This window comes from Ruegeria sp. HKCCSA071, from assembly GCF_017872555.1.
Lineage (GTDB): Bacteria > Pseudomonadota > Alphaproteobacteria > Rhodobacterales > Rhodobacteraceae > Ruegeria.
This window is the reverse complement of the sequence record NZ_JAEDOX010000006.1, coordinates 115344-157291: the sequence shown is the minus strand read 5'-3', so window position 1 is coordinate 157291 and position 41948 is coordinate 115344. Positions and strand designations below refer to the sequence as shown.

Genomic DNA, 41948 nt, shown 5'->3' with positions numbered 1-41948 from the left:
GCCGAAGTCGAAGCCCGCGTCCGCGCCCAGGTCGCTGACCTCTGCAACCGTTTCCCCATATACCCAAACCTGTAAGCCGAAAGGTCCCAACCATGAGCTTTCATCCAATTGAACAAGCCCCCGCCCGCCTGAACCGCAGCGAGCTTGCCGTGCCCGGCAGCCAGCCCGGAATGTTTGAGAAGGCCGCGAAATCGGACGTGGATGTCATCTTCCTCGATCTGGAAGACGCTGTTGCGCCCGATGAAAAGGAACAGGCGCGCAGGAATATCATTCAGGCGCTGAACGATATCGACTGGGGCAACAAGACCATGTCGGTGCGGATCAATGGTCTGGACACCCATTACATGTATCGGGACGTCGTGGATGTTGTCGAACAGGCGGGCCAGCGTCTGGACCTGATCATGATCCCCAAGGTCGGGACAGCTGCAGATGTGTACGCGGTCGACATGCTGGTGACCCAGATCGAAGACGCCAAGGGATACAAGAAACGGATCGGGTTCGAACACATCATCGAAACCGCGCTTGGTATGCAGAATGTCAGCGCGATCGCGGCGGCATCAAAGCGCAATGAAAGCCTTCATTTTGGTGTCGCGGATTATGCCGCCTCGACCCGGGCGCGAACCACAATCATCGGGGGCGTGAACCCGGACTATTCGGTACTGACCGACCCGGATGCCGACGGAGGCCGCCTGACCCACTGGGGCGACATGTGGCACTACGCCCTTGCTCGCATGGTGGTTGCGGCGCGCGCCAACGGGCTGCGTCCGATTGATGGGCCGTTCGGAGATTTTCAGGACCCCGAAGGCTATAAGGCCGCGGCCAAACGCGCCGCTGTTTTGGGGTGCGAGGGGAAATGGGCCATCCACCCCAGCCAGATCGCACTTGCCAACGAGGTGATGTCGCCCTCGGATGCCGAAGTCACCAAGGCACGGCGCATTCTGGTCGCGATGGCCGAGGCCGAGGCGGATGGAATGGGCGCCGTTTCACTGGATGGTCGTCTGATCGACTATGCCTCGATCCGTCAGGCCGAAGTTCTGGTCGAAAAGGCAAGCCAGATCGCCGCAGCCTGAACGCCCGCACCAAACCTGAGCTGCGTGGGCGCATTGTCCACGCATATTCTCTGGCGCTTTGACGGGTGGACCACGGCGCTAACGTAAATCGCCACGACAAAAGCGCGGTTTGTTTCCGAGTTCGACACCTGAATCCGGCTTCCCGCCAGTCCCGGCTTATCGCCCCGACAGGTTTCCGTTCCGAAATGCGGTCGGCGTCTGACCGAACTCGGCCTTGAACGCACGCGTCATGGCGCTGGCATTTTCGTATCCACAGCGCCCCGCGATCTCGGCGATGGATTGTTCCGTATCCTCGGTCAGATTGCGTGCGCGGTTCAGGCGCAGACGCCGGTACAGCGCATGCGGAGTTGTTTTCAGTTCCGCCTGAACACGCGTTTCAAGCCGTTTTTGCGAACACCCGATTTTCCGGGCCACACTCCGGACTGACAGCGGTGCTTCAAGATGCGCCTGCATGACAGTCAGCGCGCGATTGACCAGCGTGTCCTCGGATTTCAGAGGCAGGTCATAATGGCCGCGCCCGTTCCGGCTCATGAACAGGTGCTCGACCTCCATCGCCAGCAGCGGGCCGTGATCCCGGCGGATCAGGGTCAAGGCCAGATCAAAGGCGGCCATGGCCCCGGAACAGGTCAGCCGGTTGCCATCGATGACAAACCGTTCCTGCACGGCCTCCACCGCCGGAAACCTTTCCTCGAACCGCGAAAACTCGTCCCAATGAATGGTCGCCCTGTGGTCATCCAGCAATCCCGCGCTGGCCAGCAGCCAGCTTCCCGTGTCCAGCCCGGCCAGGTGCTTGTGTTTCTTGGCCGCTGCCAGCACGGCACGCATGGTCGACCGCGTATCCAGCTTCAGGTATCCATATGACGGCATGACAACAAGAAAATCCCCCTGTTGATCGCCGATGGCCCCGTTCGGGGTCACGACAAGGCCGCTGGAGCTTTGAACAGGGTTGCCGTCAAGCGAACAGAAGCGCCATGCATATAACGCCTGCCGCGACAGGGTGTTTGCCGCCCGCAACGGTTCGACCATGTTCGCAAGGCAATGGTTCGAGAACCCGTCGAACAAAAGGACATTGTACTGCTGCGATAATATTTTCGAACTCGGCATGAAAATGATCTATCTCTGCATGTCGCGACCATGAGCGATGGCGTTTGGTTGGTCAACCACCGATCCAGGGAACACGCGCCATGCAGTTTGGTCTGACAGAAGAACAGGACATGATCGTCTCGACGGTCCGCAGCTTTGTAGAAAAAGAAATCTACCCGCATGAAGACGCGGTGGAACGCAGCGGAACGGTCCCGCCGGAGCTTGGCAACGAGATCAAGCAGAAATGTATCGATCTGGGGTTCTATGCCTGCAACTTCCCCGAAGAAGTGGGCGGCGCGGGCCTGTCGCATCTGGATTTTACACTGGTCGAGCGTGAACTGGGCCGTGGGTCGATGGCGCTGACGCATTTCTTTGGCCGCCCGCAAAACATCCTCATGGCCTGCAACGACGAACAGCGCGAACGCTATCTGCTGCCCGCAGTGCGCGGGGAGAAGATGGACGCGCTGGCGATGACTGAACCGGATGCCGGATCGGACGTGCGCGGCATGAAATGTCAGGCGGTGCGCGACGGTGGCGACTGGGTCGTCAACGGATCGAAACACTTCATCTCGGGCGCCGAACACGCGGATTTCTTCATTGTCTTCGTTGCCACCGGCGTGGATGAGACCCCCAAAGGCCCCAAAAAACGCATCACCACCTTCCTAGTGGATCGCGGCACACCGGGCTTTGAAGTGCGCGACGGCTACAGATCCGTCAGCCACAGGGGCTATAAAAACTGTATCCTGTATTTCGACAATTGCCGCCTGTCCGATGCGCAGGTTCTGGGCGAGGTCGATGGCGGTTTTGCGGTGATGAACGAATGGCTCTACGCGACCCGGCTGACGGTTGCGGCCTTCTCGGTCGGGCGCGCGCGGCGCTGCTTTGACTATGCGCTGAATTACGCCGCCGAGCGCAAGCAATTCGGCCAGCCCATCGGCAAGTTTCAGGGCGTCGGCTTCCAGATCGCCGACATGATTACCGAGATTGACGCCGCCGACTGGCTGACCCTTGCCGCCGCTTGGCGTCTGGATCAGAACCTGCCCGCAAACCGCGAGATCGCCTCGGCCAAGCTCTATGCCTCCGAGGCATTGGCGCGGGTCACCGACACGACGCTGCAAATCTTCGGCGGCATGGGCCTGATGGATGATTTCCCGATAGAACGGTTTTGGCGCGACGCCCGGGTCGAACGGATCTGGGACGGCACCAGCGAGATTCAGCGCCACATCATCAGCCGCGATCTTCTGCGTCCGCTGGGCGCCTGACCATGACCAAAGACCTGACCCGGCTGCTGCGCCCGAAAAGCATCGCTGTCATTGGCGGCGGTGCATGGTGCCAACAGGTTATTCTGCAATCCGAACGCATGGGATATGCCGGTCAGATCTGGCCGGTCCACCCCAAGGCTTCGGACATTGCAGGCCACAAGGTTTATGGCCATATCGAAGACCTGCCCAATGCACCTGACGCGGTTTTTATCGGCATCAACCGCCATGCCACGATTGAAGCGGTTCAAGTCCTGTCCAGCATGGGTGCAGGTGGCGCTGTCTGCTTCGCCTCGGGCTTTTCCGAGGCCGTGGCCGAGGACGACACCGGCGGGGATTTGCAGGATCAACTGATCGCCGCGGCCGGTGACATGCCCATTCTGGGCCCGAACTGCTATGGCTTCATCAACGCGCTGGACGGGGCATTGTTGTGGCCGGATCAGCACGGGGTTATGCCCGTCGACAAGGGCGTGGCGATCCTGACGCAAAGCTCGAACATCTCGATCAACCTGACCATGCAGAAACGCGGGTTGCCGATTGCCTATATGGTGACCTGCGGAAATATGGCTCAGACCAGTCAGGCGCAGATCGCCTCGGCCCTGATCGATGACCCGCGCGTGACTGCCGTGGGCCTGCATATCGAAGGCTTCAAGAACATCCGTGAGTGGGAGGCGCTGGCCGCCAAAGCCCATGCAAAGGGCGTCCCGCTGGTTGCCCTCAAGGTCGGCGCATCGGAACAGGCGCAGGCGGCAACAGTTTCCCATACCGCGTCGCTGGCGGGCAGCGATGCCGGGGCGCAGGCGCTGCTTGACCGGCTTGGCATTCCACGCCTTCCGGCACTGCCCGACTTCCTTGAAACACTCAAACTGCTGCACTGCTACGGACCGCTGCCGGGGGGCAACATCGCCTCGATCAGCTGTTCGGGGGGCGAGGCGAGCCTGATTGCCGATATGGCTGTCGGCACGGGGCTGCAATTTCCAAGGCTGAACGATGAAAAACTGACACGCCTGCGTGACGCGCTCGGGCCCATGGTCGCGCTGAACAACCCGCTGGATTATCACACCTATATCTGGCGTGACGAGCTGGCGATGACGCGGGCCTGGTCGGGCATGACGGGCGACGATATCGACATGACATTCTCGATCGTCGACTACCCGACCACCGACTCTACCGATTGGGCCTGCGCAACGCAGGCAGCGCTGAACGTACGGGCAGAAACCGGTGCCCGGTTTGCGATTGTCGCCACCTTGCCGGAACTTTTGCCGGAAGACATCGCACAACAGCTGATGGCCGGGGGTGTTGTGCCCTTCATGGGCCTGCGCGAGGCGCTGTCTGCGACCCGCGCCGCAGGGCAGGTCAAGGCCCCATCCGCTGCGCCCGTATTGCAACCGGGCATGATGGAACCAACCCAAATCCTGACCGAAGGCGCCTCGAAGGCGGCGCTGGCGGAATGCGGCCTGCGCATCCCGCAAAACCGGACGGTGCGGGGCGCGGAAGCTGCCCGTGCCGCAGCGGACCAGATGGAAGGCCCCTTTGCCGTCAAAGGTGTCGGGCTTGCGCATAAATCCGAACACAGCGCCGTTCGGCTGGGCATCCGGGCCCAGGACGTCGCGGCTGTCACGGCTGATATCGGCACCGAAGACATCCTGATCGAGGAGATGGTCACCGGACCCGTTGCCGAGCTTCTGATTGGCGTGGTGCGTGACCCTGCGCATGGGTTTGTTCTGACCCTTGGGGCAGGGGGCGTGCTGACCGAACTGCTGCGCGATACGGTATCCTTGCTGGTGCCCAGCCCGCCCGAAGACGTCCGCTCCGCCCTTAGCCAATTGAAGATCGCCCCGCTGCTGGCGGGCTATCGCGGTCAACCGGCGGCTGATATGGATGCGATTGTTGCCGCGGTCGAGGCCGTTCAGACCTATGTCATGCAAAATGCCGACACGCTTGGCGAGGTCGAGATTAACCCGCTCCTGTGCACGCCGGACAAGGCCGTTGCCGTGGACGCCCTGATAAGAAAGGCCTGAAACATGGACCCGATCAAAACCCGCCGCGATGGCTCGATCCTCGAGGTTACGCTGGACCGCCCCAAGGCAAACGCGATTGATCTGATCACCAGCCGCAGAATGGGCGAAGTCTTTGCTGAATTCCGCGACGACCCGGACCTGCGCGTGGCCATCCTGACCGGTGCGGGCGAAAAATTCTTTTGCCCCGGCTGGGATCTGAAAGCTGCCGCCGACGGCGACGCGGTGGACGGAGATTACGGCGTCGGCGGGTTCGGAGGCCTGCAAGAGCTGCGCGATCTGAACAAGCCCGTGATTGCCGCCGTCAACGGTATCGCCTGCGGCGGCGGGCTAGAGTTGGCCTTGTCAGCAGACATGATCCTTGCAGCTGACCACGCCACGTTTGCCTTGCCGGAAATCCGCTCGGGCACCGTTGCGGATGCTGCCAGCGTCAAACTGCCCAAGCGCATCCCCTATCACATCGCGATGGAAATGCTGCTGACAGGCCGCTGGTTTGATGCCGAAGAAGCCAACCGCTGGGGGTTGGTGAACGAAATTGTCGCCGCTGATCAGCTGATGGACCGCGCGTGGGACCTTGCCCGCCTGCTGGCGTCAGGGCCACCGCTGGTCTACGCGGCCATCAAAGAGATCGTGCGCGATGCCGAAGACGCCAAGTTTCAGGACGCCATGAACCGCATCACCAAGCGGCAACTGCGCAGCGTGGATGTCCTCTATTCCAGCGAGGACCAGCTTGAAGGCGCGCGTGCATTTGCTGAAAAACGTGATCCGGTCTGGAAAGGCAAATAATAACGCGGTGTGTTTGTCGCGCGGATCCGGTAAATTTCCCATTTACTGATCCGCGTCACAGGTGCACAGTTGGGTATGCCTTATTTCGAACGAAAACCATACGTTAGCACGCCGCTTCCGGTCAGCCCGATCGCTCCGCAGCCGGATGCGCAACCGATCTCGGATATCGCCCGCCGCGTGCTTGGGGCTGAACGGGACACGCAACAGCCGCTTGAGGGGCCATTTGCGTGCCGCAAAACCTGCCACCCCGGCGGCACCGCGACCATATTGCTGTCCTTTGATGCGCCAAGTGGCGGCGGGCCTGTCGCACTACAGTTCGAACCGGGTGACCTGATCAACCGGAACGGCGACACTCTTCCGGCAAACCGGGTCAATGTTGTCCCCCCGCAAATCCAGTTAAACCCCGGCGAGTCAACAGATGTTGCCGTCATTGTAACCGTGCCGGATCTTGCCGATCCCGGCGAATATCACGGCCGGATCGCCTGCACAGGCACAGTGCAAACCTCGATCATCGTGATGTATGAGGTGGTGGGCGCTCAAACCTGACGGGTTACGAGATAGTCCATGAAATGACCCAGAAACGCGCGCGGCACTTCTTCGGTGGCCGCAAAAACCTGCGCAAACTCCTGACGGGCCGAGGCCAGAAGGTCATTGGCCGCGTCCTGTGCATATCTGATGCAGCCATAGTGATCCATGCGATCCAGAACCCAGCTGACATCCTGCGTCGAGCGGTTGTCACGCGGGTTTGACAGCATCTCCGACAGGCGCGCTTTTTCGGGCTCATCCGCCTGCAAGCTAAGCCGCCCCAGCATCAGCGTGCGTTTGCCTTCGTAAATGTCCCCGCCGATCTCTTTGCCATATTTGTCCTGCGAGCCCACGAGGTTCAGAACATCATCCTGTATCTGAAACGCGGCCCCCAGAAAAAACCCAAACGCGTTGAAATCGTCCAGATTAAGCGCGCCTGACGCCACATCATGTGGCCGGGCAATCAGCGCCCCGATGCGCATGGGGTGAATGAAACTGTACCAGCAGGTCTTTTTCAGACACATCGTCAGATAATCCGATGCATCCACGTTCAGCCGGTTGTCCCGTATCCAGCCAAGCTCCAGCGCCTGACCTTCAATGGACTGCTGCAAAAGGTGATCGAACTCGTCCACCACGCGTATACCCGTTTCAGGGCCCAGCGGCCCAAGGTTCTGGCGCAACAGGCGCAGGGCCAGCGATTGCATCCCGTCGCCGGTATTGATCGCCAGAGGAACCCCAAGCCGCTTGTGCATACATTCGCGCCCGCGCCTGAAATCGCTTTGATCCTCGATATCGTCATGGATCAGAAATGCGTTGTGCAGCAGTTCAAGAACGGCGGCAGACACCCGTGCGTTTTCGCTGTCACCGCCGAAAGCCTCGCAGGTGGCCAGCAACAGCGCGGGCCGCAACCCCTTGCCCGAGGTTTCGATGTAATCCCGCATCGGCCCGTACAGATAAGCCTGCGGCTCGCCCGTCGGCAACAGCTGCAAAAGCGTCTCTCGGGCGCGATCCCCGTATGAGGTCAACGTTTTCAGAAAATCCTGCTGTGCCGCAGGATCCAGATGTGCTGTGCCAGTGGCCACAGGGTCATCCCTTCTGGGTGATGATCACACGGGTTTTGGTCTCGTTCCTGCCCGTCTCCGCAAGGTTGGTTCCGGTTGTCGACAAAGGTGAATCCGTCAGCGGCAAGGCTTTGGACAACACCCCCGACTGGCCGCTGTCCCGGCCCAGATCAAAGGCAACATCCTCTGCAATCTCCTCTCCCGGGATCGGAAGATCAGCGGTCGGCTCGTAGGCCGCCATCAGGTCAAACAGTTCTTTCGGAGGGCAGATCATGCGCAACGCGTCCGCAATAGCAGGGTCTTCGGTAATCCCGCCGGGTTTTGAATACTCAGCCGCCGGTTCCCCGATGACGGCCAGCGGCCCTTCACCGCCACGCTCAACACCCACGGAATCCTGTCCCATCCTCAGCGCGGCTTCGACTGCAACCGCAAACCGGTTGTCCCAGGGCAGGCCGGCCTGATAGCGGGCAAAATCATAGGCGCGCAGCGGTTTCAGGATATCCGGCTCGTGCAGGTCCCAGATCTGGCAGGGCTCAGCTTTTGATCCGCCGCGTTGCAGGATGGCATTGACCGCCCGGCGCGCCGCTTCGTTCGCCCCTTCCATGGTGGCAAGATCGGTGTAGGTGCGCACATAATCCGACGCCAGCATGAAGTTCGGGATCAACGTGGCCGCCTCGGGGCGCAACCGCCAGCTGTTGATGCGATTGACCAAAAGCGGCTCCACATTGGTTTGGCGCTTGGGGTCGTTGGGATCCTGCACAATATCCGGATCAAGGAACCAGTAATGCATATCCTCGTCGCGCAGGACGGTCTGGCCATCCACGTTGACGCTCCGCTTGAGCTGTTCCCAAACCTCTTGCGCAATCTCCTCACGGCTGCAATCACGCGCGGTTTTTCCGTTCAGCCCCGGCTTGTCCCATTCCGAGATATCTATTGAAAGCAAACCCTTGGTCTTGCCTTCTGCCCAGTTTTCAAAGTTGATGGCCGACCAGAACTGTTTTTGTGAAACCGCTGTCAGGGCCCATGGGCTGTCAATGAAAATGACATGGCCGTGCGTCAGTTCAACATCCTTTGTCAGATAGAACTGAATTCCGTTCATCCATTGCACGTCTTCGGCCAGCAGCGGCAGCTTGGCCAGAGACGGGTCAAGTGCCGTCATCGCAGGGGTGATCAGCGGCGCGATCCGTTCGATCGGCATCGCACTGATGAACCAATCCCCGGTGACCTGCTTTTCCTCGCCATCCTGTTCAACCGTCGCGCTGACGATGCGGCCCTCCTGGCAGTCGATGCCCGTAACCTTTGAGTTGAACTTGTACACGACCCCCTTGCTTTTGAGGTAATCCAGCCACGGCTGTATCCAGACAAGGTTAGTGGGGCCGTTCAACAGCCGGTTGCCATGCGGCTCGGGCGTCGCGATACCCAGCTGAAGCTGAACCGCGATGTCGCCCACGGTCTTTGTACTGGCAGTTGTCGCCTTCGCGGCCACCAGCGAACGGGTCAGGCCAATGGCCAGAAACTTCTGATACGCTTCCGAGCGTTGTTCGGCACCGATGAAATCCCACCACCCGATGCGCTCATATTCATCGAACCGGCGTTCCTTGCAGGATGTTGCGATGCGCCACATGCAGGCGATGAAATGTTCGACATCCTCATAGGCGATCTGGTCACGGGGCGAGAGCGTGAATGCAACCGTCTTGAGCGCATCGGCCACGTCTTTCAGCGTGCGGGGAAACCGTTCGGGAACAATGATGCCTGGGTCGTCGAACTGGCTGACCAGAACCTGAGTGGTGGACACCAGATTATCGTAACAGGTGCCTTTGCCGTAATAGGGCGTGCGCGCCATCGTATCAGTGATATGGCGGTAGAAATTCGGAAAGAACCGGAACCCATGCTCGCCGGGCAGCCAGGGGCGTTTCACACCGGGAGGATAACTGGCGCCGTCCATCTCGGCCCATTGTTCAAGCGCCTTGATGTGTTTCGCCTTGGACCCGTGATCGCCTTCGCCCTTCATCACGGGGATGCTGCGTGCCTTACCGCCGGGGATCAGCTGGCGCTCGTGAATCTCGACCTCGTACCCGCGCTCGATCAGCTCATGCGCGGCGCTCATTCCGGCCACGCCACCGCCCAGTATGACAACCTTTTCAGCCATCGGATGTTCCTTTCGCGGAATAGACGTCAAAGCGCAGGGTGATATCGGACAGGCTGGCTTCGCCGATGCCGAACCCCTGCAACCTGTTCATCCAGGCATAATTCGGGTTTGACGTCAGGTATCGCGGTGCCAGCCGGACCGGGGCCGAGGCGGGCAGAGTGCCCTTCGCCAGCCCGGCATACCCATCCGGGCCAAAGTCACACACGCCGGTATCTTCAAACAGGATCGGCGCACCCCCTTCAACGGGTTGGATAAGCGCTCGGGCGTGCAAAAGCCCAACTCCGTCGGATCGCACGCGCATCCAGTCGCCCCCCAGCGGATCGATCGTCCCCTTCAGATGAGGCCCTTCAACCGTTCCGCCCTCTTTGATCCCGAAATGCAGCCAGATGCCGTCCGGTGTTTCCCCCGACGGATAGAACTCGTCGGTGAACGGCACCACAAACCTGCCAACGTGTTCAAGCGCGGGCACTTGCGTGACTGGCTTTGCCAGGTTTGGCGGCGCAGGTTCGGGGGCCTTTCCGGGGCCGGGATCATATTCGCGACCACCGGTCGTCAGCACCGGTCGCCAGGTCAATGCCTTTTTCTGGGTCACAGATGGCAGCATGGCTGCAAACTGCTGAAACCCCGTCATGGGGTCGCAACGCAAGGGCCAGCCGCGAATGGCGCGTTCGGGGCCGCCATCTTCAGAAAAGATCACACGCACCACGTCATGCGAAGACACGGCGGGTCCGGCTTCGATCAGCACCCGATTTAACCCATTTTCGTTGATCAATTCGGACCAACGCAATGTCACACCCCGGTCTGTGAATTCTCGCATGACCAGTTCTCCGGTCAGCACGTGATGGTGCAGATCGCCTGTGCTTCCTTGATCCTCAGGTGGAACTTCTGCTGCACGCGGAAGATGTGCTCACCGTCAGACGAGGTTTGCAGATACTTCACCGCGATATCCGAAGGCACGACAATCTCGACCGGCGCACCTTGCAGCGATACAAGTGCTGCCTTGTTTGCGGGCAGGGTGCCCGATCGCAGCAGCGGGCCGTCAAGGAACGGAAGAATACTGTCACGCGGCAGCACCATCGAGTTTTCGATCGGCGTGGTCACGGCCTGAAACAGCCCATTGCCCATCACACAGGCAAAAGGCCCAAGGTATCCATGCGCTTCCAGCTTGTTGATGCCCGCGACCACGGCCTCGAAAACCTCGGGGCCGGAACAGGGTTTTTTCTTCCCGTTGATCGATATGGACTGACCTTCGCCAGCCTCCAGCAGCCCCGGGTATTTGCCGCCCCCGCTGACGGTATAGATAGGCGGCAGATCGGCAGGTGCGCCACCGGCATGTTTGGGCGCTTCGCTGCTGCCTGGCTGGCCGTTGAAAACGATGTCATCCTCGACCTTGGCCACGACGGCGGCGGCCCGGCGGAACATGATCATGGCCGCGGCCAGTTCCGGATCAGCCACCTGCGCGCCTTTCAGGTAGACGTTGACGGAAACCGTCGTCAGCCGCAGGGTGTCATAATCATTCACTTCCAGACGCTTGGCCGCGCCTGATGCGTTGTCGACCAGACCCAGCTTGTTCAGGGGAACAGATTGCGTGTCCGCAGGCAGCGGCCCATAAAGCGGCAGAAAGCTCGCAGCCACCCGCGCACGCAGCGCTTCATCATGGACGGCCTTGTTAACGGCATTCCACTGTTCGGTGTTCCAATCCAATGCGTCGGTCATTGTAAATCCCTCTTGGTGATGCTGCCCTGTTTGGCCGGGCAGTCCGTCTCGTTCATTCGGCTTTCGTCAAACTGTCCAGAAGTGCCTCGGCGCGCTGTTCCTGAACAACGGCACCACATTCGCGGGCAAGCGCCAATGCCAGTTCACCCTCGGCAATCGCGCTGTCCCGATCACCTTTGGCAGCAAAGGCTTTGGCCCGCACGCGGTGATATTCCGGTTTGTTCAGCGTTTCTCCTCGTTCCCAACCGGGGGTACACACGGTTTCAAGCCGGTCCAGGGCCTGATCAATATCCCCGTGATCGATCATCAACTCAGACAGAACAATCTGATTCTGCGGAAAAGTAAAGTTTCCACCAGACTTTGAGATCAGGTTCATGCAGGCCTCGATATGGGCCGGGACGCCCTCGATGTCACCTTTTCCCGCCTGCGCAAGACCCATGTAGATATCCTGCATGGCGTGAAGATACAGGAACCCTTCCTCATCGGCGATCTTGCGGGCTTCTTTCATAGTGACGTCCAGCCGGTCCCATTCGCCCGCGTAGGGCAGGAACATGCTGCACGCGCCCATGACATAGACAAGATTGGGTGCGTGGTTCAGTGCCCGGCTGACGTCGATGGCTTTCAGACGTGCGGCCTCCGCCTCATCAAACTTGCCCTGCTGCCACAGAAGGCACCCCTGAATGGCCAGCAACGACGCCGTGGTCGAGGACTGGGTCATCGGCATCATGGCCATGTCCAGCTCGGGCGTGATCAGCGCAAAGGCACGGTCAAGCTGCTGCTCGCAATCCGCGAATTCCCCGCGAAAGTAATGCGTGAAACTCAGCGCGCGGGCTGCCAGCACGTTGGCGACAGGATCGCCACTCATACCGGCCATCGCGTCCAGAGCCTGCCCCATCTCCATTGCCCGGTTCATCTGGCCCGCGACAAAGAAATTGGTCCAGCGGCAGAAGGTGGCCGCGAAAAGGGTTTCGCCATCGCCCAAGGCATGGGCAAGCTCCATCGCGCGGGCGGCTGTCTCTCCGACCTGATCGGAGGACCATCCATAGATCGCCATGTAAGCCGGAAGGATATTCATCTGCACCCGAAGCTCGAACCCGTCACGCTCGGCATTGGCGGGCATCGTTCCGATATTGCGCAGTGCCGCGCGAAACGCCGAGATCGCAGGCAGGTTCGCCAACCGCGACAGGGCTTGTTCGCCTGCCGTAAACCAGTTGGACACCGCCTCATCCTTCAACCCGCCATGGTCGCAGTGATGCGCCACGGTATCGGGGGCGGGGTTTCCGAATGCGTTATGTCCGGCCAGCAAGGCCCGTGCGATTTTAAGATGAACCTTCTGCCGGTCTTCGCGCAGCAGCGAGTTATAGGCCGTATCCTGAACCAGCGCGTGGTTGAACGTATAGGTGGCCGTTCCGGCTTCGCCCGTGATCAGCACAACGCCAGCCGCCATCAGCTGCATCAGCGCGCTTTCCACATCCATGTCTTCCTGCGCAACCGCCTGGATCATCGCCGAGGTGAAACTGCGCCCGATAACAGACCCAAGCTGCGCAATGGGCTTGGCGTTTTCCATCCGGTCAAGACGCGACATCAACGAATCCTGAAGGGTCGCGGGGATACTCAGGGCATCCAGAACCTCGGCGTTGATCGGCGCATCTTGCGGCAGCTGATCCAGAACCGCCTTGGTCATCTCTTCGATGTAAAGCGGCACGCCATCGGCTTTCTCGACAATCTGCCTGATCAGGATGACCGGCAAACTGTATGGCTCGGCCACGCGCCGGACCAGTTCCGAGGCTTCACTGCTGGCCAGAGGTGTCAGATCGATGCGCGCCGCGCGGCCCTCGTAATGCTCAGGCGGCTCGTATTCAGGGCGATGCGACAGGACCACCAGTATCGGGAACCCGTCCAGACCCGATGCCAGCGCCTCCAGCACGTCCAGCGTGGTTGCGTCAGCCCAGTGCACGTCTTCCACCACCAGCAGCAAGGTGCCGCGCCTGTCACACAGGCTGCCAAGGCTGCGCAACAACACGTCCAGCGACTTGCGGGCCTTCTTCAGGGGGTCTGGATCCGGCGCTGCGCCCGTTTCGACCCCGGCCATATCGAGAAGAACAGGCAAGTCCGCGTCGCTCAGACGAGAGGCAGCCTGAACAAAATCGGAAATCGCGGCCCTGATGCTGTCATCGGATTTGTCGCCTGAAACCCGCCTCAACTCTCCCACGATCGGGTGAAGCGGAAGGCTGGCCAGATGCGGAATGCACTGCAACGTAAAGGGTTTGACGCCAATTGTTTCGGACAGCGATTTGATCAGCCGCGACTTGCCGATACCTGCGGCGCCGCCGACAAACGCGAACCTGCCGGAGCCCGCCTGTGCATCTTTCCAAAGCTGGGTCAGGACCGAAAGGTCGTCGCCCCGGGCGACAAGATCAACAGCTGACTGTCCGACACGCGCATCGAACCGGCTGGTCGCAACGCTTTCGGAAATGGCGCGATAGACGGTGCGCTGATTGTCAAATCCTTTCAGGTTGTGGCTGCCACGGGGCTCGAACTCGAATGCGCCTTGTGTCAATCGCCACGTCTCTGCGGAAACGATCACCTCACCCGGCTCGGCCAGACCTTGCAGGCGGGATGCAAGGTTCGCGGTTTCACCGACCAGAAAGTCCTGCGACCCAAGACTTGTCGACGAAACCACCCCTACAACAACCATACCGGTGGCAATTCCCGCGCGCAGATCCAGTTTTTCGCCAAACCTGTTTTCAAGGTTTTGTACGGCTTCGATGGTCTCCAGCACGGCGCGAACGGCGCGTTCGGCATCGTCCTCCATGGCTTTGGGATATCCGAAATAGACCATGATCCCGTCGCCCTGCCTGTAGGCCAAGTGACAGCCATGCTGTTTCAGGGTCCCGATCGCCGTATCCAGATACAGGTTCATGATCTGCATCAGGTCTTCCGGGTCATACCGCTGGGCCAGCTGCGTGGACCCCACGAGATCGCAGAAAACCAGCGTAAGCTGCCGCCGTTCGGCTTCGGACCTAAGCTCCTGCCGGGTCGAAGCTTCCTCAGATTTCAGACGCGCCTGCGCCTTGCGAAACCGCTTTCTTTCGCCAACCGTCAACCCCAAATCACGCAGTTCGGGATCTGTCAGCTCGTCCAGAATATCATCATCCACGCCTTCCTGCCGAAACAGCGTGGCATGGTTTTCCAGATCAGCCAGTTGAAGAACTTTAGAGATACGCGGCGATGCCTCAAGGACCCCCGTCATCGTTCTGCGCCCCCGCCCATTTTCCTTCCCCCCTTACTCCCCTCAAAACATATTGTATTTGTATAAGCAAAAATAGAGAGGAATTTACGTTCTATCCACATGACGCAGGGACACCATTATTAACTTGTTATCTGCTGTGACAGATGTCGTTTCGAATTTCCACTCCACTTTGAATTTTTCTTGTCAAGTCATTGGCTTTCGGTTTCATATTGATTTTTCACGCGCAAATCTGGGCCGGGCCTGCTGCCTTGCCGCACGGAATGGGAATGGGTGTTTCTCCCTAGGCTCTAGGGCCTCGTGCGCTTTCATCGAAGTTGTGGAAATGCGAAAATCACACCCTGCCGATTTTCGTTGCTGCCGCGCTCTTTAAACGCTTCCGTTACGTCAATAGACGCGTCGCGCGCGGCACAAGCGTCCGCTTTGGCGCGGGAAACGTGACTCGGCAGGATACCGGTTCCACCAAACGGGCAGAACCGGTTTCTTCTTCAGACGGTTGCGCCTTTCAGGCGGATGGCAGTACCAAGGCTGCCCGCGCAAAGCCCGACCAGAACCGAGATACCAAGTTCCAGCGCTTCCACATGGGCAAACTGAAAGCCCGCAAAAACCAGCGTTTCCAGAATGCCGACAACGGCCCCCAGTACCGCACCCAGCCATAGCTTGCGGGTCATCATTCCAAGCGCCAGCCCAAGTATGCCGGGCAGGCCCAGGACATTGGCGCCGATTGTTCCAAGTAAGTCTAACATGTCTGCCCCCACTCTAATTCGAACTGTTGTTCAGAAACGCGCGGATGTCGCTGCCCGAGGCGGATGCATGTTCCTGAAGAACCTCGCCCTCCACGGCCTCGCTTATCTTCTGGTACTGTTCCAGATAGTTCGCGGGCAGATTATGCGCGATGCCCTGATGGCAGTCGATGCATGTCATGCCGGTGTCGATGGCGCGCTGGTGTTCCGACGCGGCGCGGGTTTCCTGAATGGTAAAGTCCATGTAGTCAAAGTTGTGACAGTTGCGGCATTCACGACTGTCCGACTCCTTCATCTTCTTCCACACGGCCGAAGCCATGCTCAGGCGATGCGCCTCGTACTGCTCGGGTGTGCTGATGGTTCCGGCCAGCTCATGATAGACGTCTTTGACGGCCATGATCTTGGCTTTGATCTTGTGGCTCCATTCATCCGGCACGTGGCAGTCGGAACAGATCGCACGAACGCCGGAATGGTTGTTGTAATGGATCGTTTCGCGATACTCGCCCAGGTTGGTTTCCATTGTGTGGCACGAGGTACAGAATTCTTCGGTATTCGTCAGCTCAAGGGTCCAGTGAAATCCACCCCAGAACAGGATACCGGCCAGAAATCCGGCCAGGACAAGAAAGCCTGAACTGAACAGCACCGTCGGCGTCCAGATCGCGTTCCAGAGGCGACCAAGCAAGCCGCGGTTTTCAGGAGAGTCGGCCATATCGGTGCTCCTTTCAGTCTTGCGTTGGATCAATTGCCGGCGGAGGGCTGGAACACGTTGTCGACCAGCGGCGGGGCGTCGGCCTGCGGTACGTGGCACTGGTTGCAGAAATACCGGGTTCCGGCGATCCGATCCAGTTCGCGGCCTTCACGGTCCAGGTAATGAGTCATCGACAGCGTCGGCGCGTTGCGGTCACCGGCTTTGGTCCAGTCATGGCAGGACAGGCACTGGTTGGTACGGATGTCGATCTGGTACTGTTCGACCGAATGCGGGATGACTGGCGGCTGCTGACGGTAATTGCGCTGCTGGCGCCCTTCGACATTGCGGTGGATCTGGTCCAGCGGCACCGGCTCATCCACGTCCGCACCGCGCAGGGATTCAACCTGAGCAGATTGCGCGAGGGCCCATCCGCTCAGCAATAATACGGGTAGAAGGGCAATTCCGCCTGTAACGATAGATTTTTTCATCTTGGCACTCCCCTAGATAGGTCTGGCGGCGCGCGGCTCGGGCGCGGCAACTGGATCGGAAGGTTGGACGACGTGGTCGTCGAACCGGTGAGTAAAGGTAAAAACGTCGACCGCGCAGACATCGATGCAGCGGCCACAATTCGTGCAGTCGGGTGACAGGATCAGCGGGGTACTTCCCGGTTTGCCCTTCAGTGCGGGCGAGATCACCTGATTTTCCGGGCAGACCGCGTAACAATCCATGCAGTCATCGCAGGCGGCGCGGTTTGTGGCGCTGATCCGCAGCAGGCTTTTTGCTCCGATCAGGCCATAGAACGCACCCACCGGGCACAGGTGTCCGCACCATCCGTGGCGCGAGACGAAGACGTCAAAGACAAAGATGGCGGCGATCAGCGCCCAGACAAAGCCCATTCCAAAAACCAGCCCGCGATGCAGCATGGTGATCGGGTTGATCAACTCCCACGCGATCATGCCGCTCAGACCCGAAACAAGCAGGACGGTTGCCAGAATCCACAGGCGCGTGCCGCGCTTGGGCTGCCAGCCTTTCGGCAGGTCCAGCTTGCGGTGCACCCAGTTGGCCGCGTCCGTCACCGGGTTTATGGGGCAGACCCAGGAACAATAAACACGGCCACCAATCAAGGCATAGACCACCAGAACGATCAGCCCACCGATCAGCGCGGTCATTTCGGGCCAGTGGCCCGCAACCATGCTCTGCAACAGGATGAACGGATCGGTCAAAGGCAGCACGCCCAGCGTCAGCGACCCGGCCAGCGTGCCCTGAACGATCCAGATGCCGAACCATGGGCCCAGCAGAAACAGAACCAGAAAGAACAGCTGGCTTGCACGGCGCAGCAGCAGATAGCGGTGCGCGCCGATCCAGCCCTTGCTGGCGATGGCCTCGTGACCTGTGGGCATATCTGTGCGGGCGCTCATTGTCCCAGCCCCGGCAGATCATATCCCGGCGCAAAGCCGCCGGGCGTGGCCAGATTGTCCGTGCCCGGTCCGGGCAAACGGTCCGGCAGGTCGATGATCCCCTCGACCACCGGCGCGCCTTTCGCGGCCTTTTCTTCCCAACCCTTGCGGTAATGCTCTGCCGAACTGCCCCGCGCCAGCCGGGCAGGCAGCACCTTGATGGCGGCCTCGGGCAGAACACAGCTTTTCTCGCACATGCCGCAGCCGGTGCAGCGGTCGGCGTGGACGGTCGGGATGAACATCGCGTGATGACCCGACCGCGTGTTGTGCGTGGTGTCCAGCGTGATCGCCTCGTCGATGACGGGGCAGACGCGGTAACAGACATCGCAGCGCAACCCGAGGAAGTTCAGGCAGTTCTCCTGGTCGACCAGAACCGCGACCCCCATCTTCGCATCGTCGATATTGTCCAACGCCGGGTCCAGTGCCCCGGTCGGACAAGCGGTGACACATGGGATGTCGTCGCACATCTCACAGGGAATATCCCGCGCGGTGAAAAAGGGTGTTCCCGTCGCCACCGCGTCCGAGCCCAACTCGGCCATTTTCAAAGTATCATATGGGCAATCCCGCACGCATAATCCGCAGCGGATACAGGCTGACAGAAACTCCTTTTCCGGCAGCGCGCCGGGCGGGCGCAAAGCCTCGGCCGGCAGGGCGCGGGCGTCGCGGGCCAGATAGGCCAGCACCGTCCCGGCGACCACGCAGCCGCCCGCCGCCCGCGCCGAATCCTGCAGGAACCGGCGCCGCTGCGGTGAAAGGGGTTTGTCGGCAAAAGACATGAGGATTTACCCGTACGATCCTTGTTGCCTATGCGCGCTCGACCTTGCAGGCGCATTTCTTGAAGTCGGTCTCTTTCGACAGCGGGCAGGTCGCGTCCAGCGTCAGCTTGTTGGTCAACTGGCCTTCGTCGAACCACGGCATGAACACCAGACCGCGCGGCACTTTGTTGCGCCCACGGGTCTCGACCCGGCTGATGACCTCGCCTCGACGGGTAGACAGAACAATCTCCTGACCCCGGCGCAGGTCCCGATCCTTGGCGTCCTGCGGATGCATGTAAACCACAGCCGCCGGGTAGGCGCGGTGCAGTTCTGGCACACGGCGCGTCATCGACCCAGAATGCCAGTGTTCCAGAACACGACCGGTGCACAGCCACAGATCATATTCTGCATCCGGCTCCTCGGCCGCAGGCTCGTAAGGCGCAAAGATGATGCTCGCCTTGCCATCCTTCTTGCCATAGAACTTCACGCCCGCACCTTCGGGCACATAAGGGTCATAGCCTTCGCGGAAACGATACAGCGTTTCCTTGCCATCCACGACCGGCCAGCGCAGGCCACGGGCTTGGTGATAGGTTTCAAACGGTGCCAGATCGTGCGCGTGGCCGCGTCCGAAATTGGCATATTCCTCGAACAGACCCTTCTGAACGTAGAACCCGAAATGCTCGGATTCGTCGTTGTCAAAGCCCTCGGCGGTTTCCGACAGCGGGAACTTGTCGACGCTGCCATTGGCAAACAGAACCTCGTACATGGTCTTGCCGCGATGCTCCGGCATGGTGGCCAGCAACTCTTCGCCCCAGACCTCTTCAACGGTGAAACGTTTCGAGAATTCCATCACCTGCCACACGTCCGACTTGGCCTCGCCCGGTGCCTTGACCTGCTGCCGCCAGAACTGGGTACGGCGCTCGGCGTTGCCATAGGCGCCTTCCTTCTCGACCCACATGGCGGTGGGCAGGATCAGGTCGGCGGACACGGCCGTGACGGTCGGGTAGGGGTCTGAAACGGTGATAAAGTTCTCGGGGTTGCGATACCCGGGATAACCTTCTTCGTTGATATTCGGTGCGGCCTGCATGTTGTTGTTGCACTGCACCCAATAGGCGTTCAGATCGCCATCCTTCAGCTTGCGGTGTTGCAGTACGGCGTGAAAGCCGGGCTTGGCCGGAATGGTACCCGCAGGCACATTCCAGGCGGTTTCGCAAATCTCGCGGTGCTCGTCATTCATGACAACCATGTCGGCAGGCAGACGGTGGGCAAAGGTGCCAACCTCACGCGCGGTTCCGCAGGCCGACGGCTGACCCGTCAGCGAGAAGGGCGAGTTTCCGGGCTCGGAAATCTTGCCCACCAGCAGGTGCACATTATACATCAACGAATTCACCCACGACCCGCGGGTATGCTGGTTGAACCCCATGGTCCACAGGCTCATGACCTTGCGGTTCGGGTCGGCATATTGCTGGGCCAGACGCTCCAGCTTGTCCGCCGGAACACCGGACAACTCCGAAGTGTATTCCAGCGTGTATGCCGATACCGCCTCGGCATATTCCTCAAAGCTGATCGGTTCCATCTTGCCGACATTGGGGTTCGCGGCCTCTTGTTGCAGCGGATGATTGTCGCGCAGGCCATAACCGATATCGGTGGCGGTCTTGGTGATGTTGACGTGGTTCTTGACGAACTCTTCGTTCACCGCGCCATTCTGGATGATGTAATTGGCGATATAGTTCAGGATCGCCAGATCGGTCTGCGGGTTGAACACCATGCCATTGTCGGCCAGCTCGAACGAGCGGTGCTCGAAGGTCGACAGAACATGCACTTCGCATCCCGGCTTGGTCAGGCGCGTATCGGTCAGGCGCGACCACAGGATCGGGTGCATCTCGGCCATGTTCGACCCCCACAGAACAAACGTATCCGCGTGTTCAAGGTCGTCATAGCAGCCCATTGGCTCGTCGATGCCGAAGGTGCGGATAAAGCCGACCACGGCCGACGCCATGCAGTGACGCGCGTTAGGGTCGATGTTGTTCGACCGGAATCCGGCCTTCATCATCTTGGCCGCCGCATAACCTTCCCAGACGGTCCACTGACCGGAACCGAACATGCCCACGCTGGTCGGGCCTTTCTTGGCCAGCGCCTCTTTCCACTTGGCAGCCATGACGTCAAAGGCTTCGTCCCAGCTGACCGGCTCAAACTCACCGTTCTTGTCATATTCGCCGTTGGTTTTGCGCAAAAGCGGCGTGGTCAGGCGGTCCTTGCCATACATGATTTTGGACAGGAAATAGCCCTTGATACAGTTCAGACCCCGGTTGACCGGCGCATCAGGGTCGCCCTGCGTGGCGACTACGCGGCCATCCTTGGTGCCCACCAGAACCGAACAGCCTGTGCCGCAGAACCGGCAGGCGGCCTTGTCCCAGCGGATATCAGGCGCAGCGGCCTGAGCGCTGGCCGAACCAGCGGCCAGCGGGATGCCGGCAGCCGAGGCCGTGGCAGCCGCTGCGGACGCTTTCAGGAATGTACGACGGGATTCAGAGATGGTCATTGCATGGGCCTCCTGCTGGACGGTTGGCTTGGAGCATCAGGACGCGGAGCAGCCTCCGCGGGATCTTCGAAATGGTGATAGGTCAGCGACAATGAGATCACGCCGGGGATCTGGTGCAGATCCATGATGGTTTCCGAGGCCAGCCGGTCGGCTGTATCCTCGACAACCACGACGAACCGGCCATCCCCGGCCTCGGCATGAAGCTCGACGCCATCGGTGCCGGTCATCGCCGCGCGCGCGGCGTCGGTGTGATCGGGGGCGATGTGGACAAGACAGCCACAGATATTCATTGGGTCACCTCCGGGTGCAAAGGGGTGGGGCGGTGCATCGTGATGGCCCCGGCAGGGCAGGCGGCAGAACATGTGCCGCATCCGATGCAGGTTTCGGTTTCAAGCGCCGGTTCAGCCCGCCCGCCCAGTTGCAGGCGAAAGCGGATGGCTTCCTGTTCACAAGTGTCCTGGCACAGGCGGCAGCTCACCCCGTTCATCGACAGGCAGCTTGCGGCCTCGATCCGTGCGCGCCACGGCCACTCGGCCACACGCTCGGGCAACAGCGCCGGGGTCGGACAAACCTCGGCACATGCACCGCATAAGGTGCAGCCGCCTGCGGAAAGATCCAGAACCGGAAAGCCGCTGTTGTCGAATGTGATGATGTCTTCCGGGCAGGCCCCGGCGCAGTCTTCGCAGCCGGTGCACAGATCGGCAAATCCTGTCACGCCCGCACCCGGCGGTCGGATCGCATCAGGATCCTCCCGTAGGATACGTGCGCTCAGAAAAGCGCGTCTGCTGGTCAACTGGCTCATGGCTGGCGACTCGAGTTTGGATAGATTGGTTCGCGTCCTTACTTCCTAGCTGTGTGAAACAGTGCAGGACTTGACCTATATCATATTTTTTCTGATTTTGTTGCTCGTTCTGCGGTTCGCGGTACTTTTCTAAACATTCAGCTCGACACGGGCTTGCGGGAAATGGCGCGCTATTTCAGCGGCTTGGCTGTCTGATGCCGCGCAAATTGCTGTGGACAGACCATCTGCCACCACCGCGTCAGGGGTAGAAACCGAGACCGTTCTGTCCCGGTTTGCAGGCCCATCCAAGGTGATGATGTGACCGAAACCTCGTCCCAGCCGCGTCCCCAGCGACGATGATGTTGCGACCGCGCGGTCACGCAGCGCGACCCGCTTCAGAACCCGCTGATCCGGCGCGGCCAACCCGACTTTCCACGGGGCGCCGTCGCCTCGTGTACCCATGGCGGCAACCTCTCCCATATCGACCAGAACATCACGCAAACCAAAGCCCCGCAGCAGCGCGGCAATCCGATCCGTGATGGCCCCTTGGGCGATACCGTTCAGCGTCAGGGCCGACTGGCCCGGCACCGGCAGCCGCACCGACGCGGCATCGAAAGACACCCGTTCCCAGCCCACAGCAGCGCGGGCGGTAGCCAGATCTCCGGGGCCTGCGCGCGTTGCCAAAGCAGACCACAGGGGTTGAATGCTGGGGTCGAATGCGCCGCCGGATGCCTGATGCAGCGCGCTGCTCAGGCTCAGCACCTTCAACAGTTCAGGCGCAGGTGCGGTCAAAACACCGTCGCGGTTCAGGCGGCTCAGCTGTGACTGCGGACGGTACAGGCTGAAGATATCCTCCTGCCGGGTCACCTCACCCTCGACGGCGGCGATGATCGGTGCGGCCTCGGCATCCGTCAGCCCGACCAGCCGCAGGCTGGCCGCAGCCCCAAGGGCGGTTCCGCGCCAGTGCGTGTCCGAAGCCATGGCCGGAGTGGCCGCACAGGCGGCGGAAATGATCAGAAAACGGCGACGGGACAGGGCGGTCATACGGGGGTCTCCAATGTCAGATCAAGATCGACAGGGCCCAGCACTTCGGCATCGGGAATGTCGGGCAGGCGCATCGCGGTCCCGCCATAGGTCTCCGCGAAAACCTGGGCATCGGCAGGATCGGCAAAGGGCACCACTTCGCGCGCCCCCATGCCGCCGGCCACATCGGCACCAACCACAAAAGTCGCACCATCCGCAGCGATCCAGTTCGAAATCCCCGGATGCCGCCAGCTTGGCGCGACGCCCATATCGCTGACATAGATGGCAGTGATATCCGCATCGCGCTCGGGGCTTTTCAGATAGGCCACCATGTCCCGCACCTGTGCAAAGAACAGCGGGGCCGGATAGCCTTTCAGATGAATCTGCCCCTTGGGCCCGCCATGCTCGGCGACATTCATTTGACAGAAATAGCTCAGCGCATCCGGTGTCAGATCGACCGGATCGGGGGCCTCGGCCAGCTCTTCCTTGCAGGCCGCCAGTACGAGCAATGCGATCAGGGCAAGACGTCTCATGGCTCAACCCTCCGGAAAGCCAGCCGGGCGAGGGCAAAGCCCAGCACCGGCCAGATCAGCAGCGACGCGGGCGCAGCCCAGACCGGCAGGGCCTGTGCGGCCCCGGTCATGCCCGAGGCCATGGCCACGCCTTCCGTCGCGGCGATGTTCCACAAACGGAACGCGTCGGCCGGGTTGGCTACCATCACCCATGGAAAGACGGATTGGGTGAATGCGCCGCCCTTGTCCATGACGACGGCCCCCAACAGGCCCAGATCATAAAGGACGACAAAAACCAGCCAAAGCCCGGCCGACAGACCCGCAGCCGCCGTGGCGCCCCTCGCCAAAGCGGACAGCAGGTATCCAAGCGCCAGAAACACGGCGCCCAGTAGGATCGAGGTCAGGATAAGTCGCACCAGCGCCATCAGGCTTTCCGGCCCGGCACCACCAAAGAACGCGGCTACCGCACCTGCGGTGCCAAAACCCACGGTCATGGCAAAGGCCAGCGCGGCCAGATGGGCGCAGAACTTGCCCAACAGGATTTCCCCGCGTCCAGCCGGATAGGACAGCAGCAGCGACAGGCTGCCCCGGTCCACATCGCCCGCGATGGCGTCAAAGGAAATCATCAGCGCCAGCAAAGGCGCAAGGTAAACCGACAATGTGGTCATCGACGCGACCGAGACGGTCAGCATATCAACACCCAAAGTGCCGGTGGGTGCACTGCCCGCAAAGGTCAGCGCCAAGGCGAACAGCACCATGATCAGCGTGGCAACCAGCAGCCAGCGGTTGCGGCGCAGGATCAGCATTTCAGTTCGGGTGATGGCAAGGAAGCGGGTCATGTCCTCTCCTCTTGTGCGTAGTGGCGATAAAGATCCTCCAGCTTGGGCGGTGTCATTTCCACATCCGCCACTGCGTCGCCCAGTCTGGCGATCCGGCGCAGGGCCTCCATCTTGTCTTCGGGTGTGCAGAGCAGCTCAACGGACGCGCCGTTGATCCGGTTGCCACCCAGTTCGGCGGCCAAGGCATCCGCATTGGCGCTGGCCCGCACCTTAAGGCGGATCGGCAGCCCGGCCAGCGCCGAGAGGTTGTTCAGCGTGTCATCGGCCACCATCCGACCCTTGCGCATGATGGCGATCCGGTCGGTGCGGGCCTCAACCTCGGTCAACGCATGGCTGGCAATCAGCACCGCAGTACCCTGCGCGGCCAATTCGTCGATAATGGCATAGAGGTCCTGCCGCGAGATCGGGTCCAAGCCCGATGTTGGCTCATCCAGCAGCGCCACTTTCGGCTGTCCCAGCAGCACCTGCGCCAGCCCCAGTCGTTGCCGCATCCCCTTGGAATAGGCACCGATCCGGCGGTCCAAAGCGTCGCTCAGGCCGACGCGTTCCAGCAGACCGGGCACATCGGCTTTCGACCCGGAAAGTTTCGCAAACAGCGTCAGCTGCTCGCGCCCTGTCAACGCCGGGTGAAACGAGACCGCCTCGGGCAGATAGGCCGTATCCCGTCGTGCCTGCGCGCTGCCGGGGGTGGCGTTCCCGATCCGAATGGCTCCGTCCCGAATGGGCGTCAGGCCAAGGATGGATTTGATCAGGGTCGACTTGCCCGCGCCGTTATGGCCCAGCAGCGCCACGCGCTGACCGGGGGCAAGGGACAGGGTGATATCGTCAAGAACGCAGGTTTTCCCCCGGTTCTTGCTGACATGGTCAATTGACAGGGCCTTATCCGTCATGAGGCACCTTTTTCATAGCTGGGGGTTCAGGGGCTTGCATCAATGGGTTGCTGTCCATCACACCCCCCGGCAACAAAGCCGGGAAGGCTGATTGCGACCAGCGCACCAGCTGCACGGCGGGGGAGCCGAGCAGCAATTTGGCTGCGGGTTGGGTCCACAGCACATGGTCCATACTGTCATTGGGTCGATAGGGGACATCGGCGATGCCGTTGCCATCCACATCATAGGCGGCAAAATCGGACCAGTAGTTGCCGCGCCCGTCCTCTGACCACTCGACCCACTTGGTCGAGACATATTTCACCTGCGTCCGGTTGCCGATGAATGAGTTGCCAACGATGCGGTTGCGTTCACTGCCGGCGGTAAAGTGGATGCCGATGCCACATCCCTCGAACCAGTTGTCGGTGAATTCGTTCTTGTTCGAGTTATACAGGAATGTGCATTTTTCCTTGGCACCTTTCACGACATTGCCGGTGATGACGCTCTTGTTGGCATAGTTCAGCATCACGCCATGTTCGCGGTCCCCGATCGAGACATTGTTGGCGACCCGCACATTGGTCGTGAACATCACCGCATAGCCCAGATCGTTGCCGATCGAGACATTGTCGCTGACGACCGAGTCGTCGGCATACATGTAGTGAACGGCAAACCGCAGATCGCGAAACAGGTTGCCGGTAAAGGTGTTCTTCTTGGACGAGTTCACAAAGATCCCGTCGCGCCCATAGCGGATGTCATTGCCTTCAACCACCGCACCTGGCGCGTTCCAGACATAGACACCATTGCCGCGCCCGTTCATGTGGCGATCCTGCCGCCCTTCAATCCGGTTGCGTCGCACGATGCTGTCCTTCGCACCGTGGATGTCGATGCCGTAAAGATTACCCAGCAGCACGTTGTCCTCGACCACCGGCGCGCGCGCCGTCTTGGTCAGCTGGATACCGCTGTCGATGCCGTCATGGTCCGAGCCTGATCCGATCACCGTCAGCCCGCGCAGGGTCACGCCCGGCCCGGTCACTGTGATCACGCTGCCTTGGCCTTGGCCGTCGATGGTGGCATGTCCCAGCCCGTCGAGGGTCACGGGCCGGTCCAGAACCAACTGCTCGACATAAACGCCGGGGCTCAGGCGAAGGGTGTCCCCATCCGCCGCCTGCGCCAGTATCTCGTTGATGGCCCCCGCCCGATTGGGCACATCCCAATCCGCCGCCCAAAGGGGCGAGCCGAGCAGGAGCGGTATGAGCAGGGGCCAACGCATGTTTATGCGCTCCGCGGCTCAACAAACATTCGGCCGCGCATCTCCATGTGCAGCGCGTGGCAGAACCACTGGCAATAGAACCAGTGCACGCCCGGACGGTCGGCAATGAACGTGACCGAGGCGGTGGCCTGCGGTGCAACTTCCATCGCGATACCGAAGTTCGACAGGCAGAAGCCGTGGGTCACATCATCCACGTCATCGAGGTTGGTGACATAGACTGTCACTTCGTCACCCTGTTTGACGGTGAACTTCTCCATGCTGAACACGGGCGCGGTCGAGGTCATGTAGACCCGTACCTTGTTGCCATCCCGAATCGGTTCCTCGGCACCTTCGTCCAGATCGACACCGTCAGCAGCAGCCTGCGCGCGCGCCTCCTCCCACATCGGGTCGTTGCGGTCCCAGACGTTGACCGGATTCACCTTGGACCGGTGAACAATGATCGAGTCATGCGGCTCGGCAAAGGTCGGGCCGTCATGGACCACCTTCATCTTGTCGCCGGAAATATCGATCAGCTGCTCATTCTCGGGCTTCAGGGGACCCACGTTCAGGAAGCGGTCTTTCGAGAACTTGTTCATCGAAATCAGCCACTTGCCATCGGCTTCGGCAGTTTCACCCATCGAGGTCGAGTTGTGGCCCGGCTGGTAATGCACGTCGACCTTGTCGACGATCGGGTCAACATCGGCACCCGCATAGGCCTCGATCGCCTTGGCAATGTCCCACTTCACCACCTGGCTGTCCAGGAACAGGGTGGTATAGGCGTTGCCCTTGCCGTCGAATGCCGTGTGAAGCGGGCCAAGACCCAGCTGCGGCTCGGCGACAACAGCGGAACGCGGATCGGCGTTTTCGCTGAACAGCGCATCGACCTTTTCCACATCGATCACGGACACGGTCGGCGACAGCTTGCCGTTGATCATGATGTGTTTCTTGTCGGGGGCCGCGTTCACACCGTGCGGCGAGTTCGGGATCGGGATGTACCGGGTCAGGTTTCCACCCGCCTCTTTACGCCCGTCCACGACCTTGACGCCGTTCAGCTCCTGATAGTTACCCGCGGCAATCGCATCCTCGATGCCCTTGAGGTTGAACACGACCACGTGGTCCAGCTCGTTCTCGGTCATCTCGGCCAGGTTCATACCCATTTCCGAGTTGTACGAGGTCGAGAACGCGTATTTGCCCTGATAGTCGCAGTCGGTGTTGTCGAGGTTGCCCGACACCATCACCTGCCACGCAATTTCCATGCTGTCGCCGTCGATGGCAGTAAAGATGTTCACATATTGCGACGGGTCATCAAGGATCTGGCCGTCATTGACCAGCGGGGCCTCGTGCTCACCATTGGCAAAGACATAGCCGGTGCGCGGGAATTTCTGCGGACGCAGGCCGTGGATGTCATGCGCGTTCGGGATCTCGATGATCTTGTCGCATTTCATCACGTCACAACGCACACGGGCCACGCGGGTGTTGGCCTTGTCGTTCATGAACAGATAACGGCCATCATAGGTGCCATCGGTGAAAGACATATGCGGGTGGTGCAGGTCGCCGTTGTCATAGGTGACCTTGCCGTTTGCAGCCAGGAATTCCTTGGTTTCAGGCAGCAGGCCTTCGGTCAGAACCTTAAGCGACTCGTTGGTCTGGCCCCAGCCCGTGGCCGAACAGCGGTTGAACACCGGCACCCGCATCAGCTCGCGCATGGACGGCACGCCCAGAATACGCAGCTCGCCGGTCTGGCCCGACGACCAGAAGCCGTAATATTCGTCCAGCTCGCCCGGCTCCAGATGCTGCTTGGCGGCAGCGCTGGCCTCTTTCGCGGTCATCAGGGTCGATCCCAGACCGGTCCCGGCGATGACGGCACCAGTGGCAGTGGCCCCCAGCATACCGCGGCGCGTGATGTTCAGTTTGTTTTCTTGGTCCGACATGGTCGTTCCTCCTTTTAGAAAACGGTTTTCAGTTTGGCGTTCGGATGGTTCGCCGGTGGTTGCCCGAGGGGGGTCTTAGGTGTGACCGACCCGGTCTTGGCCCGCCGTTTCAGTTGGCGGATAACGACGGGACATTTGTCCTCGGACTGATAGAGCACCTGACAATGCAGGCAGGTGACGCACTCGTTCGGATTGATCTCACCGGTGGGGTGGATCGCCTGAACGGGGCATTCATTGGCGCAGGTCTGACAGGGCGTGCCACAATCGTTGTAGCGGCGCAGCCAGTCGAACATGCGGATACGGGCAGGGATCGCCAGCGCTCCGCCCAGCGGGCAAAGATAGCGGCAATAGAACCGCTCAACGAACAGCCCGATCCCCAGCAGGACCAGCGCAAAGACCACAAACGGCCAGTCGCGCATGAATTTCAGAATGATCGCGGTCTTGAACGGTTCGATCTCGGCATATTGCTCGGCCAGCGGGATCGACACGAAACTCAGGCCAAAAAGACCCAGAAAGATCATGTATTTCGCAGGCCACAGCCGCTCGTTCAGACCCCAGGGCAAAGTCCATTGCGGCACTTTGAACGCCCGTGCGATCTTGTTGGTCAGCTCCTGAAGCGCGCCAAACGGGCACAGCCAGCCGCAATAGGCCCCACGACCCCAGAACAGCAGGGCGGCGGCCACGGCAAACCACTGGATAAAGACCAGCGGATCCAGCAGGAACGCATCCCACGAGAACCCGGTGCGCAAACTGCCCGCCAGTGCCATCAGGTTCACCACGCTCAGCTGTGCATTGGCATACCAGCCGATGAAGAACAGGGTTATCGTCAGGTACCCGATGCGGAACCAGTAGAAGACGCGCGCATTCATCGTGGCGTGGAACTGGAAGAAGAACGTTGCCGTCAGCACCAGCAGCATGACACCAAGCCCGGCGATCTCGACAGTGCGATCCTTCCAGATGCGCTGCCACAGGGCGGCCTTGGCGGCCGCTTCGCCCGTTGCATCATCCACGACCGATGGTGCGGTGACCGGCAACAGGTACTGTTCCGGCAGTTTGTATCCCAGATCGAAGGTCAGAAAGGTCTTTTCCACTGCCCCGACGGCACGCTGCACCAGCAATTGCAGGCGGAACGGCTCGGCCGGGTCAAACTCGGCATCCGCCGGGATCTTGAAGATATCCAGTTCGGTAAAGCTGGGGGCATCCGGCGCTGCAACCTCACCCAGACGGCGCTGCTGCTTGTCGAAGAACCGCACCGAGCTGTCGCCCTGGATCAGCTGAATCCGGTCAAATATCCCACCCCGGACATAGCCCGATCCCTTGAAACTATAGGACCCGCGCCCCAGTACCAGAATGGCCTGTTCACCTTCGTCCAGCCAGTTGGTCAGGTTCTGGTATTCGGCTTCACCCAGCAGCGACTTGCCGATGGACGGGACCGAGACCAGCGCCATGTGCATGTCGATGAAGGTGTCATCCGGCTCGCCCGGTTCGGGTCGCTTGATCGCGCGCTGATCCCCGGTGGCTTCAAAGGCGGCATTGACCTGCCCGACATCCAGCGTCATGCGCCGGACCGAGCCGTCTCCCGACAATGTGGGCCAGTCGTAAACCGCATCCTGCGCCATATCGACTTCGCGCTTCGGACCTCCAGCCTGCACCGGAGACAATCCGCCCAGCCCCAGCGCGCGGGCCACTTTGATCCCTCCGCGCACAAGGCTGTCATCGATCACCATGATCGTCACGGTCGCGCCCGAGATAATGTCGAGGTCATGCCCCTCACCCCCGGTTTCGGCCTCTCGTTTCAGGTCAAGGCCCGCATAGCCTTCGGTCAGTTCGACCATCCGGGAATTGGGAATGCCGATCAGCACGATGGGTTCGGAATGCTTGACCAGCTGAACACCGGTCAAAACAGCGTCTGCGTCGATGGCGGCAACCACGTGAATGGGTTTGCCGGAATAGCCGGTCGTACCGACAAAGTCCGAAGTCAGAAAAGCCCACGCGATGGTTTCGCCACCCCGAAGGACCGGGGCAACCTTCACGTCGCTGCGTACCGGGCCAAACGCGTCGGCGCCCGGTGCCAGGTCAGCCGGATCAATGTCGGGAAGAAAGCTGGCAAGACTGTCGGCGCGTGCACTGATTGCAACACTGCAGGACAGAACGAGGGCCAGAAGGAAATGGATTGCGCGACTTACGACCACGGCGCACCTCCGATCAATTGGGTGGACGCCATGGACGCGCGCGGGGCGCGTTCAGATTCTTCTTGGGTCGCAAACGGGGGCCCCCGGGTTTCGGGCCACAGGTGTTTGGGGCTGTACAAAATGCACTGCTCCCCATGTTCAAAGCGTACATTTTGAACATTTCCGACGCTTGCGCACAGCAAAGCGCCCGGCATCGGTGCTGACGCCGTCACCGCACAAAGCGCACAGTCCGCGCATTTCGGGCAGGGCGCGGTTGGATCATCGTCGCCTTCTTCAAGGTCAACTTGAACCCAGACCGCGCCCGCCTCCGAGCAGATCTCCACCCACATGCTCTCACCGGGACTCGCCAGCACCGGGCCAAGCATTTGCAACAACAGAAGGAAAATACCTGCCAGTCCACACGCCGCACGTAACGCGCGATCAGGGAGGTTGTGGAAGGAGTTAAAGGCAGGCATGGAGAATCCAACTCGGTATTCTTTCCCGAGTCGTAGGCGGTTTTCCCTGTCCGATACTTGACTTTCGTCAGGCCTTTGGAATTTCCCTTCAGCCGTCCGCTTCGTCCATCAACCCACGCACCCATCGCCCCGCCAACCAGGACGCGGGTATGCCCAAAGGTATTGACCAAAGGATCGCCGGAACCGGTCCAATCACCCCGAAACCGGCGCTGTGCAGGATCAGCCCGGCCAGAAACAGGTTGATGGCCACGGTCAACATGGTGGCTGGATAAAGCAGAATGGCCAGTTTCCAGACCGGCCATTTGCCCTCAGTGGCTGGTGCCTTCCGAGAAGGTGATTTTGTTCCAGACATTGTACTTCCCAGACGGTTTACGCATCGGCAAGCGGCGTACTTCTTCCAGCGTCTGCGCATCATAAACGATCACCGCTCCGTCATCTTCCCAGATCGAGACCAGCGCGTGGCGGCCATCCTTTGTGAATTCGACATGGGCCACGGTCTTGCCCGGGGCGGGGCGCAAAGTTTTCACGATTTCAAGACTTTGCTTGTCGATCACATGCATGGCGTCCTTGTTGGGACCAAAGAAGACATCGGCCCAGACGTAAGGCGAATTCTCGTGGCTCCGCATGAAGAAGCCCGGCCCTTCGGTCTTTATCCGCTTGATAGTTTCCCAAGTCCCCATGTCGATCACCGACACCGTGCCGTCGGTCAGATGCGGTGTGGCCATGACGGTCGTATCGCCATGCTTCCACGTAATCCCCGAGCCCAGATGCGGCATCCCCGGCAAGTCCAGATCGGCCACCTTGTGCCCAATAACAAGGTCGATCACCTGTCCGCCCTTTCCATCGCGTGCGGCACCCATCACGTATTCATAGCTCTGATCGAAAAAGAAATCGTCCAGATAGTCGGGCGTGGTGATCTTGCGCACCGGGAAGGGGTCGGGGTTCTTGAACTGCCCTTCGATGCGAAAGTCGTGACCCAACCCGGATTGCGGCGGGTTGGCTCCGTAAAAGACCTCCCAGATTTCGGGAACATCCTTGAGTGCCAGAACAAAGCTCTCACGCGGGGGGGCCTGATACACCGCGGATACACGACTTGATTTCCCCGCTTTTCCTTTGATTGCAATGACTTTTGCCACCGACAGGTCTTCGGTCGACAGCAAGGTCAGACTGTTGGGCAAATAATTCGCGACGGCCAGCCACTTGCCGTCGCCGGACATTGCGATGTTTCGGCTGTTAAGCCCCGCCCGTACGCGCCCCACCTGTTGCAGGGCCCAAATGTCGTATTTCTGAACCCAGCCATCCCGGGACATGATGAAAACGTAACGCCCATCCGGGCTGAACTTCGGCCCGCCGTGAACCGCAAAAGGTGTCTCGAACCGGTCCAGAACCTCAAACGTGTCACCATCCAGCACACTGACGTGATGGTCCCCGGTTTCTACCACCAGAGTGATGTTCATCGGATCGCTGGACCACACTGGCGCATCAACCGGGATATAACCGTCATCCAGCGTGCGGCTGTCCATGATATGGGCCTCGCCCCATTCGGGGTCGGTTTCCAGCGGTGATTTTAGCCAGCCTGCCAGCTCTTCAATCTGCAAAGCGTCAAGTTTGTGCGAGAAAGCAGGCATCTGCGTCGCCGCGCGCCCTTCGGCTATCACCGCTGCGATGCGGGGCCCGCGCATGCGCTGGAGCGTCTCGGGGATCAAGGCCGGGCCGACGCCGCCCAGACGGTTTTCACCGTGGCAGGACGCACAATGTTCAGCATAATCCGTTGGCGCGTCTGCCCAGGCTGCACCTGCGGTCAGCACGGAACACATCACCACGAGCTTCATCTTTTCAAAAATACTCCCGCCGGAGGCTCCCTTGGGTGTCTCTGGCACCCATGTCGAAGGCTCAGAGCAGACGGGATTAAAAGAATTGATGCGCCGGATCATGGCTTTTCCCCCGGAATGGCGTAACCCGCAGACGCTCGCCTGCGTCGTCAACACCGATTTCTTCGTTTGTCAGGTAACAGGCCGGATCTTCGGCCCAGGGATCACCGGTCAGTTGCAGGGCCCGGATGCGGGTGTTGCCACCGCAGACATCCTTTAGCTCGCAGGCCCCACATCGACCCCTAAGCGGGCGCGGACGCGTGCGCAGCATGGCCAGCATCGGATCGTCGCTGGTCCAAAGCTCGGAAAACGGATTAGTCTTAACGTTGCCTACTGTGTAATCGGACCAGTAGGTGTCAGGATGGACCCGGCCCAGATTGTCGATATTGGCCACACCCAAACCGCTGGAATTTCCTCCCCAAGCGGCCAGATGCTCGCGGACATGCGCAACCTTGTCAGCGTCGAAATGCGCACGAATCCAGTTCAGAAAGTACCCCGCGTCTGCATCATTGTTGCCGGTCACGATATCCAGCGGGCGACCGCCCGAGGCAGCCTCCCACGCGCGCTCCAACAGCAGATCCATTCCCTTGCGGGTGCGCTGATGCTCAGCATCCTCGCCGCGGTTCTTGTCACCGCGCCCGGCATAAACCAGGTGCGACAGGTAGAACTTGTCGACGCCCTCGTCGTCGCATAGCTGAAGCAGGTCCGGCAGGTGATGCTGCGTGCCTTCGGTCAGGCAAAACCGCAAGCCGACTTTGATGCCGCGCTTCTTGCATTCGCGCACACCGCGCAGGGCGTCGGCAAAAGCCCCTTCAACACCGCGGAACCAGTCATTCGTGGCCCCGATCCCATCCAACGAGATACCAACGTAGTTGAATCCGACATCGGCAATCATGTCGGCGGTCTCATCATGAATGCGTGTCCCGTTGGTCGACAGCGCCAGCATCGGCACAAGGTCGCGGGCACGTTTGGCAATGTCGAAGAAATCGAACCTGTCCAGTGGTTCCCCACCCGAGAGGATCAGGGCCGGGACGCGAAACTGGCCCAGATCCTCAAGGGTCACCATGGCTTGCTCGTGGCTGAGTTCGCCCGGGAACGCAACATCCGCTGAGACGGTGTAGCAATGGCGGCACTTCAGATTGCAGCGCCGCGTCAGGTTCCAGATCACCACCGGTTTCACAGGGCCGGGGCGGTGTTTACGCACCGGGGTCGGCTTGACCAGCTGGTGTATGTATTCGGTCAGGCGAAACATCGTCTCAGCCTTTCTTTTTCAGGCGCAAACCGGTCTTTTTCAGGATGCGCGTGGAATAGAGGATATCCTTGGCCCGGCAGGCGTCACCCAGAATTGCGGCGATCTCGGCTCGCTTTTCTTCGACTTCATCCCGATCCGATCCATGAACCATGGCAAACAGGTTAAAGGGCCAGTCGGGCAACGCGCGGGGACGTTCATAGCAATGGGTGACAAAGGGTAGGGCACCGATCTGAGTGCCCAATTCGGCGATGCGGTCATCTTCGACATCCCAGACAGTCATGCCGTTCGAGGTCATGCCCAGCTTGTAGTGGTTAGGGGCGGCCGCGATGCGGCGGATTACGCCGCGCGCCTTGAGGGCTGACAGTCTCTCAAGCAAATCGGCTTCCGGCATCCCCAGATCATCAGCAACCTGAGCATATGGGGCGGAAACCAGAGGCAATCCGCCCTGTAGTGCTTGGATAATCTGTCTGTCTGTTTCGTCGATCATGCCGCTACCCGAAAGCCGATGTAGAATTCCTGAAGTTTGGGGAAACAAAGAACCTCGATCCCCGTTTCCCGTTCAATTGCATCGGCCGCGGCCTCGATCCCTTCGGGCGTTTCCGTAGCCAGTACGAACCACATGTTCAGCCGGTGCGTGCGTTCATAATTATGGGCGACCTCGGGATGTGCATTGACTTTGGTCAGGACGGCTTCAAATTCCCCAGCTGGAACGGCCATCGCACAGAGGCAAAAGGCACCGCCTATCGCCGCGGCATCGAAAAACGGCCCAAAACGTGTGATGACACGGGCCTCTGTCATGCGCGTCAGGCGCGCCAGCAGTTCGGCCTCGGACAGGCCAAGTTCTTTGGCGACTGTTGCGTAAGGATGTGAAACCAGTGGCAGATCGTCTTGCATCCGGTTCAGGATCGCACGGTCAGTTTGGTCCAGCATCATGCGGCGACCTCCTTGGTTTGAATCAGCGCGCCGGTCTGCTTGAAGCAGCGGGTTGAGAACAGAACCTTGTTCCGTGCACCCGTCAGTTCTGGCAGGGCCGTCGCACGGGTCAGCACGTCCAAAGCCTCGCTGCGGGATCGCGCGTGGATCATGGAATACAGGCGATATGGCCACACACCGGGCACCGGGTTGCGCTCGTAACACAAGGTCACACCGGGGAAAGCCGCCAAAGCGGGGCCGGCTGTATCGACCTGCTCCGCTGGCAGGTCCCAGACAACCATCGCATTGGCCGACCAGCCAAGCGCCCGGTGACGTACGATGACGCCCAGCCGCGAGATGATACCGGCCGAATGCAACGCGATGACTCGCGCCATCACATCATCAACGTCCCGGTTCAGTGAATGTGCCAAATCTGCATAGGGTTCAGCGACCAGAGACAGTCCCGAACTCAGCGTCTGCAGTAGATACCGATCACCCTCGCGCATCGCAGTTGCATCCACCTGGCGTGCTGTAGGCACGGTTTTGACCCCGCCGATCATGCGGAACCCAAGATCAACGTTGAAAGGGCGCACCAGCCGCAAATCCAGCACCCGCAGCCCGGTGACCCGGCTGATCCGCGCTAGGGTAGCATTCACATGCGCCCGATCCGGGCCGGTTGCAACAAACCAGAGGTTCCAGGCGTCCTCGCGCTGATAATTGTGGTTTACACCCGGTTCGGCGTCGATCAGGGCGGCGACCTCTTCCAGCTGCTCCTCCGGGACGGACACAGCCGCCAGCGTACTGGCCGTCACCGCGCCGGGCGTGATGGTTGCGCCAACCCGCGTGATGCGACCCGTAGTGCGCATTCTTGAAAGGCGGTGGATGACTTCGCTTTCGTCAAGTCCAAGTGCGTTTCCAAGAACCTGAAACGGGCGTTCGGTTACCGGGAAATCGCGCTGAAATTCATCCAGCAAGCGGCGGTCGATCGGGTCTGTAATGTGTTGCATGACTTACAGACCCGTCTTGTGCGCACGCGCGGTAAAAAAGATACCCGAAGGGCTTTCGGCCTCGATCTCGCGCAGTTTTTCGAAACTATGCGTGTCATAAACCATGACCTTGTTCGCATCGCGCACACTGATCCAAACCTCGTGCCCGCGCGGTGTGAATTCCATGTGCAAAACGGCAGGGCCGGGCTTGAATTCGTGGATGATCTGTTTGCTGACGGTATCGATGACCTGAATGGTATCGTTCAGCGGGTGGGCAAAGTTAACCCAGACCTGCCGACCGTCCGGGCGCGCCATGGCAAAGACCGGCTGTCCGTGGGTTTGTGTGCGTCCGGTCTCGGTCAGGGTGGTGGCGTCAATCCACAAAACTTCGTGGTGACCAACGGCGGGCAAGACGAATTCGGACCCTGTCAGCGCCCAACCTTCCAGATGGGGCATCTTGTAGACCGGCATTTCCTCCTGACCACGGCCATAGCCGGGTAGAACGCGGATCGGTTCTGGGTTGTCGGACCACAGATCAAGCGCCGTCAGACCATCCTCTCCAAACAGGCCGGTGATATAGGTGCGGCCATTGGCAGTGATCAGCGCATCGTAGGGGTTCTTGCCGATATCGGGGATTCTGGTGACCTCGGGCGTGCCCTTTGCGAAATCCGCGATCCATGTTTCACCGGTGTCCCACATGGTGAAAACGAAACGGCGGCCCGGCGCGTCGACCAGACCAATCGTTTTGCTGCCGGTGGGAATGTCAGCCACCATCTCCAGCGTTTGCGCATCAAACACGCGCACACCGCCGGGTTCGTAATTCGATACCGCCACAAGCGTACCATCGTCCGAGATGGCGCCGCCAATGGCGTTTCCGGACTGAACAACGCGGTTCACGATCTGACGGGTGACAATGTCAACCTTGGTCAGGCCTCCGTCTCGGCCAAAGACATAGGCAAAACGTTCATCCGGTGAATAGACCAGCGAGGCGTGGGACAGATCGCCCAGTCCTTCTATCCGGGCCAGAGCAGCGCGGTCGGACTGGTCCACCAGCAGGACCGATCCGCTGGCACGTTCGATCACCAGCCCAAGGTCTCCAGTCGCCATTGGCTCGGCTTGGGCCGTGGTCATCATCAATGTCGCCGCAAGGCTGAGGATAAGGTGTTTCATCGTGCCTCCTGTTCCAGCAGGTATCGGGCAATCCATTCGGCCTCTTCTTCACTGATCAGGGGCCGCCACGGGGGCATCGCCGTATCGGGGATGCCGTCAAGGATGACACCGGTCAAAACCTCGGCGTCGTAATGCTTCAGTGTATTCGAGCGCAGATCGGGCCCCAGGCCGCCTTTCAGCGACAGTCCGTGGCACGAGCCGCAGTCCTGATGCACAAGTCTTTTCAGTGCGTTGGGATCAATGACATCGGCAGCAAAGGCGGACGTTGCAGCCAGAACCGCAGTTGTCAGAAAAGTTCGGGCAACCCACCCCGCACGGCCGGGCACATTTCCGTTCGGCGCGGGACACGGCACACGATTTCTGCACCCCAGCTTAGCCATGGGCCCGTTCCAGAATGTCCGCCATGGGCTGTTCGGCGTAAAGTGAGACAACTTTGCCGATGAAGAAAAGCGTTGGCGCCTTCAGCCCGGAGGTGCGCACGTCGTTGGCCAATTGGTCCAGCCGTGACACCAGCCGGCGTTCATCAGGTGTCGTCGCATTTCCGATGGCCAGAACCGGTGTTGATCCTGGTAGGTTTTCGGTCATCAAACCCATGGCGATCTGGCCGATATTGGCCACACCCATGTAAACCACCAGTGTCGTGTCCGGGTCGGCCAGGCGTTTCCAGTCCAGGTCCAGCACTTTGTCTGCCTGCCGGTGTCCGGTGACATATTGAACCGAGGTCGCCAGCCCGCGATGGGTCAGCGGCACGCCGGTCGAACAGGACGCGCCCTGCGCCGCGGTGATCCCCGGTGCGTATTCTACCGCCACGCCATGGGCCATCAGATAAGCGGCTTCTTCCGAGCCGCGGCCAAAGATCAACGGATCGCCACCTTTCAGACGGGCGACCGTGTGACCTGCCCTGGCCTCTTCCAGAAGGATTTCGTTGATCCGGTCCTGTGGGACAGTATGGCATTTGGGCGCTTTCCCGACAGGGATCAGCCGCGCGCCTTCGGCGTGTAGATTCAGGATGTCGGCAGACACTAGCCTGTCATAGACAACTACATCCGCTTCCTGCAGCATTCGCAGGGCACGCAGCGTCATCAGTTCGGGGTCGCCGGGGCCTGCACCAATCAGAAAAACCTTACCGCTCATGTTCAAACTCGCTGGGTCTGAATGTCTTCGAAACCCGGGTATTCCTGCGCGAATCCAAAGCTTTTGCGGGACGTTGCTGGGTAGGCCGGGCGTGTCATGAAGGCAGATTGGCGCAATCGAAAACCAACCTCCTTGACATAAGTTAAGGAGCGCGGGATTTGCGCCCGCGCCCCTTAATTCAGCCTGTAAGTACACCCAAAATCAGGGCTCGACAGTGATCATCCCGATCATGTTCTGTGTCTCCCAATGGGGCCCGCAGAGATAATCCTGAGGGCCCGGTGTCAGGAAGGTCATTTCAACCGTTTCTTCCGGGAACAGCCGGTCGCTTTCGGGTTCGCTGCCATCTTTCAGCAACACACTGTGGCTGGTGCGCTTGTCGACATTCACCCATCGGACAGTTGTACCTGCCTTTACGGTCAGCTCGAACGGGCAGAATTTGTAGTTGTACATCAAAACCACCTTGGCGTCCTCGACCGAGGCCGAGGGGTGGCCGAACAGCTCGACATAACGCTCTTCGGCTTCAGCACAGATTTCGGCGGTTTCATCTGACCAGGCTGGCGCGGCAAGAAGCAGCAGCGCGGGAAGAAGGCGGTGGGGTTTCATGGTCCATGTCTCCTTTCCAAAGTGATTGGGGCCGAGAGAACCGGCCCCAAACTGTTATTGCTTGACCACGTTGATAAATGCGCTGTCGTCGTCCAGCGCCAGGCTGGTATCCAGCGTTACGTGGTGGAAACGAGCGGCGGCAAAGTCATCATGGATTGCAAAACCGACCGTATAGGTTTGACCGGCCTCCAGAGGGACATCGCCGGGTGCACCTGAGTTCAGTGGACGTGTGAAGACGACCGTCCACATGCTACCTGACAGGTTTGCCGAGGCTGCAATCTCACCATCATTGACCACCCGCTGTTCCAGCAGATAACCATTTGTGGCGCTGCCGTCCGCGTAGACACGCATCAGGTCAAGATAGGTGCCATCAGCCAGATACTGCTCGATTTGTTCAGCGGCCTGCAGCTTGTCCCAACCGCCCAAAGCCTTGCCACCCCTGCCTTTGATCTCGATCTCGGTGCGGCTTTCGCTGATGTATTTGGTCACGGTGTCCTGAGCGGTCAGGCGACCGGAAACATCCCCTTTCGCAGCAATTGTATCCGCCTCAGGCGCAAAGGGCATATAGGTGTTGTCGGCGTGGCACGACGCCCAGCACCCGACCTGATCGCCCAACTCGATGCCGGTTCCGGTGATCATCATAGCGACCTTGATCTGGTTTTCGGGATCCATTTTGCCGCCATCGGCAAACGGAGCAGGGTTATGCCCCGCATCCGGCCATTGCAGGCGGATGTACAGGTTTTCGTCATCATGCGCCGCCTGAACGGTTGCGTCGATCACACCGCGTTTGCCGGGGATAGGAGTGGGCTCCAGCTCGCCACCGGCAACGATCTTGTTACCAATCGCATCCAGTTCTTTGGCATGACAGGTCGAACATTGATCACCACCTTTGGTCAGCGGACGGGCCCCGCCATGGGTTTTTCCGTTCTGCACCCATTCAAATGACGCCTGGCCTGGGTAGAACAGTTTCAGGTCCGCACTGGCCACCGCATTCCAGTCGATGTTGGCACCAACATCGCCGCTTTCACTGCTGGCAGGTGTTGCAGACCCATCGGTTGCAGCCGTTGCCCGCTCTTCCGCGACGGCCGCGTCAACTGCTGCCGCAATCTGGGCCTGAACGGCCTCCTGCTGGGCTTTCTTTGCAGCTTTTTCGGCCTCGGCGTCGGCAGCTTCCTTGGCTTCGATCCGCTCAAGGCTGGCAAGGTATTCTGGCGGAACTGGCCGGATGAAGGCCGGGTTTGGTGCTTCAAGCTCTTCCAGATACTCGTCGGTTGCGCGGTCTCGGATGTTCGAGTGGGCTATGCCCTTGTGGCAGTCGATACAAGTCTGACCGGTTTCCATTGCGTTCAGGTGCTGCTGACGCGCACGGGGACGCTGGAATTCGGGCATCATCGATTCAAAGTCATGGCAGTTTCGACACTCGCGCGAGTCCGTTGCTTTCATCCGCTCCCACTCATTCATGGCAAGATGAATGCGCTTGGCTTCGAATTTCTCGCGGGTGTTGATGGTACCGACCACCTTTCCATAAAGCTCTTTCGAGGCCTTTATTTTGCGGATGATCTTGTGGGTCCAGTCCTTGGGTACGTGACAGTCCGAGCAGACCGCACCAACGCCCGAACGGTTCACGTCGTGGATCGTGCCCTGGTATTCCGCATAAACAAAATCCCGCATCTCGTGGCACGAGACACAGAATTCCTTGGTATTTGTGGCTTCCATGGCGGTGTTGAACCCACCCCAGAAGATGATGCCGGCGGCAAAGGCCGCAGCAATGCCGGCCACGGGCATTCCCCACAGGAAATACCGGCGCCAGATCGGTTTTTTCTTATCCGGTTCGGAAGTCATATCCGGGCTCCGTTTTGGCTGTCTTATCTGGCCTTTGGTGGCAGGCCGGTGAGTTTGGCGGATCTGTCAAACGAGGAAAGGGCGGGCGAGGGGCCCGCCCTTTCCGGTTTAGGTTGCGAACCCGTCAGGTGACGTGGTTCGACCGGTTGTGGACATTGAATTTGCCGGTCGGGGCGTAAAGCCCGTCAATCCGACCGATCTCTTCCAATGTCTTGGCGTCGAAGATCACGATCTGGCCATTGGGTTCTTTCGAATCCGACAGGTTCCACTTGGAAACCCAAACCTCGGTGCCATCGGCGTTGAATTCGAAGTGAACAGCGGCGCTGCCTTCGTCTTCGGTGATCTGAATGGTTTTCACGATCTCACCGGTCTCTTTCGAGATGACCTGAACCGATTGCTGAATTTCCGGCTCGGGGTGTTTGGTCTGGTCAGCCCAGATGTAGTCCGATTTCGGATGGGTACGGACAAACAGGCCGGGGCCGTCGGTTTCCACCTCGTAACAGGTTTTCCAGGCCTGATCCGGGTGACCTTCTGGGTCGTTGCCCCAGACTGTCACGGTGCCGACGCCCAGGTGGGTTGTACCCGCCACAGGTCCGCAGTTCGGGTCAATCCAGTTGGCGCCCGGACCGGGGTGCGGCAGGGCAGCGGTGTCGATCATCGCCTCAAGCTTGTGCGTTTCGGTATCGACAACGACCATCTTGTTCGATGCGTTTGCCGCGATCTGGAAGTACCGGCCTGTCGGGTCGAAGAACCCGTCATGCAGGAACTTGGCGCTGTCGATCTTGTCGATCCGCAAATTGTCGAGGTCGGTGTAGTCAACCTGCCAGAGCTGACCCAGCTCTTTCACGGCAACAATCCATGTGGGTTCATTCGGTGTGGTGTAGATGGCGGCCACACGGCTTTCTTCCACATATTCACCGTCCACGTTGGTTCCGCGCGTCGAAACGACTTTCAGCGGTTCCATGGTCTGCGCGTCAACGATTGCGAAATGCGGCGGCCAGTATCCCCCACCGATGACGTATTTACCGTCACCCGACACGGCAACATCTCGCGCGTCATAGGCAATCTTGACTTCTGAAACCAGCATCTTGTCCGGCGTTTGCCAGAGGTCGATCTTGGTCATCTTGCCGTCACGGCCCATTGTGTACCAGAAACGTCCGGGCGTTTCGGGTTCGGTGATGTTGTGATGCTCTGAAGCTTTCAGGACGTGCACGGCGTAGCCAGTCGG

The 41948-nt window shown here is 60.1% G+C and carries 38 protein-coding genes (1 of these 38 only partly in view); 5 read left to right on the top strand and 33 right to left on the bottom strand.

All coding sequences use genetic code 11. The features are described 5' to 3' along the window. Positions 1 to 92: 92 nt before the first annotated feature. Positions 93 to 1070 carry a CoA ester lyase gene (locus tag I9188_RS13640; protein WP_209507016.1) on the top strand — a complete coding sequence of 326 codons (978 nt, stop codon included), beginning with the start codon at positions 93 to 95 and terminating at the stop codon, positions 1068 to 1070. A gap of 156 nt (positions 1071 to 1226) precedes the next feature. Here I9188_RS13640 and I9188_RS13635 read toward each other — a convergent pair whose 3' ends face one another. After that, positions 1227 to 2174, bottom strand: a complete 948-nt coding sequence (locus I9188_RS13635) for a helix-turn-helix domain-containing protein (protein WP_209507017.1) — start codon at positions 2172 to 2174, stop codon at positions 1227 to 1229. Positions 2175 to 2254: 80 nt separating this feature from the next. Here I9188_RS13635 and I9188_RS13630 point away from each other — a divergent pair, with 80 nt between their 5' ends. From I9188_RS13630 to I9188_RS13615, 4 genes are all read left to right on the top strand, one after another. Then, the gene (locus tag I9188_RS13630) at positions 2255 to 3415 is read left to right on the top strand and encodes an acyl-CoA dehydrogenase family protein (RefSeq protein ID WP_209507018.1); all 1161 of its coding nucleotides are present in this window, start codon (positions 2255 to 2257) and stop codon (positions 3413 to 3415) included. Positions 3416 to 3417: 2 nt separating this feature from the next. Next, complete coding sequence (locus I9188_RS13625; protein ID WP_209507019.1) at positions 3418 to 5433, top strand: acetate--CoA ligase family protein; 2016 nt, start codon at positions 3418 to 3420, stop codon at positions 5431 to 5433. A 3-nt stretch (positions 5434 to 5436) separates the two neighbouring features. Then, positions 5437 to 6216 (top strand): carnitinyl-CoA dehydratase, encoded by a 780-nt coding sequence (locus tag I9188_RS13620; protein WP_209507020.1) that lies wholly within the window; start codon positions 5437 to 5439, stop codon positions 6214 to 6216. A gap of 75 nt (positions 6217 to 6291) precedes the next feature. After that, positions 6292 to 6762, top strand: a complete 471-nt coding sequence (locus I9188_RS13615; protein WP_209507021.1) for a hypothetical protein — start codon at positions 6292 to 6294, stop codon at positions 6760 to 6762. Here the strand turns inward: I9188_RS13615 and I9188_RS13610 are convergent. From I9188_RS13610 to I9188_RS13455, 32 genes are all read right to left on the bottom strand, one after another. Next, positions 6753 to 7823 carry a polyprenyl synthetase family protein gene (locus I9188_RS13610; RefSeq protein WP_209507022.1) on the bottom strand — a complete coding sequence of 357 codons (1071 nt, stop codon included), beginning with the start codon at positions 7821 to 7823 and terminating at the stop codon, positions 6753 to 6755. The genes I9188_RS13615 and I9188_RS13610 overlap by 10 nt on opposite strands. Before the next feature lie 4 nt (positions 7824 to 7827). Next, the gene (locus I9188_RS13605) at positions 7828 to 9951 is read right to left on the bottom strand and encodes an FAD-dependent oxidoreductase (protein ID WP_209507023.1); all 2124 of its coding nucleotides are present in this window, start codon (positions 9949 to 9951) and stop codon (positions 7828 to 7830) included. After that, positions 9944 to 10768 (bottom strand): DUF3237 domain-containing protein, encoded by an 825-nt coding sequence (locus I9188_RS13600; protein ID WP_209507024.1) that lies wholly within the window; start codon positions 10766 to 10768, stop codon positions 9944 to 9946. Before I9188_RS13600 ends, I9188_RS13605 begins: the two co-directional genes overlap by 8 nt. 14 nt (positions 10769 to 10782) lie before the next feature. Further along, positions 10783 to 11667, bottom strand: a complete 885-nt coding sequence (locus tag I9188_RS13595) for a family 1 encapsulin nanocompartment shell protein (protein WP_209507025.1) — start codon at positions 11665 to 11667, stop codon at positions 10783 to 10785. 52 nt (positions 11668 to 11719) lie between these two features. Further along, positions 11720 to 14920 carry an adenylate/guanylate cyclase domain-containing protein gene (locus I9188_RS13590; protein ID WP_209507026.1) on the bottom strand — a complete coding sequence of 1067 codons (3201 nt, stop codon included), beginning with the start codon at positions 14918 to 14920 and terminating at the stop codon, positions 11720 to 11722. Between the two features lie 485 nt (positions 14921 to 15405). Continuing rightward, positions 15406 to 15663 carry a hypothetical protein gene (locus I9188_RS13585; RefSeq protein WP_209507027.1) on the bottom strand — a complete coding sequence of 86 codons (258 nt, stop codon included), beginning with the start codon at positions 15661 to 15663 and terminating at the stop codon, positions 15406 to 15408. Positions 15664 to 15676: 13 nt separating this feature from the next. Continuing rightward, complete coding sequence (locus tag I9188_RS13580; RefSeq protein WP_209507028.1) at positions 15677 to 16369, bottom strand: NapC/NirT family cytochrome c; 693 nt, start codon at positions 16367 to 16369, stop codon at positions 15677 to 15679. Positions 16370 to 16398: 29 nt separating this feature from the next. Next, complete coding sequence (locus I9188_RS13575; RefSeq protein WP_209507029.1) at positions 16399 to 16836, bottom strand: nitrate reductase cytochrome c-type subunit; 438 nt, start codon at positions 16834 to 16836, stop codon at positions 16399 to 16401. A 12-nt stretch (positions 16837 to 16848) separates the two neighbouring features. Then, entirely contained in the window at positions 16849 to 17766 is a 918-nt protein-coding gene (gene napH, locus I9188_RS13570) for a quinol dehydrogenase ferredoxin subunit NapH (RefSeq protein ID WP_209507030.1), read from the bottom strand. Next, entirely contained in the window at positions 17763 to 18581 is an 819-nt protein-coding gene (napG, locus tag I9188_RS13565) for a ferredoxin-type protein NapG (protein WP_209507031.1), read from the bottom strand. Before napG ends, napH begins: the two co-directional genes overlap by 4 nt. 28 nt (positions 18582 to 18609) lie before the next feature. After that, on the bottom strand, positions 18610 to 21102 hold the full coding sequence (gene napA / locus I9188_RS13560; protein WP_209507032.1) for a nitrate reductase catalytic subunit NapA: 2493 nt from the start codon (positions 21100 to 21102) through the stop codon (positions 18610 to 18612). After that, positions 21099 to 21392: a chaperone NapD gene (locus tag I9188_RS13555; protein ID WP_209507033.1), complete on the bottom strand. Its 294-nt coding sequence runs from the start codon at positions 21390 to 21392 to the stop codon at positions 21099 to 21101. Before I9188_RS13555 ends, napA begins: the two co-directional genes overlap by 4 nt. After that, positions 21389 to 21904 (bottom strand): ferredoxin-type protein NapF, encoded by a 516-nt coding sequence (napF, locus tag I9188_RS13550; protein WP_209507034.1) that lies wholly within the window; start codon positions 21902 to 21904, stop codon positions 21389 to 21391. The genes I9188_RS13555 and napF overlap by 4 nt, the downstream gene beginning before the upstream one ends. Before the next feature lie 129 nt (positions 21905 to 22033). Continuing rightward, positions 22034 to 22927, bottom strand: a complete 894-nt coding sequence (locus I9188_RS13545; protein ID WP_209507035.1) for an FAD:protein FMN transferase — start codon at positions 22925 to 22927, stop codon at positions 22034 to 22036. Then, positions 22924 to 23439 carry a nitrous oxide reductase accessory protein NosL gene (locus tag I9188_RS13540; protein ID WP_209507036.1) on the bottom strand — a complete coding sequence of 172 codons (516 nt, stop codon included), beginning with the start codon at positions 23437 to 23439 and terminating at the stop codon, positions 22924 to 22926. The genes I9188_RS13545 and I9188_RS13540 overlap by 4 nt, the downstream gene beginning before the upstream one ends. Further along, positions 23436 to 24257, bottom strand: coding sequence for an ABC transporter permease subunit (locus tag I9188_RS13535; protein WP_209507037.1), 822 nt, complete (start codon positions 24255 to 24257; stop codon positions 23436 to 23438). The genes I9188_RS13540 and I9188_RS13535 overlap by 4 nt, the downstream gene beginning before the upstream one ends. Then, a complete protein-coding gene (locus tag I9188_RS13530; protein ID WP_209507038.1) occupies positions 24254 to 25147 on the bottom strand; it encodes an ABC transporter ATP-binding protein in 894 nt (297 codons plus the stop codon). Before I9188_RS13530 ends, I9188_RS13535 begins: the two co-directional genes overlap by 4 nt. Then, positions 25137 to 26393 carry a nitrous oxide reductase family maturation protein NosD gene (locus I9188_RS13525; RefSeq protein WP_209507039.1) on the bottom strand — a complete coding sequence of 419 codons (1257 nt, stop codon included), beginning with the start codon at positions 26391 to 26393 and terminating at the stop codon, positions 25137 to 25139. Before I9188_RS13525 ends, I9188_RS13530 begins: the two co-directional genes overlap by 11 nt. Positions 26394 to 26395: 2 nt before the next feature. Then, complete coding sequence (gene nosZ / locus I9188_RS13520) at positions 26396 to 28303, bottom strand: TAT-dependent nitrous-oxide reductase (protein WP_209507040.1); 1908 nt, start codon at positions 28301 to 28303, stop codon at positions 26396 to 26398. Positions 28304 to 28317: 14 nt separating this feature from the next. Continuing rightward, entirely contained in the window at positions 28318 to 30495 is a 2178-nt protein-coding gene (locus tag I9188_RS13515) for a NosR/NirI family protein (RefSeq protein ID WP_209507041.1), read from the bottom strand. A 543-nt stretch (positions 30496 to 31038) separates the two neighbouring features. Further along, on the bottom strand, positions 31039 to 31302 hold the full coding sequence (locus I9188_RS13510) for a hypothetical protein (protein WP_209507042.1): 264 nt from the start codon (positions 31300 to 31302) through the stop codon (positions 31039 to 31041). Further along, positions 31259 to 32767 (bottom strand): nitrite reductase, encoded by a 1509-nt coding sequence (locus I9188_RS13505; protein WP_280922414.1) that lies wholly within the window; start codon positions 32765 to 32767, stop codon positions 31259 to 31261. The genes I9188_RS13510 and I9188_RS13505 overlap by 44 nt, the downstream gene beginning before the upstream one ends. A gap of 91 nt (positions 32768 to 32858) precedes the next feature. Beyond that, positions 32859 to 34073 carry a heme d1 biosynthesis radical SAM protein NirJ gene (gene nirJ, locus I9188_RS13500; protein ID WP_209507044.1) on the bottom strand — a complete coding sequence of 405 codons (1215 nt, stop codon included), beginning with the start codon at positions 34071 to 34073 and terminating at the stop codon, positions 32859 to 32861. 4 nt (positions 34074 to 34077) lie between these two features. Next, complete coding sequence (locus I9188_RS13495; RefSeq protein WP_209507045.1) at positions 34078 to 34560, bottom strand: AsnC family transcriptional regulator; 483 nt, start codon at positions 34558 to 34560, stop codon at positions 34078 to 34080. Beyond that, the gene (locus tag I9188_RS13490; protein ID WP_209507046.1) at positions 34557 to 35006 is read right to left on the bottom strand and encodes an Lrp/AsnC family transcriptional regulator; all 450 of its coding nucleotides are present in this window, start codon (positions 35004 to 35006) and stop codon (positions 34557 to 34559) included. The genes I9188_RS13495 and I9188_RS13490 overlap by 4 nt, the downstream gene beginning before the upstream one ends. Next, the gene (locus tag I9188_RS13485; protein WP_209507047.1) at positions 35003 to 35992 is read right to left on the bottom strand and encodes an AsnC family transcriptional regulator; all 990 of its coding nucleotides are present in this window, start codon (positions 35990 to 35992) and stop codon (positions 35003 to 35005) included. Before I9188_RS13485 ends, I9188_RS13490 begins: the two co-directional genes overlap by 4 nt. Before the next feature lie 3 nt (positions 35993 to 35995). Continuing rightward, positions 35996 to 37141 (bottom strand): cytochrome D1 domain-containing protein, encoded by a 1146-nt coding sequence (locus tag I9188_RS13480; protein ID WP_209507048.1) that lies wholly within the window; start codon positions 37139 to 37141, stop codon positions 35996 to 35998. Continuing rightward, positions 37138 to 37521, bottom strand: coding sequence for a cytochrome c (locus tag I9188_RS13475; RefSeq protein WP_209507049.1), 384 nt, complete (start codon positions 37519 to 37521; stop codon positions 37138 to 37140). Before I9188_RS13475 ends, I9188_RS13480 begins: the two co-directional genes overlap by 4 nt. Continuing rightward, positions 37514 to 38275, bottom strand: coding sequence for a uroporphyrinogen-III C-methyltransferase (cobA, locus tag I9188_RS13470; RefSeq protein ID WP_209507050.1), 762 nt, complete (start codon positions 38273 to 38275; stop codon positions 37514 to 37516). Before cobA ends, I9188_RS13475 begins: the two co-directional genes overlap by 8 nt. Before the next feature lie 201 nt (positions 38276 to 38476). Then, positions 38477 to 38878 (bottom strand): plastocyanin/azurin family copper-binding protein, encoded by a 402-nt coding sequence (locus I9188_RS13465; RefSeq protein WP_209507051.1) that lies wholly within the window; start codon positions 38876 to 38878, stop codon positions 38477 to 38479. A gap of 54 nt (positions 38879 to 38932) precedes the next feature. Continuing rightward, positions 38933 to 40720, bottom strand: coding sequence for a NapC/NirT family cytochrome c (locus I9188_RS13460; RefSeq protein WP_209507052.1), 1788 nt, complete (start codon positions 40718 to 40720; stop codon positions 38933 to 38935). A 124-nt stretch (positions 40721 to 40844) separates the two neighbouring features. Further along, positions 40845 to 41948 carry the 3' portion of a cytochrome D1 domain-containing protein gene (locus tag I9188_RS13455; protein WP_209507053.1) on the bottom strand. 573 nt of this gene lie beyond the right edge of the window, so 1104 of the gene's 1677 nt are visible here — the last part of the coding sequence; its start codon lies off the right edge, out of view; its stop codon occupies positions 40845 to 40847.

Bases quoted from the DNA above. Each gene is read 5' to 3' on its own strand.
- I9188_RS13640 (WP_209507016.1), top strand. From the start codon at position 93: ATGAGCTTTCATCCAATTGAACAAGCCCCCGCCCGCCTGAACCGCAGC.
- I9188_RS13635 (WP_209507017.1), bottom strand. From the start codon at position 2,174: ATGCCGAGTTCGAAAATATTATCGCAGCAGTACAATGTCCTTTTGTTC.
- I9188_RS13630 (WP_209507018.1), top strand. From the start codon at position 2,255: ATGCAGTTTGGTCTGACAGAAGAACAGGACATGATCGTCTCGACGGTC.
- I9188_RS13625 (WP_209507019.1), top strand. From the start codon at position 3,418: ATGACCAAAGACCTGACCCGGCTGCTGCGCCCGAAAAGCATCGCTGTC.
- I9188_RS13620 (WP_209507020.1), top strand. From the start codon at position 5,437: ATGGACCCGATCAAAACCCGCCGCGATGGCTCGATCCTCGAGGTTACG.
- I9188_RS13615 (WP_209507021.1), top strand. From the start codon at position 6,292: ATGCCTTATTTCGAACGAAAACCATACGTTAGCACGCCGCTTCCGGTC.
- I9188_RS13605 (WP_209507023.1), bottom strand. From the start codon at position 9,951: ATGGCTGAAAAGGTTGTCATACTGGGCGGTGGCGTGGCCGGAATGAGC.
- I9188_RS13600 (WP_209507024.1), bottom strand. From the start codon at position 10,768: ATGCGAGAATTCACAGACCGGGGTGTGACATTGCGTTGGTCCGAATTG.
- I9188_RS13595 (WP_209507025.1), bottom strand. From the start codon at position 11,667: ATGACCGACGCATTGGATTGGAACACCGAACAGTGGAATGCCGTTAAC.
- I9188_RS13590 (WP_209507026.1), bottom strand. From the start codon at position 14,920: ATGACGGGGGTCCTTGAGGCATCGCCGCGTATCTCTAAAGTTCTTCAA.
- I9188_RS13585 (WP_209507027.1), bottom strand. From the start codon at position 15,663: ATGTTAGACTTACTTGGAACAATCGGCGCCAATGTCCTGGGCCTGCCC.
- I9188_RS13580 (WP_209507028.1), bottom strand. From the start codon at position 16,369: ATGGCCGACTCTCCTGAAAACCGCGGCTTGCTTGGTCGCCTCTGGAAC.
- I9188_RS13575 (WP_209507029.1), bottom strand. From the start codon at position 16,836: ATGAAAAAATCTATCGTTACAGGCGGAATTGCCCTTCTACCCGTATTA.
- napH (WP_209507030.1), bottom strand. From the start codon at position 17,766: ATGAGCGCCCGCACAGATATGCCCACAGGTCACGAGGCCATCGCCAGC.
- napG (WP_209507031.1), bottom strand. From the start codon at position 18,581: ATGTCTTTTGCCGACAAACCCCTTTCACCGCAGCGGCGCCGGTTCCTG.
- napA (WP_209507032.1), bottom strand. From the start codon at position 21,102: ATGACCATCTCTGAATCCCGTCGTACATTCCTGAAAGCGTCCGCAGCG.
- I9188_RS13555 (WP_209507033.1), bottom strand. From the start codon at position 21,392: ATGAATATCTGTGGCTGTCTTGTCCACATCGCCCCCGATCACACCGAC.
- napF (WP_209507034.1), bottom strand. From the start codon at position 21,904: ATGAGCCAGTTGACCAGCAGACGCGCTTTTCTGAGCGCACGTATCCTA.
- I9188_RS13545 (WP_209507035.1), bottom strand. From the start codon at position 22,927: ATGACCGCCCTGTCCCGTCGCCGTTTTCTGATCATTTCCGCCGCCTGT.
- I9188_RS13540 (WP_209507036.1), bottom strand. From the start codon at position 23,439: ATGAGACGTCTTGCCCTGATCGCATTGCTCGTACTGGCGGCCTGCAAG.
- I9188_RS13535 (WP_209507037.1), bottom strand. From the start codon at position 24,257: ATGACCCGCTTCCTTGCCATCACCCGAACTGAAATGCTGATCCTGCGC.
- I9188_RS13530 (WP_209507038.1), bottom strand. From the start codon at position 25,147: ATGACGGATAAGGCCCTGTCAATTGACCATGTCAGCAAGAACCGGGGG.
- I9188_RS13525 (WP_209507039.1), bottom strand. From the start codon at position 26,393: ATGCGTTGGCCCCTGCTCATACCGCTCCTGCTCGGCTCGCCCCTTTGG.
- nosZ (WP_209507040.1), bottom strand. From the start codon at position 28,303: ATGTCGGACCAAGAAAACAAACTGAACATCACGCGCCGCGGTATGCTG.
- I9188_RS13510 (WP_209507042.1), bottom strand. From the start codon at position 31,302: ATGTCTGGAACAAAATCACCTTCTCGGAAGGCACCAGCCACTGAGGGC.
- I9188_RS13505 (WP_280922414.1), bottom strand. From the start codon at position 32,767: ATGTGTTCCGTGCTGACCGCAGGTGCAGCCTGGGCAGACGCGCCAACG.
- nirJ (WP_209507044.1), bottom strand. From the start codon at position 34,073: ATGTTTCGCCTGACCGAATACATACACCAGCTGGTCAAGCCGACCCCG.
- I9188_RS13495 (WP_209507045.1), bottom strand. From the start codon at position 34,560: ATGATCGACGAAACAGACAGACAGATTATCCAAGCACTACAGGGCGGA.
- I9188_RS13490 (WP_209507046.1), bottom strand. From the start codon at position 35,006: ATGATGCTGGACCAAACTGACCGTGCGATCCTGAACCGGATGCAAGAC.
- I9188_RS13485 (WP_209507047.1), bottom strand. From the start codon at position 35,992: ATGCAACACATTACAGACCCGATCGACCGCCGCTTGCTGGATGAATTT.
- I9188_RS13480 (WP_209507048.1), bottom strand. From the start codon at position 37,141: ATGAAACACCTTATCCTCAGCCTTGCGGCGACATTGATGATGACCACG.
- I9188_RS13475 (WP_209507049.1), bottom strand. From the start codon at position 37,521: ATGGCTAAGCTGGGGTGCAGAAATCGTGTGCCGTGTCCCGCGCCGAAC.
- cobA (WP_209507050.1), bottom strand. From the start codon at position 38,275: ATGAGCGGTAAGGTTTTTCTGATTGGTGCAGGCCCCGGCGACCCCGAA.
- I9188_RS13465 (WP_209507051.1), bottom strand. From the start codon at position 38,878: ATGAAACCCCACCGCCTTCTTCCCGCGCTGCTGCTTCTTGCCGCGCCA.
- I9188_RS13460 (WP_209507052.1), bottom strand. From the start codon at position 40,720: ATGACTTCCGAACCGGATAAGAAAAAACCGATCTGGCGCCGGTATTTC.